General features: G+C 29.0%; 31 protein-coding genes and 1 other annotated feature. Of the genes, 12 read left to right on the top strand and 19 right to left on the bottom strand.

The genetic code is table 11. The features are described from left to right. Positions 1 to 224: a binding site (T-box leader), on the bottom strand. This feature is flagged as partial in the annotation. Positions 225 to 396: 172 nt separating this feature from the next. Beyond that, positions 397 to 921: a CpXC domain-containing protein gene (locus tag ACLR9T_RS07650; RefSeq protein ID WP_413108950.1), complete on the bottom strand. Its 525-nt coding sequence runs from the start codon at positions 919 to 921 to the stop codon at positions 397 to 399. Positions 922 to 1,084: 163 nt separating this feature from the next. Between ACLR9T_RS07650 and ACLR9T_RS07645 the strand changes: the two genes are divergently transcribed. Continuing rightward, positions 1,085 to 2,287 carry a CapA family protein gene (locus ACLR9T_RS07645; protein WP_413108949.1) on the top strand — a complete coding sequence of 401 codons (1,203 nt, stop codon included), beginning with the start codon at positions 1,085 to 1,087 and terminating at the stop codon, positions 2,285 to 2,287. 130 nt (positions 2,288 to 2,417) lie between these two features. Here the strand turns inward: ACLR9T_RS07645 and ACLR9T_RS07640 are convergent, their stop codons facing one another. The 6 genes from ACLR9T_RS07640 to ACLR9T_RS07615 form a co-directional block, all read right to left on the bottom strand. After that, positions 2,418 to 3,458: a D-alanine--D-alanine ligase family protein gene (locus tag ACLR9T_RS07640; RefSeq protein ID WP_413108948.1), complete on the bottom strand. Its 1,041-nt coding sequence runs from the start codon at positions 3,456 to 3,458 to the stop codon at positions 2,418 to 2,420. Then, positions 3,455 to 4,807 (bottom strand): UDP-N-acetylmuramoyl-tripeptide--D-alanyl-D-alanine ligase, encoded by a 1,353-nt coding sequence (locus ACLR9T_RS07635; protein WP_413108947.1) that lies wholly within the window; start codon positions 4,805 to 4,807, stop codon positions 3,455 to 3,457. Before ACLR9T_RS07635 ends, ACLR9T_RS07640 begins: the two co-directional genes overlap by 4 nt. Positions 4,808 to 4,815: 8 nt before the next feature. Continuing rightward, complete coding sequence (locus ACLR9T_RS07630) at positions 4,816 to 6,009, bottom strand: DUF5050 domain-containing protein (RefSeq protein ID WP_413108946.1); 1,194 nt, start codon at positions 6,007 to 6,009, stop codon at positions 4,816 to 4,818. Between the two features lie 76 nt (positions 6,010 to 6,085). Further along, positions 6,086 to 7,384, bottom strand: a complete 1,299-nt coding sequence (locus ACLR9T_RS07625; RefSeq protein WP_413108945.1) for a hypothetical protein — start codon at positions 7,382 to 7,384, stop codon at positions 6,086 to 6,088. 98 nt (positions 7,385 to 7,482) lie between these two features. Next, the gene (locus tag ACLR9T_RS07620; protein WP_413108944.1) at positions 7,483 to 8,499 is read right to left on the bottom strand and encodes an oxidoreductase; all 1,017 of its coding nucleotides are present in this window, start codon (positions 8,497 to 8,499) and stop codon (positions 7,483 to 7,485) included. An 81-nt stretch (positions 8,500 to 8,580) separates the two neighbouring features. Then, a complete protein-coding gene (locus ACLR9T_RS07615) occupies positions 8,581 to 9,501 on the bottom strand; it encodes an AEC family transporter (protein ID WP_413108943.1) in 921 nt (306 codons plus the stop codon). Positions 9,502 to 9,605: 104 nt separating this feature from the next. Here ACLR9T_RS07615 and ACLR9T_RS07610 point away from each other — a divergent pair, with 104 nt between their 5' ends. After that, complete coding sequence (locus tag ACLR9T_RS07610; protein WP_413108942.1) at positions 9,606 to 9,860, top strand: GIY-YIG nuclease family protein; 255 nt, start codon at positions 9,606 to 9,608, stop codon at positions 9,858 to 9,860. Positions 9,861 to 9,904: 44 nt separating this feature from the next. On the opposite strand, the gene ACLR9T_RS07605 is transcribed toward ACLR9T_RS07610, so the two are convergent. Next, complete coding sequence (locus ACLR9T_RS07605) at positions 9,905 to 13,630, bottom strand: polysaccharide lyase family 8 super-sandwich domain-containing protein (RefSeq protein WP_413108941.1); 3,726 nt, start codon at positions 13,628 to 13,630, stop codon at positions 9,905 to 9,907. A 290-nt stretch (positions 13,631 to 13,920) separates the two neighbouring features. Between ACLR9T_RS07605 and ACLR9T_RS07600 the strand changes: the two genes are divergently transcribed. Next, entirely contained in the window at positions 13,921 to 14,793 is an 873-nt protein-coding gene (locus ACLR9T_RS07600; RefSeq protein ID WP_413108940.1) for a methionyl aminopeptidase, read from the top strand. 39 nt (positions 14,794 to 14,832) lie between these two features. Here the strand turns inward: ACLR9T_RS07600 and ACLR9T_RS07595 are convergent, their stop codons facing one another. Beyond that, a complete protein-coding gene (locus ACLR9T_RS07595) occupies positions 14,833 to 15,915 on the bottom strand; it encodes a metallophosphoesterase (RefSeq protein ID WP_413108939.1) in 1,083 nt (360 codons plus the stop codon). Between the two features lie 175 nt (positions 15,916 to 16,090). Between ACLR9T_RS07595 and ACLR9T_RS07590 the strand changes: the two genes are divergently transcribed. The 7 genes from ACLR9T_RS07590 to ACLR9T_RS07560 all read left to right on the top strand — a co-directional run bounded on the left by ACLR9T_RS07590 (position 16,091) and on the right by ACLR9T_RS07560 (position 21,780). Continuing rightward, positions 16,091 to 16,741: an RsiV family protein gene (locus tag ACLR9T_RS07590; RefSeq protein WP_413108938.1), complete on the top strand. Its 651-nt coding sequence runs from the start codon at positions 16,091 to 16,093 to the stop codon at positions 16,739 to 16,741. A gap of 124 nt (positions 16,742 to 16,865) precedes the next feature. Next, positions 16,866 to 17,222 carry a winged helix-turn-helix transcriptional regulator gene (locus ACLR9T_RS07585; RefSeq protein WP_413108937.1) on the top strand — a complete coding sequence of 119 codons (357 nt, stop codon included), beginning with the start codon at positions 16,866 to 16,868 and terminating at the stop codon, positions 17,220 to 17,222. A 67-nt stretch (positions 17,223 to 17,289) separates the two neighbouring features. After that, positions 17,290 to 17,706, top strand: coding sequence for a pyridoxamine 5'-phosphate oxidase family protein (locus ACLR9T_RS07580; protein WP_413108936.1), 417 nt, complete (start codon positions 17,290 to 17,292; stop codon positions 17,704 to 17,706). A gap of 754 nt (positions 17,707 to 18,460) precedes the next feature. Beyond that, positions 18,461 to 19,150 carry a response regulator transcription factor gene (locus tag ACLR9T_RS07575; RefSeq protein WP_413108935.1) on the top strand — a complete coding sequence of 230 codons (690 nt, stop codon included), beginning with the start codon at positions 18,461 to 18,463 and terminating at the stop codon, positions 19,148 to 19,150. 2 nt (positions 19,151 to 19,152) lie between these two features. Then, positions 19,153 to 20,067 (top strand): sensor histidine kinase, encoded by a 915-nt coding sequence (locus ACLR9T_RS07570; protein ID WP_413108934.1) that lies wholly within the window; start codon positions 19,153 to 19,155, stop codon positions 20,065 to 20,067. A 62-nt stretch (positions 20,068 to 20,129) separates the two neighbouring features. Further along, positions 20,130 to 21,056 (top strand): ABC transporter ATP-binding protein, encoded by a 927-nt coding sequence (locus tag ACLR9T_RS07565; protein ID WP_413108933.1) that lies wholly within the window; start codon positions 20,130 to 20,132, stop codon positions 21,054 to 21,056. Beyond that, the gene (locus tag ACLR9T_RS07560) at positions 21,049 to 21,780 is read left to right on the top strand and encodes an ABC transporter permease (protein ID WP_413108932.1); all 732 of its coding nucleotides are present in this window, start codon (positions 21,049 to 21,051) and stop codon (positions 21,778 to 21,780) included. Before ACLR9T_RS07565 ends, ACLR9T_RS07560 begins: the two co-directional genes overlap by 8 nt. 365 nt (positions 21,781 to 22,145) lie before the next feature. On the opposite strand, the gene ACLR9T_RS07555 is transcribed toward ACLR9T_RS07560, so the two are convergent. From ACLR9T_RS07555 to ychF, 8 genes are all read right to left on the bottom strand, one after another. Then, positions 22,146 to 26,372 (bottom strand): acyl-CoA dehydratase activase-related protein, encoded by a 4,227-nt coding sequence (locus ACLR9T_RS07555; protein ID WP_413108931.1) that lies wholly within the window; start codon positions 26,370 to 26,372, stop codon positions 22,146 to 22,148. Positions 26,373 to 26,381: 9 nt separating this feature from the next. After that, a complete protein-coding gene (locus tag ACLR9T_RS07550; RefSeq protein ID WP_413108930.1) occupies positions 26,382 to 26,813 on the bottom strand; it encodes a MarR family winged helix-turn-helix transcriptional regulator in 432 nt (143 codons plus the stop codon). Between the two features lie 116 nt (positions 26,814 to 26,929). Next, positions 26,930 to 27,718, bottom strand: coding sequence for an SAM-dependent methyltransferase (locus ACLR9T_RS07545; RefSeq protein WP_413108929.1), 789 nt, complete (start codon positions 27,716 to 27,718; stop codon positions 26,930 to 26,932). A 162-nt stretch (positions 27,719 to 27,880) separates the two neighbouring features. Next, positions 27,881 to 29,245, bottom strand: a complete 1,365-nt coding sequence (locus tag ACLR9T_RS07540; RefSeq protein WP_413108928.1) for an O-antigen ligase family protein — start codon at positions 29,243 to 29,245, stop codon at positions 27,881 to 27,883. 78 nt (positions 29,246 to 29,323) lie between these two features. Further along, positions 29,324 to 30,817, bottom strand: a complete 1,494-nt coding sequence (locus ACLR9T_RS07535; protein ID WP_413108927.1) for an LCP family protein — start codon at positions 30,815 to 30,817, stop codon at positions 29,324 to 29,326. 327 nt (positions 30,818 to 31,144) lie between these two features. After that, positions 31,145 to 36,277: a discoidin domain-containing protein gene (locus ACLR9T_RS07530; protein ID WP_413108926.1), complete on the bottom strand. Its 5,133-nt coding sequence runs from the start codon at positions 36,275 to 36,277 to the stop codon at positions 31,145 to 31,147. Positions 36,278 to 36,439: 162 nt separating this feature from the next. Beyond that, positions 36,440 to 37,246 (bottom strand): class B sortase, encoded by an 807-nt coding sequence (srtB, locus tag ACLR9T_RS07525; RefSeq protein ID WP_413108925.1) that lies wholly within the window; start codon positions 37,244 to 37,246, stop codon positions 36,440 to 36,442. Further along, the gene (ychF, locus tag ACLR9T_RS07520; RefSeq protein ID WP_413108924.1) at positions 37,246 to 38,346 is read right to left on the bottom strand and encodes a redox-regulated ATPase YchF; all 1,101 of its coding nucleotides are present in this window, start codon (positions 38,344 to 38,346) and stop codon (positions 37,246 to 37,248) included. The genes srtB and ychF overlap by 1 nt, the downstream gene beginning before the upstream one ends. 175 nt (positions 38,347 to 38,521) lie before the next feature. On the opposite strand from ychF, the gene ACLR9T_RS07515 reads away from it, so the two are divergent. Both ACLR9T_RS07515 and ACLR9T_RS07510 read left to right on the top strand, forming a co-directional pair. Continuing rightward, positions 38,522 to 38,995 carry a phosphatase PAP2 family protein gene (locus ACLR9T_RS07515; protein WP_413108923.1) on the top strand — a complete coding sequence of 158 codons (474 nt, stop codon included), beginning with the start codon at positions 38,522 to 38,524 and terminating at the stop codon, positions 38,993 to 38,995. A 963-nt stretch (positions 38,996 to 39,958) separates the two neighbouring features. Then, positions 39,959 to 40,663, top strand: coding sequence for a coenzyme F420-0:L-glutamate ligase (locus ACLR9T_RS07510; RefSeq protein ID WP_413108922.1), 705 nt, complete (start codon positions 39,959 to 39,961; stop codon positions 40,661 to 40,663). Positions 40,664 to 40,789: 126 nt separating this feature from the next. On the opposite strand, the gene ACLR9T_RS07505 is transcribed toward ACLR9T_RS07510, so the two are convergent. Continuing rightward, positions 40,790 to 42,523: an ABC transporter ATP-binding protein gene (locus ACLR9T_RS07505; RefSeq protein WP_413108921.1), complete on the bottom strand. Its 1,734-nt coding sequence runs from the start codon at positions 42,521 to 42,523 to the stop codon at positions 40,790 to 40,792. Next, on the bottom strand, positions 42,516 to 44,234 hold the full coding sequence (locus ACLR9T_RS07500) for an ABC transporter ATP-binding protein (protein WP_413108920.1): 1,719 nt from the start codon (positions 44,232 to 44,234) through the stop codon (positions 42,516 to 42,518). Before ACLR9T_RS07500 ends, ACLR9T_RS07505 begins: the two co-directional genes overlap by 8 nt. Positions 44,235 to 44,353 lie beyond the last annotated feature (119 nt).

The following is a 44,353-nucleotide window of genomic DNA, read 5'->3' as shown; positions in this document are numbered from 1 at the left end:
TGGTTCCACCTCAATTTATTAATACCTCACGATATTAATCTCACCAAGTACGCTAATTATATAGTACATACTCTTGCTAGATAACGGTTGCATTCCGTAGCCACCTACTTGATTCAGCGCTCCACTCAAGGATGAGTTCAATAAACTACTAACAACTCTTTTCACCAGCCAGAATCTCTCTATGCTTAGTAAATTTATCTACTAGTTCCTATCAAAGTATTTAAGTTATGTTACTGAATATGATAGCCCGTTATTTTGTCGAAGTCAACCTTTTTTCATAAATTTTACAGACAATAATTTATTGCGTTAATAATTAATTATTTCACAAATATATTTATTCAAAATATGTATCTTGGATTTTATGTTTTCTGTTATATCTAGTTAAATCTACAAAACTTAACAATCAGCATATCTCTTTTGGAGGGTAATATATGCTTGTTTTGAAAAAGCAAATGTTTTTATAATTTCATTATTTGGATATAATAAAACAAATTCAAGCTTATCATTCAAAAACAGATCATATGTAACTTTATTTGTTATTGAAGCACGTATTTTATGTTTCATAGCATCAATTATTCGATCATCTAAACCATTTTCAATAATAATTATTTTTTCTTTTAACTCTGTAAGCTCTTTAATAAAACGAACTTGATAGTCTTTAAACTCTAATTTACTTTTTCTTAATAATTTATCTCCATCATGGCTTAGTACTATTACATATTTCAATTTGTCATCATAATATATACACTCATATGAAATTCTTTGATAATGTCCACAATGGGGACAGCGATATAAAAATAATTCATCTTCAAAAATGCTATTCCTTGCTTCTAAATCTCTTCCATTAATAATTGGATATATTTTCTTTTCCCCATTTTCTAAACAATGAACACATGTAATTTCTAGTTTAATATTAGTCATAATAAACTTCTCCTTCTTTAATATCTTTTACTTATTTTACTAAAACATTAAATTATTACTATCAATTACCCTATAGTTCATCTTAAGAATATGCAAAGATTTTTCAGTATACTTAAGAGTATTTTTATATCTTAATATGATACAATATCAATGGTGATAAAAAATGAAAAAAACAATACTAAAAAAATCATTTAAAATAAATTGTGCCTTATTATTACTTCTATTTAGTACATTAGGATTATTTTATTTTCTTAACAAAGAGCCTACCACTACTAAATCAGCAAACAAAACTTTTAATAAACAAACAGAAAAAATAGTCAACGCCTCATTCATTGGTGATTTATTATACGAACAGCCATATTATGACTGGATTGGACCTAGTTATAACGATAAAGGATACTATGATCTAGTTAAACCATACTTTTTAAACGATGATTTAACACTAGCAAATATGGAAGTTCCTATTGGCGGTAGTGAGTTAAAAGTATCTGGCACCGGCTATAGTTTTAATGCTCCTAATGAAATTGGAAAACACGTAATCAATATGGGAGTTGATGCTGTAAATCTTGCAAATAACCATGCTAATGATGCAGGTATTAAAGGACGCATCAATACGCTTAATTTCTTTAAACAACATAACATTTTAACTACCGGGGTTTATGAATCAAAAGATGCCCGCCAACAAATACCTACTAAATCCATTAATAATATTACTTTTAGTTTTTTAGGCTATACATATAAAACCAATAAACCTGATTATCAAAATCAAGATTTGATTGGTTATTATCGTAATCTAGACACTATGACCTTAGATAATGAACATAAACAAATAATTAAAGATGAGGTCGAACATGCTAAACAGCTTAGTGATGTAGTCATTGTTAGTGTCCACTGGGGTAATGAATTTACTTATACAGTTAACAATGAGCAAAAAGAACTTGCTAATTATTTAAATGAACTAGGCGTTAATGTTATTATTGGTCATCATTCTCATTGTATCCAACCAATTGAGTGGATAGAAAATAAAAATTATAAAACCCTTGTTGTTTATTCTCTTGGATCATTTATATCTGCAGATAATGAAGTCACACGCGCCAGTCAAGAATTTGCTAATGCTTATAATATTTCTATGATCTTACAGATGAATTTTGTAAAAACAAATAATACTGTATCAATAAAAAATATTAATTCTATCCCCATTATCAATTACTATGATCAAAACCTTAATAATTTTAAACTTGTTCCTCTTGATCAATATACCCAAAATTTGGAAACAACACACAATCGTTACTCTAAAGGTTTAACCAAAGATTTTGTTATTAATAGTTTTAATAATGTAATTGATCAACAATTCATAGTTAATTAGAAGTATATGCATTACACTTCTTTTTATGTATTGATATTTTTCAAATCATATATATAAATAGTGAAAATAAAAGGCCGAAAAAACCTTAAAAGGAATCTTCGACATAAATTATTATTTTATAAAATACTTTTTATCTTTGCATAGCTAGTAAAATTAACCTATCTAATAATTCACTATAATTAATACCAAAGTCATTCATTAATTGTGGATACATAGATATTTTTGTAAAGCCGGGAATCGTATTAATTTCATTTAAATAAATTTGATTAGTGTTTTTATCTAGAAAAAAATCAACTCGGCTAAAGCCATGACCATCAATTGCTTTAAATACTTTAACTGCATATTCTCTAATTTGTTCCTGGATAGCTTCATCAACTAAAGCAGGAATACAGGTCTTACTTTCTTCATCTTCATACTTTGATTCAAAAGTATAAAATTCCCCATGAGGCATAATTTGTCCTACCCGTGATACAATTACATCATCATTACCCAGTACTGCAGTCTCCAATTCAATACAATCAATACACTCTTCAACTACAATATGACGATCATATTTTGCTGCTTCATTTAATTTATCTATTAATTCATTAGAATTATCACACCGATAACACCCTACACTTGATCCAGAACGGCTAGCTTTAATAAAACAAGGCATTCCTAATTCCTCTACAATATAACTTTCAACTGTTTCAATTTCATCAAAAGCATTATTTACTACAACTAATTTATCATCATAGCGTTTTTTTACATAAACTGATTTAACTTGAGGAATACCAACTGTATCTAAGATTTTTTTTGTATATACCTTATCCATTGCAACACTCGATCCCATCACCCGACATCCGACATAAGGGAGTTTTGCTAATTCAAACAACCCTTGAATAGCTCCATCTTCACCATATAAACCATGAAGCACTGGAAAAGCTACATCATGATCACATAAAAGTCCATAAACATCAGCTACTGGTTTACTATTTTCTAACCATGTATCTTGAGCTAGATCTGTCTGAGTTTTATCTAGAAAATACCATTTTCCATCTAAATCAATTCCAATTAATGTAATATCATACTTATTAACATCTAAATTATTTAATACTGATGTACAAGACATTCTTGAAACAATATGTTCACTAGATTGTCCACCACATAAAACTAATAACTTTTGTTTCATGAAAATTTCTCCTTTAATTGAGTAACAACATCTTTAAGTTTCATTCCATTTGATCCTTTCAATAAAACCACATCATTACTACATAAATTATTTCTTAAATAATTTATCACTTCTTCATTATCTTTACAATAATAAATGTTATCCATTCCTGCATCTTTTGCTCCAGCAGCAATATATCCGGCCTCATTACCAACAGCTATTAAAAAATCAATCTTTTTATCAGCCACATGTTTACCAACACTACGATGTAATTGCTCACTAAACTCACCCAACTCTAACATATCAGCTAAAACTGCTACTTTCCTTTTTGAATAGGTCGCTAAAACATCTAAGCTTGATTTCATAGAATCCTCACTAGCATTATATGTTCCATCAATTAAAGTAATGTTATCTTTTAATTCAATAACATCCATTCTGTTTTTCGTTAACTGAAATTCATTAATTCCCTGAATACATTTGTCTATGCTTATATTTAATTTAATCCCAATAGCAATAGCAATTAAAGCATTTAAAACAAAATGTTTACCAGGTACAGGTACTACAACTTTATACTCTTTATCTAAATAACATAAATTAAAAATACTCTTATCATCATTCAAAACTACATCAAATGCTTTTAAATCGCCATCATTATCAATTGCCACTTTAACAATATTTAAATCATCTAGATTAACTGTTGAAAGCATATCATTATCATTGTTAATAATTAAAGTACTTCCTTTTTCCATCCCAGCAGCTATTTCTAATTTTGCTCTTAAAATATTTTCCCGGTTACCTAACTCACCAATATGTGCGGTTCCAACATTTGTTATTGCACTAATATCAGGATATGCAATGAGTGATAATTCCTCCATCTCTTTAAGATGATTCATACCCATTTCCAAAACCATAACCTCTTCATCTTTTAATCGTAAAATAGTTAATGGTAATCCTATATTATTATTGTAATTACCTTCTGTTTTTAACACTTGATATTCTTGCTTAACAACACTATAAATCATATCCTTAGTGCTTGTCTTTCCAACACTTCCTGTTATTCCAACAACTTTAACATTACGATGTTTTCTTAAATAACGTGCCATATCTTGTAAAGCTGTTAAAGTATCTTTGACCTTTATAACTACTCGATCATTTCTATTAATATCCCGTTCTGTAATTATTGCACTAGCACCATTTTCAAATGCACTATCTATAAAATCATGCCCATCAAAACGCTCTCCAATAAGCGGAATATACATCATCCCAACTTTAACATTTCTACTATCCTGACTAAATCCAGCAATTTCAAAATTCTCATCACCGCTTAATAAAATACCATTAGTAGCAGCTATTATTTCTTTTATCTTCATTTTATCACCTAGATTTCTTCACCAACAATCGCTGGTGTATCATTACTTTCTAATATATGTCTCTTTCCATCTAAACCAACAACCTCATATCCAATGTTTTGTTCTTGAGATGTTAAAGCCAGAACTAATAGTTTATCCCCAATTACTTCAAAAGTTAATTCACCAGTCGCTTCTATTGTATAAAGTTTCTTTACCTTTTCCCCCTTAAGATCCATTGTATAAATGACATTTTCATCATGAACAACTATATGATCATCAACAATATTAATCATTTTTAAATTAGCATTTTCATATATATCTTGATGTTCTCCATTTAAGTCACATCTAACTACTCCTTTATCATTAATATAATAAAGATTCTCACCATCATAAGTATATATATGTGTGTTACTAGCTAATGCTTTACGATCACTACCATCAAGAGCAATAGAAATTAATTCAGATTCTTTATTAATATAAAATATCCTTTGTTTCTTTTCATCAATAATTAAACTGTATGAAACTTCATCATTTATTTTTTTATCCTCATTTTTAGTCAAATCTAAACAATGAATCGACTCATTATCACTATCTTTTTGATAATAAACTTTTTCACCCAAATTATGAACATAATATACATTTGTTAATAATATATCCTCTTTTTTCGTTATTTTCTCTACTCGAAGATAATCATTGTTTTCATCAAGAAAATAATAATACTTATCATCCTCACTAAAAGATGTTAAATATTGATCAAAAACAAGTTCACGATTGTTAAGATCTTTATCATAAACCAACATTTCACGATTCATCATAATATATGCTTTATCTTTATTTACATAACTAATTCCCATCATATTGTTATTAGTTGCTTGTGCAAATTGATTTGTCTGTCCTTTTATTGTTATAGAACTATTATTATATGCCTTTTCACTTTGTTTATTTGAATCTGTAACTTCAATTGGATTTTTATCTAAATAACCATTCATAATAGTACTTACAATTAACAAAACTATTGCAATAGACCATATAATTGGACTTTTCCAATAATTTTTCTTTTCTTCTTTTACAATTTCAGTTCCTTGATCATATGCTGTCTTTTCTACATCTATAATTTCATCTTTAGATACTTCATCTTCTTGAATCACACCACATACTGGACAATAATTTTCATGCTCCAATAATCTTGCTCCACAATTTTTACATCTTCTAATCTCTTCCATTTTTTTCACCTACTTTTTTAATGCCTTTATTCTATCATATTGTGTACATAAAAAAAAGTAGACTTATTTAACAAATCTACTCTAAAAATTTACTAACTATCTCATAACCATCACTAATAAACCAGCCATAACCATCATTATCACTACTGTAAATCACTTTATCGCCTACCACATTAAAATCAAAAACATTTATACCAATCAAATAATTCTCTTCACTGTTATTATAGCAATAATACAAATCATTATCTGTGTCCGTATAAATAATTCCTTTATCTGTTACAATAAAATTATAAATTTTTTCATTTTCTACATATAATCTAGTATTTTTTGTATTAATATCATAACTTTTAATTCCTTCAAAATCATAATAATAAATAATTCCTTTATCTACATACAAGTTACCATATAAATAAATACTATAATCATTTATAAAATTTCCTCTTAAATTAATAGCCCTAACAATTCCCTCTTTTTCAAAATAAACTAATTCATTTTTAAAATCAAATGTAAAAACATTTGTATTATAATCTGCTATTTTCTTATTTTCACCATTTTCATATAAATAAAGACCTGCTCCATTAGTGTATAAAAAGCGATGATTATAAATAGGTAATACTTTCTCTATATTAAATAGTTCAATTTCTTCTTTAGTATTTAAATCATATCGTCTATAACTTCCAAAAGAACTATAATATATATAATTATCTTCAGTATAGACATTACCATCAACTTCATCAGATTCAATTTCTATATTTTTAAAATTCGAAAATGAATGATCTGTTTTTCTCAGCTGATAATTACACCCTAAATATATATTATCATTATTTTGATAAACTAATCCTCCTTGTTGAAAATTTCCCGCTAACATTAGATTATTATTATTTCCAGTTACTTCTATTTCATCTAAATCAACTGTTTCAACCTCTAATCTTTCTACTGTAAGAAAATTAAAAGCAACTGCACCTAAAATAATAAGTCCGCCAATTATCAATATTAGTAAATTTTTCTTCTGTAAATTAACTCTTGGTTTAGCTGATTTCACATTATAATTTAATATTTTTTTTCTTGCTTCTTCTAATCTTCGTTTTATCTCATTATCACTTGATTTATAATCATACATTTCCTGTTGTTTATAAACATGAGTAGCTTCACTATGTTTTGCATATTTAGTTGGAATAAATTTACTCGAATATTTGTCACCTATATCTTCACGTTTATTATATTTAGTTGGGCTACCACATTTAGGACAATGAGATTGACCAGAATGAATAATTGTATCACAAACACTACAATGATAAATACTCCCTTGATAATGCCCACATAGTGGACATTTTAAATCATTTTTATACACATTCCCGCAATTATCACATTTCATTATTCCTCACCCCTTATTAACTATATTGTACCATGTTCTAATCTAGTATCATAATATAAATAATATTTTGTCAAAAATTAAAAGATACTTTCGTATCTTTAATTACACATATTTGCTCCAGTTTCTAAAATTTCCATTTGTAATAATGTTTGTTCATCCTTAACTCGTGGCTCTTTTCCCTCGATAATTGTCTCATATAATCCATCAAAGACATTTCCATAATCACCAACTTCAGATACAACTTTTTCTTCATGATAATTACCCTCATTATCATAATATGATAATATCCCATAATCTTCAATTCGATCAATTCCAAATCCTGGTGATCCTGGTAAATAAAATAACTTTAAATGTTCCTCCTGACGATCTTTACTAGCTTTTATAAAACATCCTTTATCACCATAAACTATAAAACTTGGTCTTTCTTTAACTCTAAAGTAACTAGATTTAATTGATACTTTTAAAGTCCCATAATATAAATCTAAATCAAAATAATCATTCATTCTTCCTTTTCCTAATAACTGGCGAACATCATAATGAATCTTGTCTGGCTTACCAAAATACGAAATAACTTGATCTAAAGTATGGCATCCATGTCCATATAAATAACTATCAAAACAAGAATATTCTTTACTAGCAAGAGGAATTTCTGGACGATAATAATCAAAATGCATTTCTAACTCTAATAAATTACCTAGTTTTCCACTTTCAATAACTTTTTGCGTTGTTAAAAAATCCGAATCATAACGACGATTTTGATAGCATTGAACAAGCAATCCCTTTTCCTTTGCTAAAGCAAAAATTTCTTTTGCCTCTTGACTATTTTTCATAAATGGTTTTTCTACTAAACAATTCTTACCATGTTCAAGTACCATTTTTGCATATTTATAATGACTATCATGACGAGTACAAATACTAATTAGTTGAATATCTGGATCATTTAATAAACTATCTAAATCATCGGTATAACCAATTCCTGCTACTCGTTTCCAATCTTTCTTATTTATATTACGAGCATAAATTGTTTTTACTTTAATATTTTTTCTAGTTAAAACATATGGTAATTGATAACGATTAGTACTTTTTCCATTACCTATAAATCCTATTGTTAACATACATTTCTCCTTTAATTAAGACTATTCAAATTATACTATATTTTTACTATAACCTGCTATCTTTACAATAACTGAAAATTTTTATACAACTATATTAATGATTAAACATAATATAGGAATCGTGACTAATGACAATGCTGTTGATAAAAAAACAATTTCAACCGCTAATTTAGAATCACCTTGATATTTTTCTGCTAAAATTGCTGTTGTACTACCAGCCGGCATTCCTGCCAACACTGTTGCTACAGCAATTACCAGAACAGGTAATTTAACTATTAAACATCCTAGTAAGACTATTAATGGAATTAGTATCAGTCTAATAAAACTATAATAAATCGTTAGTTTATTAATTACATCTCTAAATCTAATTTCTGCTAAAATCCCTCCGATTACAATCATTGATAATGACATTGTACAACCACTTAATGCTTTAATTGAAACTGTTAAATAATTTGGTAATTCAATTTGTCCTATCATTATAATTAAGCCAATGAATACTGCTATAATACAAGGATGAGTAATTACTTTTTTAACAACATCCTTACCTTTAGCACTAGTAAAACAGGCTACTCCACCTGACCACATTACAATTCGTTGGGGGATTAAATAAATAGATGCAAACAATAACCCATCTAAACCATATAATCCTTGAATTAATGGTGATCCCATAAAACCAGCATTAGAACAAATCGTTCCATATTGTAATACACTTTGCTGTCGAGGAAGTGTTTTAATAAAAAAGTATTTTCCAAACACCTGACATCCTAATTGGATTGCAACTGATACAATTAAAATCGTAAACCCACTCCTAATAATTGTTTCATCCATCTTAATCATAAATGAGTAAATTATATTAGCTGGTAAAATAATATAAATAACTAAATCAGTTAAACTTTTTCGATTCTCTTTTGAAATGATATTTGTTTTTCTTAGAATATAACCGATTATCATTAATATAAATATTTCAATTTGTAAATCCATTAAATTATTAAAATCAACCACAATAACACCTCTCGAAGATATCTTAAACTAAAATTCACTACTAGTCATTAAAAACTTACCAATAACTAATTAATTAGTTATAATGTTACTAATGAGGTAAACTAATGAAAATAAACTACGTCTATATTGTTGAGTGCAGTGACCATAGTTACTATACGGGTTGGACAACTAATCTTGAACGCCGAATCAAAGCTCATAACCAAGGAAACGGGGCTAAATATACCAGAGCTAGACGTCCCGTTAAGTTAATCTACTTTGAAGAATTCAGCAATAAAAACCTAGCCCTTAAACGTGAATATGCTATTAAACAATTAACAAGAAAACAAAAAGAGTTATTAATTAAAAAAATAGACAAGTAATGATTAGTCATTACAATGTCTATCTTTTTTATATCAATAATTCATTAATTATTTTCTTTTTTCTTTTTCTTTAATGTTAATAATCCAATTCCAGCACCTGTTAGACTCGTAAATAAGGCTATTAAACCTGTACTATCACCAGTATTTACACTAGTGTTTGGTTTTTTAGTATCAGTGATATCATCCGCTTTTGAATTATCAATCACTTCTTTTAAACCTTTAATAGCATCTAAAATATCTTGAGTTGCTTTTTCAATTTCACCTTCTAAAGCATATGGCTTATTTAACAATAAATTAGCAGCATCTAACGCCTTAACTAATGCTTGATATGTATCTTGAGTATACTTACTTGCATCAATTTTATTAGCTTGATCAATAGCATCTTGTAACGTTGTCTTATCAGCAGTTACCCTTACAGTCACTGTAGCTGTTACTTTATCATCAGAATCTTTTTTTCCAGCAAGTACATTTATAGTTGTTTCACCTGGAGTAATTGCTGTAATTTTGCCATCTGCATCGACACTAGCTATATTTTTATCACTACTTATAAATATAGTATCTTTATAAGTGGCATTAGTTGGATTATATGTAACTTCAATTTTAGCTGTTTTACCAATTTGAAGATTAACTAAATCTGTATTAACACTAATACTTTCTAATTTTATAACTAAATGATTTTCAGCTTCGCTAATAGCATCAGTTAATTCTTTAGCAATTTTGTCATACTCACTTTGTTCTAGTTTACTATTTTTTAAAGCTTTAGTCGCTAGAAGATACGCTTCTTCAACCTTTTTATAATAGTTTTCTTCGATATCGGCGGTTGTATATTTTACAAAGAACTCATCAGCTAATGCTACTGCATCAATAACATTTTGTCGATTACGAAGATTATAAATTTCAAACTCATAGAAACTAGTACCATATGATTTACCATTTGATGGATGGTTCCAACGTTTTAATTGATGATATTGTACATAACGAGCTTTAGTAGATTCTATGTCGATTGTTTGATTACCACCAGGTCCAGTATCTGTACTATATACTATCTTACTAAAATCCTTTCCATCATTTGAAACTCTAATTTCAAACTCTTTACCATGAGCTGTTTCCCATAATATATGAAGATTATTAAATTCCATCTCTTCACCTAAATCAACAGTAAATGTTGCTTCATCATTATCAGAAGCTGCCGCCCAACGAGTATTAGCATTCCCATCAATAGCATTTTGGGGTACTACATTTAATGTTGGTGCTGGATCCATAGATGAAGCAGTCGCAGTTTTACCAAGTGCTAAATTATCACCCTTCACTACTGCTGCTGGTTTATCTTCTAAAATAAATTTAGTACTTGAACCATCTTTATTAGTAGAAATTGATAATCTAACTGGTTCATTATTTAAAACTTGAACCCTACTATTATTAACTGATGGACTATCATATACAGCATCTAAAGTCATTTCAACTGCTGCTCCTGCTCGATTTAAAGAAGCTACTGAAAAATTCATCTTTCCATTCCCTTCACTTACAATAACAGAAGCTGGAGCGTTTACTTCAATCCCATCAATTTTACCAGCTTTTAAAAAGTTATAATATTTTACACCCTCACTACTGATTGCTTGAACAGTTTCATTATTTGCAAGTATTTCAAAGTTAGCATTTGTACTCAACTCTTTAGTTTCACTTGCAGTTTTACCAGGATATACTGCATAAGCATAACCTTTATCAGTTATATTACTTCCATGTTTTACTGATAATGAGACAAAAGAATTAGTCTTTTTATCTGTTGTTAAAAATTCTGGTAATTGGTTAATTTCTGACCAAGCTGCTGTATTCGTTTCCTTTTTAATACTCACTTTAGAATCATCTAAAATAACATATCCCATATCTCCACCGTCTACATTACCTTCAATATGAAACCAGTTTCCTGCAACTTGTTTTTCTTCACCATCACTAAGAGTAACATTAGCTCCGTCAGCTAACACTTTTTTATCACTCTCAATTCGATGATTATCTATTATTGTCTCTACAGTATTTGGACTTGTAATTCCAGTTCCTAAAGCAACAATAGCATCTCCTACTGTAAACCAAGACTTGTAAGCTGCTAAATCAGTTGTAGTTGTTCCGCTAACAATATCTTTTGGTGAAATCTCCATCACTGCCGAACCGTTTACACCATCTAATGAATTACTTATCGCATTAGCTGACTTAGTTGTTCCCCCAGAACGAATTTGCCCATCACTAGTTACTCCAGGCAACCTTTTAGAATCTACAGTTGGCCAATAATCTTTATTATATTGCTGAGTATCAGCAGTATAGAAATAAGTTACACCTTGTCCCATATACCAAGCTTTTAGATTTTCGTTATTTCCTGTTTCATAATTTGCAATTCGATTAGAACTCATACTTAAACCAAAAGTAAAATCATTTCTTTGAACAATCGCCCTTTCCATACTATTCATAGTATAGAATTTAGTATCCCTTGGTAAGTCTTCTACAGTCCCATCATTTAGTAACCCGCTTAATCGTTTGATATCAGCATTTGTAATATATTTATAATAGTCACTTTGTCCAGCACTACCCTCTTTAATTAAAGTCTTACACACACCATTAATATAATCTTTTTGAGCTTTTGGAGCTACTTGTGCTAATTGTACTAACGCTGAAATAATTTGACGGCCAGTACGATTACTTTGCCAAGATTCTCTTGAAGCACTACGTCCTCGAACCATGTCCATATTATTTCCACCTAATGATAAAGCTGGAATAAAGCTATCTTGAATAAAAGCATATAAATTACTATATTCATCAGTTGATAATGCTTGTTTAGTATTTTGTAGAATTGACAAAATATTTACAACTGCATCTAGTAATACGTAACCATAAGCCCCAGTATAAGCAACATTGGAATGTTGAACAAAAGAACCATCTTTATAAAAACCATCTCCACTAGTAACATATTTAAATACAACTGGTAAATGCTCACTTACATGAACTAATTTTTCATCATTATCATCAACAATAGCTCGAAGTGTAACGATCAATGCTTTATCTGCTAAGTTAGCAGCTGTTTCTTCAATATTCCAGAATAATGTTCTTCTATTAACATTTGGAGTATAAACATCAACATTTGCAATCAGTTGATTTCTAAGTTCTGGTGTAAAATCATCATACATTACTACTAATAAATTAGTAACATGCGTAGGTGTTCCAATTTCCCAATCCCACCAGTTATTTTTACCAGAACCTTGTCCATTAATAACACTTTTTGGAGTTGAATAAAAATTTGTATTAACAAAGATTGTTGCTTCAATAATCTTATCTTTTAAATTTTCATCTTTATAATAAATTGATCCTGGTGTTTGATAAACCTTAGCTAGTTTTAAGATCCTTTCAAATTGTGCAGTCATCTTAGCACCATATTTAACCGTATCACTATCTAAGTCAACCCATAAACATTTTTCAGGATCATCAACGCTCTGCATTGTTTGAATTAATTCCTTGGCCTCATTATCAGCATCTTTAATATTATCTTTTACAAATGTATTGTTTAGATCCTCTGCTGTCACTCCAATTAATTCTTGAAACCATTGATTACGAAGCGCTCCATAATCATTTGTAGTCACTACCCGTAAACCATTATTCAATACGCTATTTATTGAATAATCTTGTGTTAACGCCTGTACATTAATGGCACTTTGCATCAATGTTGATATACCCATCGTTGACACCAATGACACTACACACGCTTTTTTAATAAATTTTTTGTTCATCTTTTCCTCCCGAACATCTATTTTTGATCCTACGTAACTTATTTTCATATTTACTTAAAACATTCAAATTCGCTACTTTTAACATTCTAACATAAAAAATTCTTGATAACTAGTTATTTGAGTCTTAATTAAACGTTTTAAAATTAATAATTTGTTATTAATAAACAATTACTTTATATGAAAATTATAAAAAACTCTTATATATTAAGTTTTTTTATGAATAATATTTATATTTTTTGCATTAACGTTTCAACATGATATACTTATACCATAAAGAAAGAAGGTCAAATATGAAATTAAATCGAAATGATCTTTGTTGGTGCGGCAGTCAACAAAAGTATAAAAAATGCCATCTTCAGTTTGATGAAAAGCTTGAACTCTTAGAGCAACAGGGTAAAATGCTCCCTACCCATGAAATGATTAAAAACTCTAAACAAATTGAAGGTATAAGACAAGCTGCTATTATCAATTCTGGTTTATTAGACTATATTGAAAAAAATATTAAAATTGGTATGTCAACTGAAGAAATAGATATTATGGCTAAAGAATATACTTCAAAATATGACGCTGTCTGTGCCGATTATCAATACTGTGGTTATCCTAAACATATTTGTGTTTCTATTAACGATGTAGTTTGTCATGGCATTCCTAGTGTTAGTGAAATAATTCAAGATGGAGATATTGTAAATGTCGATGCGACAACCATGTTAAATGGATATTATGCTGATGCTTCGAGAATGTTCATGATTGGCAATGTAACAACTGAAGCTAAAAAATTAGTGAAAAACACAAAAAAAGCTTTAGAGCTTGCTATTGATGCAATAACGCCTTATCAAAGTTGTGTTGGTGATATTGGTAAAACAATTGAAAAATTTGCAGTTAATAATGGTTATAGTGTTGTCAAAGAGTTTTGTGGTCATGGTGTTGGTTTAGCTATTCATGAAAACCCTTATATATTTCATTTTGAACCTAATGAGCCAACCGTAATATTAGTTCCCGGAATGGTTTTTACAATTGAACCAATGTTAAATCTTGGTTATCCAGATGTTTTTGTTGATGCTGATGATGAATGGACTGTTTTTACTGAAGATGGTAGTCTCTCTGCTCAATGGGAACATACGCTTTTAATAACTGAAACTGGTGTAGAAATTTTATCTAAATAATTAAATATCTAAGAAAATATTTTCTTAGATATTATTTTTTTATTTTATTTTAATTATCACATATTCACTTGGTGCTCCTGTTTTTATTGGGTATCGCCAACCTGACATACCAGATGTTGTAATTGCAGTAAAATCATCTATATTTCTTTGTCCACGAATCAATGTATCACTTATGAGTGATTGAACTATTCCCATAGGGAATAATTGTCCTCCATGAGTATGTCCTGACAATTGTAAATCAATACCTATAGATGCATTTTGTTCTAAGTCTAATGGTTGATGATCTAACAAAATAGTATAGTTATCTTTTTTATTATCAGGAATTTTTGCTAATAATTCCGAAGTTGATAAGCGTGGGTTCGTTCCCCAAAAGCTAGCATCTTTTCGACCAATAATATTAATATTTTCTAAAATAACTATTTCATCTTCTAATACCTCTATTCCATTAGATTCCAAATTTTTTTTAATATCTTCAGGATTAAAAGCTATATCTTTAAAAGCATGTGAGCCATTATCATGATTACCATATATATAATATATACCTTGTTTATTAGATATTCTTGAAAGAACTCTACAAGCATTGAGCATATCATCTAATGGTGTATTTTCATCAAAAATATCTCCAGTTAAAACAACTAAATCAGCTTTTTCTTTACTTATTTCATTACAATATTTTTGTAACTGAGAAACAGATAGTGAAGTTGACATGTGTAAATCAGCTATCTCGATTATTTTTAAATTACTAATTTTTTTACTATTTAGATTATAGGTCACTGGTACTACATGTTTAATATTATAATAGCCATAACCTAAAACTAATGCAGTTATTACTATTGTCAAAGTACCTGTTATAAAAATAAATTGATAAATAAAAAACTTTTTTAAAATAATATTTATTAATTCTAATATCAGCGTAATCACTAATAAGTGATAATATATCACGCCATATAATCCTAAAGTATTTATCGCAGGAAAAGAGAGCATTGAAACAATTAATCCTATCACAAAAATAATTAACATGTTTGTATGGTAATTTAATATTGTCTTAATAAAACGATTAATAAAAAAGGTAAAATAAATTATTCCTGGAATCACCGCAATCAAACCTATATACTGATACATATATACCTCCTTGTATATTACAATACACAATAAACTATACTTTAAGTCAAGTTATTTTTAATTAATTTAAATTGTTTATACTATAATTTTGCAATGAATAACTATTTTTAAACAGTAAAAACTATAATGATAGCATTGCTATCAATAAACACATTGACTAGAAAGGAGATGAAACATGAAAAAACATTTTCTAGTTTTATTATTAATTATAGCACCATTATTTATTAATTCTGTTAATGCTTGTGAAAATAATGCAAAACTTGTATTATTAAAAGAAAAACAATACGAAACAGATGGTACTATTGTTACAATTAAATTTCCCAAAGTTATCAATGTAAATGATAAGGTCAAAAAAGATATTAATAAGTTAATATTGAAAACTATTGATACTTATCTAGATGAAATCAAAGAATTTGACAAAAATCCAAATACCGAGCATAAATTAATTGTTGATATTAATTTCGAAAATTACTATAGTGATAATGAAATATTTTCATTTTCAATTAATTCTTCTCAAATTTTAGCAGATAGCTATTTACAAAAGAAGTTTTATACTATAAATCTTGATACTGGAGATATATATAATGTGGAACATTTCTTAGGTACAGATTATCAGAATATTATTTTAAGTACTGTTAAAAAGCAAATTGCTGAAAATACCCAAAAAAACCCAAATTTGATTTATTTTGATGAAGAAGTTAATAATCTTAAGATTTCTATTGACCAACCTTTTTATATCAATAAAGATAATCAAGTTGTAGTCGTTTTTAATCAATTTCAAATAGCTCCTGGATATATGTCACTTCCTGAATTCATTATTAAATAGTTGTTAAATAATCCTCCTTTTCAAAGAGGATTATTTTATATTCAAAGTATTATATTGAAAGTAACGTTGCTCTCTAATCATTCCCTAGATATAATATAGATATAAAAATCAAAGGAGAATAAAAATGAAAATGAGAAATGAATATAATTGTCCATTAGAATTAACATATGACATGATTAAAGGAAAATGGAAACCAATTATTATTTGGCAACTTAGTAAAAATTCTTACTCATTGTCTTCTTTAAAAAAAGAAATTAAAGGAATTAGTCAAAAAATGCTTGTTCAACACCTAAATGAACTGCATGATTGTAATATAGTCAGTAAAATAAAATATGATGGTTATCCCCTTAAAGTAGAGTATTATTTAACCCCTCGAGGAAAACAGATTTTTGAAGCAATAACAATTATGCAAAAAGTAGGGATAGAAATTATGTTAGAAGATAATAAATTAGATTTACTAAAAGAAAAAGGTTTAATATAGTTACAAAAAAGTGTGTACTTTACCTTAATCTATCAGCTAGTTATAATTAGTATTAAGGAGGCATACTATGAAAGATGCAATAAAAACTATAGGTAATTTGATTGATAAACAAGGTGTTGCTTTTATAAGTTCTATTGATAAAAATGGATATCCTAATACAAAAGCTATGTTACCACCTCGTAAAAGAGAAGGAATTAAGACTTTTTATTTTACGACTAATACTTCATCAATGAGAGTTAATCAATATTATGAAGATCCAAAAGCCTGTATATATTTTTGTGATAGACGTTTTTTTAGAGGAGTAATGTTAATAGGTACAGTAGATGTTCTAACAGATAACAAAAATAAGGAAATGATCTGGCAGCCTGGAGATACAATGTATTATTCTAAAGGCGTAACTGATCCAGACTATTGTGTTTTACGTTTTACTGCTAGAGAAGGACGTTTTTATAGTAAGTTTAAATCTGAAAACTTTGAAATTTAAATTTTAATATTTTCACAAAATTAAAGCAGGTTCTCGATTATCTTATTATAGCTTTTTACATACCTGTCAAACCTTATTTTAAAAGCCCGACAGGTATTTTTACTATTCAAAAAAACTTCTAATACTCATGTTTTACCTTTGGAGAATGGTAAATCTGCAATATTTTGAGTTCGTATTCTTACTAATTAAACATACACAGAATATGTATCATGATATTATTGTACTTTTGATAAGATTTACAAACATATATATTGTCATAGAATAGAGATTTTGATTAGAAAGTACAAAATTACTATCTGATAGATGTTTTTACCCTAAAGTATACTAGTTAAATAGAAGAATATGGTACAATATCATAAGTCAATTACAACAAAAGAAAAGTATATGACAATTTACAAACAAACATTTACGGGTAAAATTAAATATTGTGTTATAAACTATATAGGAAATATCATGAAAAACAATTCAAGATACATTTTATCAAACTACATACAGTAACTACAAAAGACTGTAATTTTCAAGCAAATTGAAAAGATATATTAAAAGAGATTTTAATCCAAAAATAAATAAGATATGTTGTATTTATAGCACAATAAAAATCCATTCACGTTATTGCTATAAGTTATTGTATGATTATACAGACATCACCAAGTTAATCAAGAATAACAAAACATTTATATTTAACTAGCCCGAAATATTGAGACAGTATCAAAACTTTGATGACAATACATCAAAAAGAAAAAGGGGAAAGGAAATGAATAAGATATTACTCATTGACGATGACAAAGATTTATGTAATTTATTAGAACGCGAACTTAAAAAAGAAAATTTTAATGTTTTTGTATGTTATGATGGACAGATTGGGCTTAATACTTTTAAAATACGTGATTATCAGCTTGTCATATTAGATATTATGCTCCCCATTATGAGCGGATATGAAGTTTTAACTGAAATAAGAAAACTAAGTAATGTTCCGGTCTTAATGTTGACTGCAAAGGATTCTCAAATTGATAAGGTATCTGGATTAAGATTAGGAGCAGATGACTATTTGACTAAACCATTTTTAATGGCTGAATTTATTGCAAGAGTACAATCTCTTATTAGACGATTTACCGTTTTTAATAATACAAAGGAACAAGTGGTCTTAGATTTTAAAGGTTTGCATATAGATGTATCTTTAAGGACTGTACTTATCAATAATAATCCAATTCGTTTAACAGCTAAAGAATTTGACTTATTGTATTTTCTTGCGTCTAATCAAGGAAAAGTATTTACAAAGGAACAAATATATACACATGTTTGGAATAATGATTATTCTTTTGATGATAACAATATTATGTCCTTTATTAGCAAACTTCGTAAAAAAATTAAAAATGAGGAACTAAATATAGACTATATTCAAACTATTCACAGGGTAGGCTATCGTTTCAATTTGGGGGTCTGATAATGATTTATATAATAATATTTCTTTGTCTTTTTATTATCGTGTTACTGTACTATATTTATCAGACCAAAAGAAAGCTGCAAGAAATAGTAAAAGTCCTTGATGATATTTATTCCGGCAATTTAGATAGACGATTGATTGATAATGAAAACACAGTGACAAGTAATCTTGTTTACAAAATCAATGAAATCGTAATTAAGGATAAAAATAAATTGTTAGAACTCAACAAAGCAGAAAAAGCATATAAAAAACTAGTTACTAGTTTATCACATGATATCCGTACACCTTTATCTTCCCTCATTGGCTATTTAGAAGTATTGGAAAAAAATGATACGAATTTTGAAGAGCAACAGGAATTTTTACATATTGCTAAAGAAAAAGCTTTAAATTTAAGTACTTATATCCAATCACTATTTGAATGGTTGAAATTAGAATCTGGAGAGTGGTCCTATGATTTTAAAACTGAGAATATTTGTGAATTAACACGATTGCTCCTTGCTGATTGGATAATAAAATTCGAGGAAAATAATATAGATTTTAACTTTGATATACCAGAAGAAGCATTATATATTGTCATTGATAAAAATGCTTTTAATAGAATCATCAATAATCTATTGGCGAATATGATCAAACATAGCCATGCAACCAAACTTATCATACAGATTAGTGATGAAATAAATGAAGTGCAAATAACAATTGTTGATAATGGTATTGGAATAGCGGAAAAAGATTTACCATTTATATTTGACCGTTTATATAAATGTGATACATCACGGACAAAAAACAGTAATGGTTTAGGACTTGCGATTGCAAAAGAATTGACTAATGCATTAAACGGAACAATTAAAGCAAATAGCTACTACAATAAAGGAACAACTTTTATATTAAGTTTTTCAAAAAACATGAATAATGCATAATTACGACAAGGTTTTGATAAGGTTTGTGTGATTTAATTGTAATAAATAAAGGAGGCCGGAATATGAGTAATCAAATTATTCTCTCCACTAAACAACTAACAAAAAAATATGGAGATGTTTTGGCTGTTGAAAAAATAAATTTAAATATTAAAAAGGGGCATATATATGGTTTATTAGGAAGAAATGGTGCTGGCAAAACTACCATAATGAAAATGATTCTTGGGCTTATTTCTATTTCATCAGGAGAAATAGAGCTTTTTGGTGAACCATTAAAAGGAAATGAAAAGAATATCTATACTCGTGTAGGTTCTATTATAGAAACTCCTAGTTTCTATTCTTATTTAACCGGAACAGAAAATTTAGAAATATTTTCAAGATTAAGAGGAACAATCAAAAAAAAATCTGTTAAAAGTGCGTTAGAAACAGTTGGACTCCCTTATAAAGATAAGAAACCCTTTGCTTCGTATTCTTTAGGTATGAAACAGCGTTTAGGAATTGCAAATGCTATTTTGAATGACCCAGAGATTTTGATATTAGACGAACCAACAAATGGACTTGATCCTGTAGGAATAGTTGAAATTAGAAAGTTTTTGCAAACATTGTGCTATGAACAAGGAAAAACCATTATTATTTCAAGCCATATTTTATCTGAAATTTCTTTACTTGCAGATGATATAGGAATAATACATGATGGTCATTTATTAAAAGAAATTTCTATGAGTGAATTAAAAGAAAAAAATAAAAAATTTATTGAAGTTAAGGTGAATTCTGTTTCCAAGGCCACTCAATTATTAGAAAGTGTATTAAAGTGTAAAAATTATTCTGTCATAGACAAAAACTGCATCCAAATTTATGATGAAACTTTAGATACTGAAGAAATAGCAAATTGTCTGGTTATCCATGGTGTAGGCTTATCATCACTATATTTCAAACATGAAACATTAGAAGATTACTTTACTTCATTAACTGGAGGGGAAAAATTTGAATAATGCATTTCAAACAGAAGTTATAAAACTAAAGAAAAATAAAATGGCTCTTATTGGATTTCTAATTACAGTTTCTATTCCTATTCTATTAGTTATAAAATCAATTTTAATCGATAAAACAAAAATTGATTACTACGAATGGCTACAGACTGTTTCAATGTTAGTAAATTTAGTCTTGCCCATTATGAGTGGCTTTTTTTTAACTCATTCAATGCAAAAAGAATACAGTGAAAAAACAATTATTAATATTATTACTGCACCTGTAAATAGAAAAACTTTTGTGTTAAGTAAAATTATTGTATGGTTTTGTTGGTATTTAGTAGTTATGATTGTTACTGAATGTCTAACAATATTAGGTTCACTAATTTTGTTTCATTCACAAGTTACAACTACTACTATTCATTTTACGATACAATTATTTACACAAATTAGTATTTTAAGTTTTATTGCTTTTCTACCAATTATTTGGATCGCTATAAGACAGCGAACCCTATTTTATCCAACCATACTATGTACTTTATTTTTTGTATTATTACAATCAGTTGGTTCTCAAGTATCAGAAGAATTACTCCCGATAGCAAGTATTGTTCCGTGGCTAGCTATACAAATATCTACTATGCTATCGCTAAATAGCCAATATTTATATATTTGTATTACTTCAATACTTTGTTGCGGATTACTTGGAGTTGTTTTAGCTATACACGAATTTAAAAAACAAGATTTATAAACACTTAAAATCGTGATTTGTATTCATAATATTATGTTCACTTTTACAATAAAGATCATATTCCTACAAAGTAATAGCTACATGCGAATATATAGAATCTGATTTCATTTATACAAAAATTAAGGAAAAAAATAAAGCACAGTCCATACTGATTGTATAGAGTATGAACTGAAAATTTAAAGAAAATAAACCGTAGATCATATGTATGAACTACGGTTTTGTATATATTTATTCATATTGCCATATTAAAACTCTTTTGTAAGGTGACAAATTAATAATAAAATAAATTCTCAAATCTTCATTATTACTTATAAGCCTTGTATTTAAACAATGGTCACTTTTCCATTTTATAATTATTACTAACACTAATTATTTAAATTCTTAAATGCTGTTGAAAGCATTAACTTAATCCTATTTAACTGATTAACTTCACTAGCACCTGGATCATAATCTATCGCAACAATATTACTTTCAGGATATGCCTTTCGTAAAGCTTTGATTGCACCTTTACCAGTTACATGATTAGGTAAACATCCAAAAGGCTGCATACAAACAATATTAGGTGCACCAGATTCTATTAATTCAATCATCTCTCCCGTTAAAAACCATCCTTCACCTGTTTGGTTACCTATAGATACAATTGTACTAGCTTTTTTTGCTAAATGCTCAATTGAAACTGGTGGTTCAAAACGCTTTGATTTTGTTAATGCTTTAATCATATCATGACGTAATAGATCAACAAATTTGATTGCTAGATTACATAATTTTGCAGATCTTTTAGACGCATGAAAATGTTCATTTTCAAAATTTGTGCTATAAAAACAATATTGAAAGAAATCAATTAAATCAGGCATTACTGCTTCTCCGCCCTCACGTTCAATAATTTCAACAATTTCATTATTTGCAGTAGGATGAAATTTAACTAAAATTTCACCAACTAATCCAATACGAGGTTTTTTAATATTTAATAAGGGTAATTGATCAAACTCTTTAACTATTTGATAAACATTCTTTCTAAATTCCTTTATACTACCATTTTTTACATTTTCTTGACAACGTTTTACCCAAGATACATATAATTCATTAGCACTATTGGCTACTTTTTCATACGGACGTACACGATATAGTACACGCATAAATAGATCCCCATACATAGCTCCAATAATTACTTTCTTTACAAGAGGTAAAGTTAATTTAAACCCAGGATTATTCTCTAATCCTTGTAAATTTGCAGAAATTACTGGTATTTGTGGCATTCCAGCATCCTGTAAAGCCTTTCTAATAAAAGCAATGTAATTAGTTGCTCTACACCCGCCACCAGTTTGAGTAATAATTACTGCTGTTGTTTCTAAATCATAATTTCCACTTAATAAAGCCTCCATTATTTGACCTGTAACTAATATACTTGGATAACATGCATCATTATTTACATATTTTAACCCTGCATCTACTGCCCCTTTATCAACCGAAGGTAAAACAACTAAATTATAACCTGATTCCTGCATTGCACTTTCAACAAATTGAAAATGAATTGGTGACATTTGCGGACATAAAATAGTATAACCTTTTTCTTTCATTTCTTTTGTAAATGGTATTTTTAAGGGCTGATATTTTGGATATATCTGTTTTTTATTTTTTAATTGTTTATCAATTGTAGCTTTTAAAGAACGAATTCTAATTCTAATCGCACCTAAATTACTACCTTCATCAATTTTTATTAAAGTATATATCTTATGGCGGGCTTGTAAAATTTCAGCTACTTGATCGCTTGTTACTGCATCCAAACCACAACCAAATGATGTCAACTGAATTAACTCAAGATTTGGCTGGGTTGCAACAAATGAAGCTGCACGATACAATCTTGAATGATATGTCCATTGATCAACAACTCTTAATTGATCCAATTCTTTATCCAAATGGCAAATACTATCCTCAGTTAAAACTGCCATACCTTCAGCAGTTATTAAGTCTGCTAATCCATGGTTGATTTCAGGATCAACATGATATGGGCGTCCTGATAAAACAATTCCTGTGATATTATTATCTTTAATATATTGAAGAATCATTTCACCTTGTTCTTGAATATCCTGTCGACATTTATAAAGCTCATTGTAACCATCCTGTATTGCTTTTAATAATTCTTTATCACTTATTTTAAAAGCTTTCAATTCATCTTTTAAATTACTAAATAATGTTTTTTGATTGCTTAAATCCATAAAAGGATTTCGATATATAATGTTATTGTTTTCAAGATTATCAACATTATTACGAATAACTTCTGGATATGAAGTAACAACGGGACAGTTATAATGATTATTGACATTATCAAACTCTTTACGTTCATAAGCTAAGCTAGGATAAAAAATATATTTAATTCCATTTTCAATTAATGATTCAATATGACCATGAACTAGTTTTGCTGGATAACAAACACTCTCTGAAGGAATTGATTCTATTCCTTTTTCATAGATTTCTTTACTAGAACGTGGTGATAAAACAACTCTAAATCCTAGTTTTGTAAAAAAAGTATGCCAAAATGGATAATTTTCATACATATTTAAAACTCTTGGAATTCCTACTGTTCCCCGTACTGCTTGATCAATTGTAAGAGAACGATAATTAAAAACTCGACGATATTTATAATCAAATAAATTTGGTAATTTTTTAGAAGCAATAGGAATATTTGCTCCACGTTCACAACGATTACCACTAATATATTCACTATTATCGTTAAACGTTGATACCGTAAGCATACAATGATTAGTACATTTTTGACAATATCTTATTTCACTTTGACAAGTAAAATTATCTAATTCTTCGCGACTTAATAATGTAGTAGGTTTTCCCTTGTAATTTTCGCGAGCTAAACGGGCTATCCCAAAAGCTCCCATTAATCCCGCAATATCTGGTCTAATCGCATTAACACCAGCTTCTTTTTCAAAAGCCCTTAATACAGCTTCGTTATAAAATGTTCCCCCCTGAACTAATATATTATCCCCTAAATCATCTCTACTTCTTAATTTTATTACTTTATACAAAGCATTTTTAATTACCGAATATGATAAGCCAGCACTAATATCTTCAACTTTTGCACCTTCTTTTTGAGCCTGTTTAACCTTAGAATTCATAAAAACGGTACAACGACTCCCTAAATCAATCGGTGCTTTAGAATTTAATGCTATATCAGCAAACTCACTTACCTTATACCCTAAAGACCTAGCAAATGTTTCAATAAAAGAACCGCAACCACTAGAACAAGCTTCATTTAATAGTATATCTTGAATTATACCATCTTTAATTTTAATTGCTTTCATATCCTGGCCACCGATATCTAATATAAAGCTAACATCACTTTTAAAATATGTAGCAGCTTTATAATGAGCCATGGTTTCAACTTCACTCATATCAATTTTTAATGCAGCTTTAATCAATGCTTCACCATAACCAGTTACTCCACTATAAACTAAATTAACTTGTGGTGGTAATAAATCATAAATCTCTTTAACAATCTTAACTACTACATCTAATGGATTACCCTCATTTGAATCATAAAAAGAATATAGTAATGAATCATTATCATCAATTAATACTGCTTTAGTTGTTGTAGATCCAACATCTAATCCTAAATATACGTTTCCTATATAACTTTTAAGATCATTCTTTCTAACCTTGTCAATATAGTGACGATGTCTAAATTCATTTTTCTCATTATCATTTTTAAATAATGGCTCTAAAATATTTTCATTAGAAATCATCATATCTTCAACTGTTTCTAATTTACTTAACAAAGTACTAATATCGGTTATTTTATCTTCCTCTTTAGCTAATAAAGCTGCTCCCATTGCAACAAATAATTGTGAATTATTTGGGAAAATAATATCATTATCTTTAAGATTTAAAGTTTCAATAAATCTTTGTCTTAATTGATCTAGAAAAAATAAAGGTCCTCCTAAAAACGCCACTTTTCCTCTTATTGGTTTACCACAAGCTAAACCACTTATAGTTTGATTAACTACAGCTTGAAAAATAGAAATAGCAATATCCTCTTTGTTCGCTCCTTCATTGATTAATGGTTGAACATCAGTTTTTGCAAACACACCACAACGAGATGCAATAGGATAAATCATTTGATAACTTTTTGCCAGCTCATTTAATCCAGATGCATCTGTTTGCAACAATGATGCCATTTGATCAATAAACGCTCCTGTTCCACCTGCGCAAGTACCATTCATTCTTTGTTCTAAAGAGCCTTTAAAATAAGTGATTTTAGCATCTTCTCCCCCTAATTCTATAGCAACATCACATTCAGGAATATAAGTTTCAATTGTTTTAGTACATGCAATTACTTCTTGTACAAATTTAATATCTAAATATTCTGAAAGTGATAATCCTCCAGAACCAGTCATTAACGCTATTATTTTAAAATTACCATATTTATTTTTTATCTCTTTTATAAGTGTAGTAATTGTTGCTTGTATATCAGAATAATGACGTTCATATTTTGAATAAATACAATTATCATCTTGATCCATAATATAAATTTTTATCGTAGTTGACCCAACGTCAATTCCCATATAATAAATCTTTTCCATTTTGTTCTCCTACTTTAAATTCTTTTTAATCTTATTCATTATTCTTATTAAATCTTCGATTTCCTGAGGCTCTAGGTCCTTAACCAATATTGCTTCCATTTTTTGAATATGCTCTTCTAAACTCTCTCTAAATTCATAAGCTTTTTCTGTTAAAACTATTTTTTTTAATCGTGCATCATAAGCAACACTTACTCGCTCAATAAAACCATTAGCCTCTAAACACTGTAATAATCCCGTTGCACTTGAACGTCGAACATTGAATGCTGCTTCAATATCTTTTTGAAAAATATCATGTTCTTGATGATCATATAGATAACCTAGAACTAATCCTTGGGGTCCTGTTAAACTATTCTGCTCATCATTAAATCCAACTTCATTTAGGCAACGACCAATTAAATTAGCAAGAACTCTTATCTCTATGCCTATTCTCTTTTCTTCCACAGTTTCCACCTCTATTTTGTTAGGTTGCTAACATTATATACCAATGTCGAAAGATGTCAACTTTTATGCTTAAAGTAATCAATCTAACCACAAAAAAAGCAATTAATTGAAATTGCTTATCTTTTTATCCCCATTACCAACATCGACAATGGTAAGCCCATGTTATCATAAACATCAGTTAAACCAATATCATAATCATATTCTTCAAAAAGAACAATATTCAGATTAGATTTAATTACACTATTAATTATCTTTGAAACAGAGTGAGAGAAACTAGTAAATGTTTTTGAACTATATTCACCTGATACATATCCCATTCCACTGTTTTCTATCCATGGTTCTTTGGTAAAATATTTGTTTTTTAAAATAACTGGTACAATCGTATTATACTCATCTTCATTAGGAAGTGGCAACATATTCATAACAGGATGAAAATCATGCAAAATCATTATTCCATTTTTTTTAAGACATTTTGATACAACATTAAAGAGTAATTCTAAATCTTCAAACCAAGTAATCGCACCAATCGTAAATAATATAACATCAAATGAATTATTATATTCATCACCTAAATCTAAAATATTTTCAGTAAAAAATTCACAAGCTAAATCTAATTCTTTAGTATGTTGTTTAGCTTGCATAATAAAATTTTGAGCTATATCAAATCCAGTTCCTGTTACCCCATAATGTTCTACAATAGATAACAACTCTCTTCCATTATTACAACAAAATTGAGCTATTTTTTTATTTGATAAATCTAATTTGTCTAATTCTACTTTTAAACTAGGGTGAATATAATAGTCAGACTTATTTTTAAGATTGGTTACAACATCATCTCCCCATCCATCTAATCTATTTTCAAAAGCTTCCTCCCATGCTTGTTTATTTTCTTTAATATAACTCATTGTCTTATTTCTCCTTTTTAATTTTTTCAAACTAAATAGTTAGTTACTTTTAAATTTAATACTGTTATTAAAATAGTCTTTCGTCATTTAATCTTTGTATATGATATAAGAATGAATACCAACAAACATTTAGTTAAAATATTATATTTTACTTCTACAAAATTATAGTGAACTATCACTACTGTTAATAATATTTTGATAGGTAAACAAGTAGCCTAAAAAGCACCACGCTAATGTAGCTGATAAAGAATAAATATAGAATACCCCATAGTCAGATAGACCACCAATAAACTCGCTTAAAACAATCATTATAAACATCTGTACAATAAAATATACTTCTTTTCCCTGACTCCTTTTTAAAATATTAAAACTCATTAAAACACATTTAAAGAAGAATATGACAAATAATATAAAGCCAATTACACCAGTTGTTACTAATGCCTCTAAAAAAACATTATGACTATGAACAACTTGTACAGCCCAATATTCTAGAACATCTGTTTCCTGACTACCTATTTTCTTAAAATTATTAGCACCTATACCTATTAACGGATCAGTTTGCCAAATCTGTAAAGCTGCCTTAGTTAAAGATACTCGGCCATTAGAAACCTCATCTATAATTGTTAAACCTCTATTAAAATCTTCCAAATTTCCTGATATCAATAGACGCCCTGCCTCTTTAATTTTATCAGTTTGAAAACGACTAGTCTCCTTTGAAGCAATCCCTTGCATCTGAGGTACAACTTCTACAATCTGTTGCCCTAATAAACTAGCAGTTGTAATAATAAATATTAATCCCAAGACTAGCATAATACGTTTAAATATACTATATGGTCGTCTCCTAATTAAAAAATAATATCCCACCATAATAATAATTACTACTAAAATTATCAATGCAACTCGACACTTTGTCAAAAGAATATAGACAATCTGTACTCCAATATTAATAAGATACCAAGGCTTCCCTTTAAAATTTTCTCTAACTGCAAGTAGTGCTAAAACAATTGTAATACAAGCTAAAAAGGCCGCTGGATTACTATTAAAATAAATTCCAAATAACCTGCTACCTACCATTCCCAAGGTCCAGCCATTTGCTAAACTAGAAAATCGAACAACAAACATACCTATTGATATTAGTGAAGCAAAACCAACTAAAACATTTACTAAAGGAATGATCATCTTTATTTCTTCAACAATATCTTTTTTAGTCATTGATGCAGGATTATTGAATATTAGCAAATATATTACTAACTGCATAATTGCAATTACATATGAATTTAAATCACTATAACTATTTAAAATAGTTGCCAAAAGCAAAATAATCCCTTGAACAATCATTAATAAACTATAATTCTTCTTTATTTTAAATTCTTTTTTATAAATATCATGAATAATAATAATAAATGCCCATATCAATAATGGTATAAATAAATAATTAATCTCAATACCTAAATAACCTAAAGCTAATGTATTGATAAACATATATATAATAAAACATAATTTATAATACTTTCGATTAAAAATCATTTTCTCTATCTCCAATTTATTTTATTATACCATTATTATAAAAAAATAAAATAAAAAAGGAGCTCGAATATAAAGCTCCTAGTGAACTAAACCTTTTAATTCGCTTTCATCAATTTTTTTACCTTCTTCAACTTTATTAATTAAATCACGAACTCTTTTAATATGTCCCTCAAATGGTTTCATAACATCTGATTTAGTTCCATTCATTGAATATGTTTCATAACAATCGTAATATTCTCCTTCAATTTGAACATTAATAATATTCCAATCAGCCATATCATTTAGCTGCATATTTAATAATGAACGAATTTCATCACTAGACATATCTGTTTCGAATGTCCCTTCAAGGGCACTTAATATATTATCAAAATTAGTAATGATTTTTGGTGATAGAGCTTTATCCATTAAAGCTTTTAATACTTTTTGCTGATTACGTCCTCTAGCAAAATCTCCAAGCTTTAAACGTTTACGCTCTCTTACAAAGCACAATGCCTTATCACCATCCATTTGATTTACCCCCTTAGTAATAAGATAATTACCATGTAAAGTAGTAAATTCTTCATCTGATTCAACTGTTATCCCACCTAATGCATCAACAATATTAGTCATTCCACTAAAATTAGTTCTTACAAAATAATTAATTTTCATGTCTAGTAAATCTTGAATCGTATTAATAGTTTCACTAGTACCATAAATACCAGTATGTGTTAATTTATCTAATTTACCATTTTTATGTAATTCAATTTCACAGTCACGCGGAATACTTGTCATTAAAATTTGTTTTGTTTTAGGATTAACAGTAACAATTAAATTCACATCACTTCGAGATACTGTTTTTAAACTTCCATAAACATCAATTCCTGTTACATAAACAGAAAACGGATTTTCAGTAACATCTGTCTTCTTAGTAGTTACTTCTAACTTAGCGTCATAAGAATATGAGGTAATTACTTTAGTTTCATCATTAAAAGCTTCATGATTGCTTTGCAGCATACTACGATACTGTTCACCAACAACTATACAATCAACTGCCCCACTATATAAGGCATCAGATAAATCAATATAATTATCATATTTGTTATATGTTTGTTCTCCAATATCCTTTTCCATATCAGCAAGTGCTGTTGTTAAAGTTGTAGAATCTTTTTCATAAGAAACACCAAATTTTTTTCCACTAAGATTTTTCTTATTCAGATCACTATTTTTTAATGCAATAACCGATACTACATATTGCTGCCCTGTAGCATTACTAACTTTCTCTATAAATTTATCTCCTCGAGAAATCATTGTACAACCAACAACCAAAACTATACTAACCAATAAACTGATAACCTTAGTAATTATACTCCGTTTACTTGTGGTATCGTCTTTAATATTTTTTTCACCAGTATACATAATTGCAAAAAAGCTAATTATTAATATTAGTAATATAGCAATAATTGTGATTAAATATTTAGTCGGAATTAAATTAAGTTTGAAAACAAAATAAACAGTAGCTAAAGAAACAATAAATTGAATACCTAAAACAAAATATTTTGATGTTATTATCTTAAAAAACTTATTATCTTTCATTTGTCTACCTCAATTCTATATTATTCCCTCCTATAATACCTAAAATATCTTAATCCGTCAAATAGCAACAAAATAATACTAATACGAATTTAAAATAAATTATACGTTAAATTTCTTACTCTTTTTACAGAAACACTTATAATGATTAAATAAATCAGATCTATTAATATATCTTAAACTATAAAGTATCTAATAATTTATTTATGCATTTGTGTTAACTTAAGATTTCAATCTGAGTTATATTAACTCATAGTATTTATATTTATTGTTATACAAAAATTGAGAGATTAAATCCCCCAATCTTCTGTGTAACCATAGATATCTAAATTACCATCTATTTATATCTGATTTTTCTTTTTTATTTATTAATAATACTAATAATGCTAGAATCAAACCAGCTAATGGATACATTATATCAACAGTATCTCCCGTTTTAGCTGCTTCTTTATCACCATTTGTACTTGATTTAATTGTTTCATTAGCAGTTGAAACATTAATAGTTCCTGCTACAGCTTTAGTTAATGCTGCATTTGCTCTATCTACTTCTACTTGGGTTACATCTGGGTTTACAAGTACTGCCCTTGCATCTGCTAAAGTTTTTTGTACTAATTCCCATCCTTTAGCACTGTAATTTGCTGCATCTAAACTCTCAGCCTTTTTAATTAAATCTGCTAAAGCATCTTTATTTGGTACTAATCTTAATTCTAAGAAAGAATTTACTAAGTTAGTATATACTTTATCTACCTCTTTTTGCATTGCATTTTCATCAGTTAATACATCATTTGCAATTTTAAGTACATCTTGCAATACCTTCCATGAGGCTTCTGTATACTTAATACTAGTTAATTCATTAACTTTATCAATAAATTCTTTTAATACTGTTTTATCACCCTTAAAAAATTCTAACATATGCATCACTTTTACTAAACGATCAAATGCTTCATCTATTTCTATTTGAGTTGCATCTGCTCTATCAAATACCACTATAGCATTAGCTACTGCTGTTTCAAATTCTTTTACAACAGCTGGCACAACATTTTTTAAATTAGCATTTTTAGCTGCTTCAATAGCAATTGATAACGCTACTTTATTCTTTTCTACTACATTTAATATAACAACTGATGATTCAATTGATTTTGTTTCCTGTCCAAATATTGTGTTTGTAATAACACATTTAAATTGTAATCCATTATGTTGTAATAATACGTTATCTATTATATAAGATGGTTTATTTGCACCTTCAATCACTTCCCAATCTTTACCCTGATTTTGTGATTGTTGCCATTGATAACTTAATGTTCCACCATCCTCAACTTTTGCTTCTACTACAAAAGCAGCTTTTTCTCCTTCTTGAAGTAATAGATCAACAGGTTGTTTTATAATTTGTGGTATTTCAGTATTTTTTTGAAGTACAACTTCAATTGTCACTGTTTTTTGAGCCTCTACTTCTACTCCTGCAATATCAGACAATGTTCCACTAATTTTATTTCTTCCTGCTTGAGCTTTTTCATAATCTTCTTTTGACCATGTAACAGGAAGTGATGTTTTGATTCCATCTTCTAAAATCACGTCTACTTCTTTTGGAAGTCCTAAATTTTCAAACAATGTTCCCTCAAGCGTTTCAATTTCATTTGGGTTTTTAATACTATCTACTTGCCTACTTTCTGGTGCAGGAGCATAAGCATCAAATAACCCAAATCCCTGATCTGTCGTTCTACCTGCTGGAAGTCTTACTCGTATATAACGTGCTGTACCTTTTACTATCTCATAAGGTCGAATTTCATTATTTCCAATTTCACTTTTATCTACAACAGTTACCCATGTTTTACCATCGGTGGAAATATCTATAATATATTTATGTATTTCTTCTGTATTCCATGTCATCTGTATGTTATCTATATCATAGATACCTTTTGTATCAATATACCACCATTCATCATTCATTGTAGCTGGATACCAGTACCATCCTGGTACACCATTACTTCCATATGATGGTTGTGAGTTTTCTTTACTTGAAGAAGCATAAGCATCTTTTTCTCTTGTAACACTTGACAATTTATAATCAACTTTCTCTCCATATGCCTCAATTTCTCTTATTGCCGGCCACTGTGAGGCTGGAAGCTTTGTAGAAATATCATAAATTCTTAAGTATTGAATTACTTCATTTGTATCAACACTTACCTGTTCTCCACATCCATCTCCATTGCGAAAATCTTCGATATCCTTATAGTGTTTTCCATCAACAGAACCTTGTATTACGAATTTATATGCTGCATCATTTTTTTCAAATAATATATTTACATTAGAAAGTCTATAAGTATCTTTCAAATCAACTTGAATCCAATGTCCTTTAGTTCCTTCTCCACCAATACCACACCAATATGTAGAAGCATTTCCATCAACAGCATATTCTGCTTTTTCAACCCCGTTTTTTCCAGTATTTACTGAACTTGCTGAAACTGGTTTATTTAAAGCAAGATTATGAGTATTTCCAGTTCCTGACACTTCTCTTAATACAGCCCATTCATTATTTGTTGCTTCAGTAAATGTCACTCTTACATAACGGCCTTTTACATTTTCAAATGCTAATGCTGAATCAGTGCTGCCATTACTATTATCAACAATAATATATTCTTTATAATTATCATTGGTCATCGGATCATTTGAAACCGCAACAGTATAATGATAAGCACTTCCTGGGGTTTCAAACGATAAATTCATAGTTTCTAATGTATATGTGGCACCTAGGTCTACTTCCCACCATTGTGGATAAGAACCACTATTAGCACACCACTTAGAATTATCATTTCCATCATTTGCATATTCTTTTATTTCTTTTTTGCTGGATTGTATATTTTCCGTACTTGCACGAGATGATTTATTTAAGAAAATATTTGTTTCTTCTACATTCTGTGTCATCTCATATTCGTCAGCATCTCCTCCTTCAGGAACATTTGGAAGTCCCTCCACTTTACTTGCAGGGATTGTAATAGCTGTAGATTTTAAATTTTCTCCTGTTGCTTTTAGTGTAATATCACCTTCGCCACGTTTACTTCTTACCCATACCGCCAGCTGTCCACCTCTTGTTGTAATTGTTTTTGGCCCGACTACAAGTCCTGGACCTTCTACTTCAAGATTAACATCAGTATATGCATCATCCACGATAGTTCCAGTAGCATCAGTAATATCGATCCATACTAATTTAGCACTACTTCCATCCAATGGAACTGCCATATCACTCTCTAAACGTAAATTAATATTTGAAGCAGTCTTTGGTGTATTTCTAACATATTCAGTAACAGCCTCTCCATTAATTTTAGCAACAGCCTTTAATTCTCCAGCTTCATATTTATCTAAATTAAAAGTAATTGGTGCATTTTTCAAATGATCTGCATTAATTTCTTTTCCTGAATTTGATGTAGGATAACCTGATGGATCAACATTTCCATGTGGTCCCCAAATTGTTTGATCGTGCCCCTTTTCTCCTAAAGACTTTCCATTTAAAAACAACTCAACTGTATCACAATTACTATAAATCCGAACTTCCGTATCTGCATTATTATTCCATAAGTTTGCAATGTAAACCATTGGCCCACTTTCTAACCCATAATCTGATAAATTTACATCGGCAGATCTCTGGCTTTGATAAAAATATGCTGCATGTTTCTGGATTCTATAAATATCTACAACTCCACAATACGTTAATATTCCTGCATCAAATCCTGCATAATCTGCATAATCCCAAAACATTGAAGCACCTAGCCAATTTTCTCCCCTCTGGCGATTTGTCTGGACACTTTCCTGAATATTATCCGCCTGGATCAACATTCCTTCATCTCCGCCTTTTTTACCATAGCTATTTTTATTTTCTCGAGTAACTCGTGTACTTGAACCACTACCACCATAAGTCCAGTCACCATATTCAGCAATAATCATTGGCTTATCTTTGTATTTTATATTTTCTGCACCTTCACTTCCAGTTCCAAAAATACCAGCCTGTGGAGTAGATAATCCGATATCCCATATATCCCATTCATAACAACCCGCTGTATATGCATATGTAATTCCGTCTGTTGGATATTCTTCTTTGGCAATACGATTCATTTCTTTAGCCCATTCATTATTGTAACGTGATTCATTTAAACTTGTTTCCCATGCAACAATAGAAGGGTGATTCCGCTTATGGCGTATATCAGTTCTTAATTCGTTATATGTACTATTTTTAAATTCTGTTGTATTGCTAAAATTTTGCCATCCTGATACACATTCCAGTATCATAACACCATATTTATCGCAAGCATCATAATAAGCCTGACGATGAGGATAATGAGCCATGCGCATTATATCAAATCCACTTTCTTTAAAGCGTTTCACTTCTTCATAAATTGCATTATCAGGCATTGCATTTCCTAACATATATGTCTCTGCATGAAGATTAGCCCCCTCAACATCCATTAATTCATCATTAATGTAAAGCCCATCTCTCTTCCATTCTACTTTTCTGATACCATATGTTGTATTTACGATATCCTTTACATTATTACCAGATTTTACAATGGAACGAACTGTATAGAGCTCTGGTGTATTAGGAAACCAAAGTCTAGGATTATCTACTGTTAATAATTGCTCAAAATTATTATTTTCTTTAGCATTAATTGTCAAAGTATCCTCTTTAGATACAATAATTTTTTCATTTTGATCCAAAATCTCTGTAATAAGTGTAACTTCTTTAGAATCCTTTGATTCGTTTTCAACATGTGTTTTTACTTTTACTAACGCACTATCTTTATTAACTTTTGGTGCTGTGACAAATACTCCACCTCCAGCAGTTTCCTTTGCTTCTACTGCATCTGTAATATGTATTTTATCTGTTACAGTGATATATGAATTACCATATATTCCACCAAAATATTGAAAATCCGGATTAGTTTTTCCTGGTGCAAAACTAGCATTTGGTCGACTATCTATTTTTACTGCAATAACATTATTTTCACCATAATTGACCTCATCACTAATGTCAATTACAAAAGGAATATATCCCCCTTCATGTTTCAAGATATTTTTACCATTAATATATACCTCAGCATATTGCATCGCAGCCTCGAAATTAAGCATTAACTTTTTACCTTGTAAACTCCCATCAATAGAAAAATTTTTTCTATACCAGCTAATTCCAAGATACGCATCCTTGTTATCTGCAGTATAAAATGTTGTTGAATGTGGAAGGTTTACATATCCCCATTTTTTATCATTAAATCCTGTTTCCGATGCTCCAGATACATCCCCTTTTTTATAGCGCCAATCTGTATTAAAGTTAATTTTTGTTCTTTCACTGTTTGATTCTGTAATCATTTCTGTTTTTAACTTATTTTTGACATTCACTTCCTTTCCTGTTACAAGACCCAAGTTGGATCCAATCATGCCAAATACCAATAATAATACTAAAATTTGTTTCTTCACACCTCTTCCTCCTTCTTTTATTTACTCCCTTATCAAATTATATTCTTTTATTTGATCCTATTATGTATGTTTTTCTTCTATTTACATATAATTTTTTATATTATTTTAAAAAATATTTTATCATAAAAAAAAACATAGACTAAAATGTCTATGCTTTTATATCTATTCATCCATTTTTTCAACCTTAGGATCAATACCCGCTTTATCCAAAACTGCATGAACAACATTTCTTTTACCACTTTCACTACCTGCAGAAGTACAAGTAGATAAAGTAATTACTGGATTACCAGCAGTTTTATCAAATTCTACATTTATATCACTTGTTTTCAACATTTCTTGATAAAAAGACTGGATATCTGTAATTGAAGTGTTATATAAGATACTTTGCTCTGGAATAATATGAGCTGCTACAACTTTATAACGACTTACTGTACCATCGGGTAAGTAAATATATACATAAGGATGTTCATTTGCAAACTCTTGTTTCGTATATGATTTAATATTATTAAACATTGAACCATTATTCATATTATGTCCATAAATTACAGTATTTAAATCAGTAAACGGATTCTCATTTTCACTTGCAACAAATATCGAACCAGCTCTAAACTCTTCTTTATCTATATTACTATGAATATAAGTATCATTAGTTTCCCCTTGTAAAATTGGATAACTAACTCTTGTATCCGGGATATCGATCCAGCCTTTTACATCAGGATTTCTTTTTACTAAAGCATCAAAATCGATCTTTTTATATGCTCCCTGTTCTTCTGTTTGTTCAGTTACATATGTATTTTCTATTTCCTTATTACTATCATCCATCTGTTTATACTCTAGAAAAATAGACGCTAAATTATATGCGCTATAACAAAATACACAAACACATACTAATAATATAATTCTTCTAATCAAATCTTTTATACCTGTAGGCTTAATTCTTTCAATAAAACTTTTTTTATGTTCAGTCATTATACATTAAACTTAAACAACATGATGTCACCATCTTGACCAACATATTGCTTTCCTTCCTGCCGAATTTTACCAGCTTCTTTTAATGCATGTTCGCTGCCATATTCGACCAAATCATTAAAACTATATGTTTCAGCTTTTATAAATCCTCTTTGAAAATCACTATGAATAATTCCTGCCATTTCAGGAGCGGTCATTCCTTCTTTAAAAGTCCAGGCTCTAACCTCCTGTACTCCAGCAGTAAAATATGTTCTTAATCCTAATAATTTATATGCTTCTTTGATTAACTTATCCAAACCACTTTCTTCAATTCCCAAATCTTGTAAAAATAAGTCTTTTTCTTCCTTATCCATTCCTACTAATTCACTTTCAATCTTAGCACAAATAGGAACTACGTCGGCACCTTCATTAGCAGCAAACTCAACTACTTTATTATAATGTGGATTACTCCTAGGATCTTCTAGATCTTCTTCTCCAAGATTAGCAACATAAATAATTGGTTTCATTGTAAGTAATGTATATTGTTTTACAATCAACATTTCTTCTTTTGAAAAATCAATTGTTCTTGCTGGCTTATTTGCTTCTAATGCTGCCTTTAATCTTTCTAAGATTGATATTTCAATTTTGGCTTCTTTGTCTCCAGACTGAGCCTTTTTACCTAATCTGCCAATTCGTCTTTCTACTGTTTCAAGATCAGCAAAAATTAATTCTAAATTAATAGTTTCAATATCTCTAATTGGATCAACATCACCATCAACATGTGTTACATCTTTATCTCTAAAACATCTTACTACTTCGCAAATAGCATCTGTTTCTCTAATATTACCTAAAAATTTATTACCTAAGCCTTCACCTCTACTAGCACCTTTTACAAGACCGGCGATATCTGTAAAACCAAAAGTTGTAGGAACTGTTTTTTTAGGTTTAACCATTTTTGTTAATTCATCTAATCGATAATCAGGTACCTCAACCACTCCAATATTAGGATCAATTGTTGCAAACGGATAGTTTGCTGCTTCTACTTGCGCATTTGTTATTGCATTAAATAATGTAGATTTACCAACATTTGGTAATCCAACAATACCTGCTGTTAATGCCATTCATATCACTCCATTCTCTGCTCTTATATTCTACTTAATATCTAGGTAAATTGCAAGTTTGTTTAATTTTAAAGTATTTAGTATAATAAACTAAACTTTAATTAAAAAAGAGTATCTTTAATCAAATTAATATTTATGGCTATTAAAGTAAACTCGATTAAAATAAGGAGCTTTTATGGAAACTATTTATCAGTCAATGCTACAAAATATTCGTAAATCCCAAAATCTACAAAAAATAATTATAGGTTTTACTCGCTATATTCCAATTATTACTTTTATTATTTATCCTAGTTTAATCATCTATTTATTATATACAAAAAATAATTTATTACTTGAAACAATCTGGAAACCATTAACTTCATTTCTTGTAGTGACAATATTTAGGAAAATTATTAATCGTAAACGTCCCTATGAGAGTATGGATATTAATCCATTAGTAAAACATAAGCAAGGTGAATCTTTTCCATCGCGACATACTGTTAGTGCTTTTGCAATTGCATTTGCATGCCTCAAAGTAAGTTTACCTTTTGGTATAATAATGTTGATATTAGCAATTATTGTTAGTGGTTCAAGAATTTTATGTGGTGTACATTACATTAGTGATGTTCTTAGTGCCATATTTATTGCTTTTTTAATTAATTTAATTTAAAACTGTTATAAAATCATTTTTACTTTTCATTATCACCACTTTCTTACTTTTATAGTAATATAAATATTATTATAATCCTCTAATTGTATTAAATAATCAATAAATAATGTGATTTAAAGTATTTAATTATATACAATCATTATATAAACTTTAACATTCTAAAACAGTGTAATGGAACTATATTTGTTGATGATAAGAGCATTAACTCCTTATCAAGAGAAGAGCTGTCACAAATCATAGTACTAGTACCTCAAAATCCATTCTTAATTGCTGAGAACATCTGTTATTGTTTTAAAAACAAGCCAACTGAAAAAGAAATTAATGAAGCCATCTTTATGATTTTATAATTAGCTTACTAGGTAGAGTTAACATGAACATAAGCGAAAGTAACTTATCAGGCGGTTAAAAACCACGAATTGCAATTGCACGAATCTTTTTAAGAAAACCTAAAATCCTGATTTTAGATGAAACAACTTTTGTATTAGATAATACCTCTGAACGGTTTATTCAAAACAAGATTGAGAAATTAAAAGTGAAAACAAAATGATAATTATATCTAGACTCTCTAAATTAAAAAACTGTAATAAGTTTATCGTTATAAATATTGAACAGATTATATAACGACTTAATTGAAAAAGAAGGATATTTAGCGATATGTATCATAGAAAATTGAAATGAACCATTCTACTCAATAAAAAGGAAAGATAGAAATTTTGTGGAATCTTTCTTTTTTTGTGTCATTTCAAAGCTTATTAAATTATGGTAAATTCGTGGTAAAATAACTGTTTTCTAATTGATTAATTGTTTTTAAGTGTCCTATTTAAACAATTGCCCAATTTTCTTTATAAAATAAAAAGAACCTTATAATTATTTAATTTAAAAATTTATAGCTAAAATGAGGCATTATAGATGCAATATTGATGCTTTTATCAAATAAACTTTTATTTGAAAAGAGGTGAAAATATGTCTTTGCTTAACTATAACGAAGGAAAAAATACTATTATAGAAATAGATGGAATTTATTATGCTCGTTTTCCTATTAAAACACATGTAATAACATCACATGATAATATATCTGAAATTGTTGATAACTATGTAAGCAAACATATTCAAAAAGGTGATATATTATTTATTTCTGAAAAATCTATCGCCTGTTGCCAAGGAAGAGCTATTCCTATAGTAAATATCCATCCTCGTAAACTTGCTTATTTTTTGTCTCAATTTGTTTATAAATCTCCTAATGGGATAGGTTTAGGTATTCCTGAAACTATGGAAATGGCGATATGTGAATGTGGAACATTACGAATAGTTTTTGCATCAATTATTTCATTAATTGGCAAAGTACTTGGTAAAAAAGGCTGGTTTTATAAAATCGCAGGTGTCCATGCTTCTAGCATTGATGGACCGACACCATATACTATCCCGCCCTACAACAAATATGTTGTTTTAGGACCCCTACACCCTAATAACACAGCACAAAAGATTGCAGATTATTTAGGCATTTCATGTGTAATTGTTGATATTAATGATTTAGGTGGAAAAATTTTAGGCACTTCAGATAACAATATAAATCAAGAACATATAATTCATATCTTAAAAGACAATCCTCTAGGTCAAGGAAGTCAATGTACCCCAATGGGCATTATTCGTCAAATCAATAAAATATAAATAAATATACTGAAAAAATCAGAAACTTCATCAAAATGAAAAATCTGATTTTTTACTTATATGAAAACAAATTTTATTAGAGCTTTAGATTTATTGAAACTTTTTAACCAATCACCAAAACAATTATTACTCTAAATTAAATTGGCTATTATAAAGTTTATAATAATACCCATCTTTCTCTAGCAATTCCTGGTGTGTTCCTTGTTCAACGATTCGACCTTTATCCATTACTAAAATCATATCAGCATTTTTAATTGTTGATAAACGATGAGCTACAATAAATGTAGTTCTTCCCTTCATCATTTCATCAAAAGCATCTTGAATTTGTAATTCTGTTCGGGTATCAATTGAACTTGTAGCTTCATCTAAAATCAACATCGGCGGTTTTGTCAACATAATACGAGCAATACAAATTAGCTGTTTTTGTCCTTGAGATATATTTCCCCCATCTTCATCTATCATCGTTTCATAACCAGCAGGCTGCTTCATAATAAATTTATGAACTCGAGCTTTTTTAGCTGCTTCTATGATTTCCTCATCTGTAGCATTACTTTTTCCATAAGATATATTATCTTTGATCGTACCTTTAAATATCCATGATTCTTGTAAAACCATACCATACATTCTTCGTAAATAATCACGTTCCATATTTAATGTATCGATACCATCTACAATAATACTACCACTGTTTTGATCATAAAAACGCATTAGTAAGTTAATTAATGTTGTTTTTCCACAACCTGTTTTACCAACAATTGCAATGGTTTGGCCAGGTTGTGCATTTAAACTTAAATTTTTAATTAACGATACATTAGGATCATAACTAAAACAAACATCTTTTAAAATAACAATACCATTAATATCACTAACTATTTGAGGATTACCAACTGTTTTTTCAACTGGTTCATCTAATAAATCAAAAACTCGTTGACTAGCAGCTAAAGCTGTTTGCATTTCTGTCATAACAGATGAGATTTCATTAAACGGTTTTGTATACTGATTTGCATATGTTAAGAAACTAGATAATAACCCAACTGTAAAACTTCCATTTAAAACACTAATAGCACCAAACACACCAACTGCACCATATACTAAACTATTAACAATTCTAGTTGTTGGATTAATTAAGGCCCCATAAAACTGTGACTTAACACCACTAGCATGCATACGTTGATTTACTTCTTTAAATCGTTCCTCATTCACTTGTTCATAATTAAAAGCTTTAATTATTCGTTGATTACCAATCATTTCTTCAATATAGCCATTCATCTCACCACGAAGTTCTAGCTGTTCTTTAAAATAAATATGTGTTCTTTTAACAATCAACGACGCTACCAATAGCGATAATGGGGTCAAAACTATTACAACAACAGCAATCGAAAGATTGATTAAACACATAATAATAATCGTTCCGATAATTGTTGCTACTCCTGTAAATAAACTTGTGAAACTTTGTAACAAACCTGTTCCAATTAAATCAATATCATTAATTACCCTACCAATAATATCACCATGTGGTGTACTATCAATATATTTAAGTGGCAATAAATGAATCTTTTCAAAAACTCGATTACGAAGATCATTAGTAATGTTATATGTAATCTTGTTAGTTAGTTGTCCAAGAATCCACTGAACTAATGACCCTGTAATTATTACTCCTATAATTACCACCAACTGTTGTATTAGGAGTTCAAAATCAACTAGGCCAACGCCAATCAATAAATCGATTGCTTGTCCAAATAATATTGGAGTAATGAGAGTTAAACAAACACTTATAAATGATAATATAAATATCCAAATTAAAATCAAACGATAAGGTCGACAATATGTCAATAATCGTTTAATCGTTATACTATTCATGATGCTCACCATCCTTACTATGTTGAGAAGCATAAATTTCTTGATATATTTTACAATCTTTCATTAAATTTTCATGACTATCAAAGCCTACCAAATCGCCATGATATAAAACAATTATTTTATCCGCCTGTTCAATCGAAGCAGTTCGTTGTGAAATAATGATTTTAGTCATTTCTAATTGTTTTAATTCCTGACGCAACTTAAAATCAGTTGCATAATCCAAGGCACTTGAACTATCATCTAAAATTAAAATTTCTGGTTGTTTAACTATTGCTCTAGCAATTGTCAAACGCTGCTTTTGACCACCTGATAGATTTTTTCCACCTTGTTCAATCATTGTATCTAGGCCATCTGCTTTATCTTCAATCAACTCTTTTCCTTGAGCAATCTCTAAAGCTTGCATTAGCTGGTTATCGTCAGCAACTTGATTTCCTAACTGTAAATTCTCTCTTATTGTTCCAGAAATCAATGACGCATATTGAGGTACAAAACCAATAAAATGACGTAAGGCATGAAGATCATAACTTTGTATAGGTTGATTATTAATTAAAATTTCACCACTATTAACATCATAAAATCGTGCAATTAAATTGACTAGAGTACTTTTCCCTGCCCCAGTTCCTCCAATGATTCCTATTGTTTGTCCTGATTTAATTGTAAAATTTAAATCATTTAAAATATTTTTTTGCTCATAAGCAAAACTAACATGTCTAAACTCAATGCAGTTATCTGTCTCTTGCCAGTCTGATGCATTTCCACTATTCACTATGGCAGGCTCAGTTTCTAAGACCTCAAAAATCCGAGTGTAACTTGCACCAGCCTTATTATAAATCGATAATACATTAGCAAAAACAATTAACGCTAATAAAATCGAATTCATATAGTTTACCAAAGCGATGACTTCACCCTGTGATAAACCACCCATATTAACTTCACTTCCACCAAAGTAAACTATTAAGACAATTGCAATATTGACAATTAAATATGTAAAAGGATTCAATAATGCCTGAATTCTTCCAACTTTTACTTGAGTATCTTTTTGTTGTTTAGTCTCATCTTTAAATTTATATATCTCTTTATCTTGTGAAGCAAAAGCCCGAATAACTCTAATTCCATTTAAATTTTCACGAACGATCAAACTAATTTGATCAAGCTTTTTTTGTATATTATTAAAATAAGGCATTGATATAATTGTAATCAACAACATCACAACTGCTAAAACAATAGCCCCAATAATAAAAATAGAAGCTAAAGGTCCACTGATTAAAAATGCTAAAAATAATGATCCAATCATAATAAATGGTGCTCGAGAAGTTAACCGAATCGTCATTGCAACCGCTAATTGAATTTGGACAACATCATTTACTAGCCGAGTAACTAAAGTCGGTGCACTTAATTTATCTAAATTATGATGATCATAACGATTAATTTGTCGATACATATCTTCACGTAGTTTTGTTCCCACACTTTGAGATGTGACAGAAGCATAATATTGACAAACCAACGCAAACAAATATCCAGCTACAGCTAGACCTACTAAGACCAGTCCTCTTACTAAAATATAATTTTTATCATTATTTTTGATTCCAACATCAATAATATCCGCCATAACTAATGGTACCAACAATTCTAAAGCTGCTTCTGCAATTTTAAAAACAAATCCAATTATGGCAGGAAAACGATACTCTTTTACATATTTTAACAGTTTCATTATTTAACCCCCAAATCTGGATTTATTATACCCTATCTTTTCATAAAAATAAAAGGAATTAGAGTTTTACTAAAATTTTATATCTAATTTTCGATTATCCGCATAAACACTATACTTTC

This window comes from Thomasclavelia sp. (assembly GCF_047249845.1).
In the GTDB taxonomy this organism is placed as follows: Bacteria; Bacillota_I; Bacilli_A; order Erysipelotrichales; family Coprobacillaceae; genus Thomasclavelia.
This window is presented reverse-complemented; position numbering and strand designations above follow the sequence as displayed.

What these genes read in the sequence shown, in the direction of transcription:
- ychF (WP_413108924.1), bottom strand. Translation starts at nt 38,346, where the DNA reads ATGGCATTAACAGCAGGTATTGTTGGATTACCAAATGTTGGTAAATCT.
- ACLR9T_RS07565 (WP_413108933.1), top strand. Translation starts at nt 20,130, where the DNA reads ATGAGTAATCAAATTATTCTCTCCACTAAACAACTAACAAAAAAATAT.
- ACLR9T_RS07515 (WP_413108923.1), top strand. Translation starts at nt 38,522, where the DNA reads ATGGAAACTATTTATCAGTCAATGCTACAAAATATTCGTAAATCCCAA.
- ACLR9T_RS07625 (WP_413108945.1), bottom strand. Translation starts at nt 7,384, where the DNA reads ATGAAATGTGATAATTGCGGGAATGTGTATAAAAATGATTTAAAATGT.
- ACLR9T_RS07575 (WP_413108935.1), top strand. Translation starts at nt 18,461, where the DNA reads ATGAATAAGATATTACTCATTGACGATGACAAAGATTTATGTAATTTA.
- ACLR9T_RS07505 (WP_413108921.1), bottom strand. Translation starts at nt 42,523, where the DNA reads ATGAATAGTATAACGATTAAACGATTATTGACATATTGTCGACCTTAT.
- ACLR9T_RS07610 (WP_413108942.1), top strand. Translation starts at nt 9,606, where the DNA reads ATGAAAATAAACTACGTCTATATTGTTGAGTGCAGTGACCATAGTTAC.
- ACLR9T_RS07510 (WP_413108922.1), top strand. Translation starts at nt 39,959, where the DNA reads ATGTCTTTGCTTAACTATAACGAAGGAAAAAATACTATTATAGAAATA.
- ACLR9T_RS07600 (WP_413108940.1), top strand. Translation starts at nt 13,921, where the DNA reads ATGAAATTAAATCGAAATGATCTTTGTTGGTGCGGCAGTCAACAAAAG.
- ACLR9T_RS07650 (WP_413108950.1), bottom strand. Translation starts at nt 921, where the DNA reads ATGACTAATATTAAACTAGAAATTACATGTGTTCATTGTTTAGAAAAT.
- ACLR9T_RS07590 (WP_413108938.1), top strand. Translation starts at nt 16,091, where the DNA reads ATGAAAAAACATTTTCTAGTTTTATTATTAATTATAGCACCATTATTT.
- ACLR9T_RS07635 (WP_413108947.1), bottom strand. Translation starts at nt 4,807, where the DNA reads ATGAAGATAAAAGAAATAATAGCTGCTACTAATGGTATTTTATTAAGC.
- ACLR9T_RS07645 (WP_413108949.1), top strand. Translation starts at nt 1,085, where the DNA reads ATGAAAAAAACAATACTAAAAAAATCATTTAAAATAAATTGTGCCTTA.
- ACLR9T_RS07545 (WP_413108929.1), bottom strand. Translation starts at nt 27,718, where the DNA reads ATGAGTTATATTAAAGAAAATAAACAAGCATGGGAGGAAGCTTTTGAA.
- ACLR9T_RS07630 (WP_413108946.1), bottom strand. Translation starts at nt 6,009, where the DNA reads ATGGAAGAGATTAGAAGATGTAAAAATTGTGGAGCAAGATTATTGGAG.
- srtB (WP_413108925.1), bottom strand. Translation starts at nt 37,246, where the DNA reads ATGACTGAACATAAAAAAAGTTTTATTGAAAGAATTAAGCCTACAGGT.
- ACLR9T_RS07620 (WP_413108944.1), bottom strand. Translation starts at nt 8,499, where the DNA reads ATGTTAACAATAGGATTTATAGGTAATGGAAAAAGTACTAATCGTTAT.
- ACLR9T_RS07540 (WP_413108928.1), bottom strand. Translation starts at nt 29,245, where the DNA reads ATGATTTTTAATCGAAAGTATTATAAATTATGTTTTATTATATATATG.
- ACLR9T_RS07640 (WP_413108948.1), bottom strand. Translation starts at nt 3,458, where the DNA reads ATGAAACAAAAGTTATTAGTTTTATGTGGTGGACAATCTAGTGAACAT.
- ACLR9T_RS07580 (WP_413108936.1), top strand. Translation starts at nt 17,290, where the DNA reads ATGAAAGATGCAATAAAAACTATAGGTAATTTGATTGATAAACAAGGT.
- ACLR9T_RS07595 (WP_413108939.1), bottom strand. Translation starts at nt 15,915, where the DNA reads ATGTATCAGTATATAGGTTTGATTGCGGTGATTCCAGGAATAATTTAT.
- ACLR9T_RS07570 (WP_413108934.1), top strand. Translation starts at nt 19,153, where the DNA reads ATGATTTATATAATAATATTTCTTTGTCTTTTTATTATCGTGTTACTG.
- ACLR9T_RS07535 (WP_413108927.1), bottom strand. Translation starts at nt 30,817, where the DNA reads ATGAAAGATAATAAGTTTTTTAAGATAATAACATCAAAATATTTTGTT.
- ACLR9T_RS07605 (WP_413108941.1), bottom strand. Translation starts at nt 13,630, where the DNA reads ATGAACAAAAAATTTATTAAAAAAGCGTGTGTAGTGTCATTGGTGTCA.
- ACLR9T_RS07555 (WP_413108931.1), bottom strand. Translation starts at nt 26,372, where the DNA reads ATGGAAAAGATTTATTATATGGGAATTGACGTTGGGTCAACTACGATA.
- ACLR9T_RS07500 (WP_413108920.1), bottom strand. Translation starts at nt 44,234, where the DNA reads ATGAAACTGTTAAAATATGTAAAAGAGTATCGTTTTCCTGCCATAATT.
- ACLR9T_RS07585 (WP_413108937.1), top strand. Translation starts at nt 16,866, where the DNA reads ATGAAAATGAGAAATGAATATAATTGTCCATTAGAATTAACATATGAC.